The sequence below is a fragment of the Mesorhizobium sp. B264B1B genome, from assembly GCF_020165765.1.
In the GTDB taxonomy this organism is placed as follows: Bacteria; Pseudomonadota; Alphaproteobacteria; order Rhizobiales; family Rhizobiaceae; genus Mesorhizobium.
Window position 1 is genome coordinate 113,920 of record NZ_JAIUIS010000003.1, and the last position, 56,920, is coordinate 170,839.

At 63.9% G+C, this 56,920-nt stretch carries 52 protein-coding genes and 1 pseudogene (2 of these 53 running past the window's edge); 23 read left to right on the forward strand and 30 right to left on the reverse strand.

The features are described 5' to 3' along the window. On the forward strand, nt 1-731 hold the final stretch of the coding sequence (locus LB547_RS07155) for a Tex family protein (RefSeq protein WP_224702880.1). Its footprint begins 1,579 nt before the window's first position; 731 of the gene's 2,310 nt are visible here — the last part of the coding sequence; its start codon lies off the left edge, out of view; the stop codon is at nt 729-731. Here LB547_RS07155 and LB547_RS07160 read toward each other — a convergent pair whose 3' ends face one another. Further along, nucleotides 732-1,643, reverse strand: coding sequence for a LysR family transcriptional regulator (locus tag LB547_RS07160; RefSeq protein ID WP_140496190.1), 912 nt, complete (start codon nt 1,641-1,643; stop codon nt 732-734). It lies immediately after the preceding gene. Nucleotides 1,644-1,747: 104 nt separating this feature from the next. Here LB547_RS07160 and LB547_RS07165 point away from each other — a divergent pair, with 104 nt between their 5' ends. The 8 genes from LB547_RS07165 to LB547_RS07200 all read left to right on the forward strand — a co-directional run bounded on the left by LB547_RS07165 (nt 1,748) and on the right by LB547_RS07200 (nt 14,362). Further along, on the forward strand, nt 1,748-2,944 hold the full coding sequence (locus LB547_RS07165) for an acyl-CoA dehydrogenase (RefSeq protein ID WP_140729050.1): 1,197 nt from the start codon (nt 1,748-1,750) through the stop codon (nt 2,942-2,944). A gap of 104 nt (nt 2,945-3,048) precedes the next feature. Further along, nucleotides 3,049-6,408, forward strand: a complete 3,360-nt coding sequence (locus tag LB547_RS07170) for a DUF2126 domain-containing protein (protein WP_140761442.1) — start codon at nt 3,049-3,051, stop codon at nt 6,406-6,408. Nucleotides 6,409-6,414: 6 nt separating this feature from the next. Continuing rightward, complete coding sequence (locus LB547_RS07175) at nt 6,415-8,826, forward strand: circularly permuted type 2 ATP-grasp protein (RefSeq protein WP_140761447.1); 2,412 nt, start codon at nt 6,415-6,417, stop codon at nt 8,824-8,826. A gap of 14 nt (nt 8,827-8,840) precedes the next feature. Next, nucleotides 8,841-9,725, forward strand: coding sequence for a transglutaminase family protein (locus LB547_RS07180; RefSeq protein WP_140761450.1), 885 nt, complete (start codon nt 8,841-8,843; stop codon nt 9,723-9,725). A 129-nt stretch (nt 9,726-9,854) separates the two neighbouring features. Then, nucleotides 9,855-10,958 carry a DNA topoisomerase IB gene (locus LB547_RS07185; protein WP_140761453.1) on the forward strand — a complete coding sequence of 368 codons (1,104 nt, stop codon included), beginning with the start codon at nt 9,855-9,857 and terminating at the stop codon, nt 10,956-10,958. A gap of 84 nt (nt 10,959-11,042) precedes the next feature. Next, nucleotides 11,043-11,417: a YciI family protein gene (locus LB547_RS07190; RefSeq protein ID WP_140513613.1), complete on the forward strand. Its 375-nt coding sequence runs from the start codon at nt 11,043-11,045 to the stop codon at nt 11,415-11,417. Further along, nucleotides 11,414-12,676, forward strand: coding sequence for an RNA polymerase sigma factor (locus tag LB547_RS07195; RefSeq protein WP_140556641.1), 1,263 nt, complete (start codon nt 11,414-11,416; stop codon nt 12,674-12,676). The genes LB547_RS07190 and LB547_RS07195 overlap by 4 nt, the downstream gene beginning before the upstream one ends. Nucleotides 12,677-12,847: 171 nt before the next feature. Further along, entirely contained in the window at nt 12,848-14,362 is a 1,515-nt protein-coding gene (locus tag LB547_RS07200) for an aldehyde dehydrogenase family protein (RefSeq protein ID WP_140761455.1), read from the forward strand. 187 nt (nt 14,363-14,549) lie between these two features. Here the strand turns inward: LB547_RS07200 and LB547_RS07205 are convergent, their stop codons facing one another. The 17 genes and pseudogenes from LB547_RS07205 to LB547_RS07285 form a co-directional block, all read right to left on the reverse strand. Beyond that, nucleotides 14,550-15,404: a hypothetical protein gene (locus LB547_RS07205; RefSeq protein WP_140761458.1), complete on the reverse strand. Its 855-nt coding sequence runs from the start codon at nt 15,402-15,404 to the stop codon at nt 14,550-14,552. 382 nt (nt 15,405-15,786) lie between these two features. Beyond that, nucleotides 15,787-18,678: a nitrate reductase gene (locus LB547_RS07210; protein ID WP_140761461.1), complete on the reverse strand. Its 2,892-nt coding sequence runs from the start codon at nt 18,676-18,678 to the stop codon at nt 15,787-15,789. A gap of 3 nt (nt 18,679-18,681) precedes the next feature. Continuing rightward, complete coding sequence (gene nirD, locus LB547_RS07215) at nt 18,682-19,011, reverse strand: nitrite reductase small subunit NirD (RefSeq protein ID WP_140658519.1); 330 nt, start codon at nt 19,009-19,011, stop codon at nt 18,682-18,684. A 208-nt stretch (nt 19,012-19,219) separates the two neighbouring features. Then, the gene (gene nirB, locus LB547_RS07220) at nt 19,220-21,670 is read right to left on the reverse strand and encodes a nitrite reductase large subunit NirB (RefSeq protein ID WP_140761464.1); all 2,451 of its coding nucleotides are present in this window, start codon (nt 21,668-21,670) and stop codon (nt 19,220-19,222) included. A 20-nt stretch (nt 21,671-21,690) separates the two neighbouring features. Then, nucleotides 21,691-22,987 (reverse strand): annotated as a pseudogene (locus tag LB547_RS07225) (MFS transporter). A gap of 68 nt (nt 22,988-23,055) precedes the next feature. Continuing rightward, entirely contained in the window at nt 23,056-23,376 is a 321-nt protein-coding gene (locus tag LB547_RS07230) for a hypothetical protein (RefSeq protein ID WP_140496176.1), read from the reverse strand. Nucleotides 23,377-23,586: 210 nt separating this feature from the next. Next, nucleotides 23,587-24,813, reverse strand: coding sequence for a CmpA/NrtA family ABC transporter substrate-binding protein (locus LB547_RS07235; RefSeq protein WP_181177988.1), 1,227 nt, complete (start codon nt 24,811-24,813; stop codon nt 23,587-23,589). Between the two features lie 2 nt (nt 24,814-24,815). After that, the gene (locus tag LB547_RS07240) at nt 24,816-25,418 is read right to left on the reverse strand and encodes an ANTAR domain-containing response regulator (RefSeq protein ID WP_140496174.1); all 603 of its coding nucleotides are present in this window, start codon (nt 25,416-25,418) and stop codon (nt 24,816-24,818) included. A gap of 125 nt (nt 25,419-25,543) precedes the next feature. After that, on the reverse strand, nt 25,544-25,876 hold the full coding sequence (locus tag LB547_RS07245; protein ID WP_140496173.1) for a hypothetical protein: 333 nt from the start codon (nt 25,874-25,876) through the stop codon (nt 25,544-25,546). A gap of 112 nt (nt 25,877-25,988) precedes the next feature. Next, complete coding sequence (locus tag LB547_RS07250; protein ID WP_140496172.1) at nt 25,989-26,789, reverse strand: endonuclease/exonuclease/phosphatase family protein; 801 nt, start codon at nt 26,787-26,789, stop codon at nt 25,989-25,991. A gap of 107 nt (nt 26,790-26,896) precedes the next feature. Next, entirely contained in the window at nt 26,897-28,360 is a 1,464-nt protein-coding gene (locus LB547_RS07255; RefSeq protein WP_140632620.1) for a phospholipase D-like domain-containing protein, read from the reverse strand. Nucleotides 28,361-28,484: 124 nt separating this feature from the next. Further along, nucleotides 28,485-29,510, reverse strand: coding sequence for an ABC transporter ATP-binding protein (locus LB547_RS07260; protein ID WP_140632623.1), 1,026 nt, complete (start codon nt 29,508-29,510; stop codon nt 28,485-28,487). Between the two features lie 8 nt (nt 29,511-29,518). Beyond that, complete coding sequence (locus LB547_RS07265; RefSeq protein WP_140496169.1) at nt 29,519-30,361, reverse strand: carbohydrate ABC transporter permease; 843 nt, start codon at nt 30,359-30,361, stop codon at nt 29,519-29,521. Further along, nucleotides 30,358-31,278, reverse strand: coding sequence for a carbohydrate ABC transporter permease (locus tag LB547_RS07270; RefSeq protein ID WP_140496454.1), 921 nt, complete (start codon nt 31,276-31,278; stop codon nt 30,358-30,360). Before LB547_RS07270 ends, LB547_RS07265 begins: the two co-directional genes overlap by 4 nt. A 23-nt stretch (nt 31,279-31,301) precedes the next feature. Then, nucleotides 31,302-32,546, reverse strand: a complete 1,245-nt coding sequence (locus tag LB547_RS07275; RefSeq protein WP_140496168.1) for an ABC transporter substrate-binding protein — start codon at nt 32,544-32,546, stop codon at nt 31,302-31,304. Nucleotides 32,547-32,625: 79 nt separating this feature from the next. Next, the gene (locus LB547_RS07280) at nt 32,626-33,414 is read right to left on the reverse strand and encodes an SDR family NAD(P)-dependent oxidoreductase (RefSeq protein ID WP_140496167.1); all 789 of its coding nucleotides are present in this window, start codon (nt 33,412-33,414) and stop codon (nt 32,626-32,628) included. Beyond that, nucleotides 33,411-34,169: a FadR/GntR family transcriptional regulator gene (locus LB547_RS07285; protein WP_140496166.1), complete on the reverse strand. Its 759-nt coding sequence runs from the start codon at nt 34,167-34,169 to the stop codon at nt 33,411-33,413. Before LB547_RS07285 ends, LB547_RS07280 begins: the two co-directional genes overlap by 4 nt. A 133-nt stretch (nt 34,170-34,302) precedes the next feature. Between LB547_RS07285 and LB547_RS07290 the strand changes: the two genes are divergently transcribed. The 4 genes from LB547_RS07290 (at nt 34,303) to LB547_RS07305 (ending at nt 37,539) form a co-directional block, all read left to right on the forward strand. Then, on the forward strand, nt 34,303-35,442 hold the full coding sequence (locus LB547_RS07290) for a mandelate racemase/muconate lactonizing enzyme family protein (RefSeq protein WP_224518899.1): 1,140 nt from the start codon (nt 34,303-34,305) through the stop codon (nt 35,440-35,442). Nucleotides 35,443-35,494: 52 nt separating this feature from the next. Continuing rightward, nucleotides 35,495-36,361, forward strand: a complete 867-nt coding sequence (locus LB547_RS07295; RefSeq protein WP_140632677.1) for a DUF6772 family protein — start codon at nt 35,495-35,497, stop codon at nt 36,359-36,361. Then, on the forward strand, nt 36,361-36,696 hold the full coding sequence (locus LB547_RS07300; RefSeq protein WP_140496164.1) for a hypothetical protein: 336 nt from the start codon (nt 36,361-36,363) through the stop codon (nt 36,694-36,696). Before LB547_RS07295 ends, LB547_RS07300 begins: the two co-directional genes overlap by 1 nt. A 132-nt stretch (nt 36,697-36,828) precedes the next feature. Further along, nucleotides 36,829-37,539 carry an SDR family NAD(P)-dependent oxidoreductase gene (locus LB547_RS07305; RefSeq protein WP_246675691.1) on the forward strand — a complete coding sequence of 237 codons (711 nt, stop codon included), beginning with the start codon at nt 36,829-36,831 and terminating at the stop codon, nt 37,537-37,539. A gap of 141 nt (nt 37,540-37,680) precedes the next feature. Here the strand turns inward: LB547_RS07305 and LB547_RS07310 are convergent, their stop codons facing one another. The 6 genes from LB547_RS07310 to LB547_RS07335 form a co-directional block, all read right to left on the reverse strand. Further along, nucleotides 37,681-37,983: a DUF982 domain-containing protein gene (locus LB547_RS07310; protein WP_140496450.1), complete on the reverse strand. Its 303-nt coding sequence runs from the start codon at nt 37,981-37,983 to the stop codon at nt 37,681-37,683. 153 nt (nt 37,984-38,136) lie between these two features. Next, nucleotides 38,137-38,604, reverse strand: coding sequence for a hypothetical protein (locus LB547_RS07315; protein WP_140556667.1), 468 nt, complete (start codon nt 38,602-38,604; stop codon nt 38,137-38,139). 66 nt (nt 38,605-38,670) lie between these two features. Next, nucleotides 38,671-39,135: an Hsp20 family protein gene (locus LB547_RS07320; RefSeq protein WP_140632635.1), complete on the reverse strand. Its 465-nt coding sequence runs from the start codon at nt 39,133-39,135 to the stop codon at nt 38,671-38,673. Between the two features lie 354 nt (nt 39,136-39,489). Beyond that, nucleotides 39,490-41,259, reverse strand: a complete 1,770-nt coding sequence (locus tag LB547_RS07325; RefSeq protein WP_140761469.1) for a thiamine pyrophosphate-dependent enzyme — start codon at nt 41,257-41,259, stop codon at nt 39,490-39,492. A 49-nt stretch (nt 41,260-41,308) separates the two neighbouring features. After that, nucleotides 41,309-41,749: a DUF2267 domain-containing protein gene (locus tag LB547_RS07330; RefSeq protein ID WP_140522271.1), complete on the reverse strand. Its 441-nt coding sequence runs from the start codon at nt 41,747-41,749 to the stop codon at nt 41,309-41,311. Nucleotides 41,750-41,896: 147 nt separating this feature from the next. Continuing rightward, nucleotides 41,897-42,499 (reverse strand): alpha-ketoglutarate-dependent dioxygenase AlkB, encoded by a 603-nt coding sequence (locus LB547_RS07335; RefSeq protein ID WP_140761472.1) that lies wholly within the window; start codon nt 42,497-42,499, stop codon nt 41,897-41,899. 164 nt (nt 42,500-42,663) lie between these two features. Between LB547_RS07335 and LB547_RS07340 the strand changes: the two genes are divergently transcribed. The 5 genes from LB547_RS07340 to LB547_RS07360 all read left to right on the forward strand — a co-directional run bounded on the left by LB547_RS07340 (nt 42,664) and on the right by LB547_RS07360 (nt 48,529). Next, nucleotides 42,664-45,051 carry a phosphoketolase gene (locus tag LB547_RS07340; protein WP_140761506.1) on the forward strand — a complete coding sequence of 796 codons (2,388 nt, stop codon included), beginning with the start codon at nt 42,664-42,666 and terminating at the stop codon, nt 45,049-45,051. Between the two features lie 27 nt (nt 45,052-45,078). Further along, on the forward strand, nt 45,079-46,260 hold the full coding sequence (locus LB547_RS07345) for an acetate/propionate family kinase (RefSeq protein WP_140761475.1): 1,182 nt from the start codon (nt 45,079-45,081) through the stop codon (nt 46,258-46,260). A 106-nt stretch (nt 46,261-46,366) separates the two neighbouring features. Then, nucleotides 46,367-46,825: a DUF2231 domain-containing protein gene (locus LB547_RS07350; protein WP_140632641.1), complete on the forward strand. Its 459-nt coding sequence runs from the start codon at nt 46,367-46,369 to the stop codon at nt 46,823-46,825. Beyond that, the gene (locus LB547_RS07355; protein WP_140761478.1) at nt 46,812-48,158 is read left to right on the forward strand and encodes a PQQ-dependent sugar dehydrogenase; all 1,347 of its coding nucleotides are present in this window, start codon (nt 46,812-46,814) and stop codon (nt 48,156-48,158) included. Before LB547_RS07350 ends, LB547_RS07355 begins: the two co-directional genes overlap by 14 nt. A 173-nt stretch (nt 48,159-48,331) precedes the next feature. Beyond that, a complete protein-coding gene (locus tag LB547_RS07360; protein ID WP_140496155.1) occupies nt 48,332-48,529 on the forward strand; it encodes a hypothetical protein in 198 nt (65 codons plus the stop codon). 99 nt (nt 48,530-48,628) lie between these two features. On the opposite strand, the gene LB547_RS07365 is transcribed toward LB547_RS07360, so the two are convergent. Next, nucleotides 48,629-50,332 (reverse strand): HAD family hydrolase, encoded by a 1,704-nt coding sequence (locus LB547_RS07365; RefSeq protein ID WP_140761481.1) that lies wholly within the window; start codon nt 50,330-50,332, stop codon nt 48,629-48,631. A gap of 269 nt (nt 50,333-50,601) precedes the next feature. Between LB547_RS07365 and LB547_RS07370 the strand changes: the two genes are divergently transcribed. Both LB547_RS07370 and LB547_RS07375 read left to right on the forward strand, forming a co-directional pair. After that, nucleotides 50,602-51,411, forward strand: a complete 810-nt coding sequence (locus LB547_RS07370) for a nucleotidyltransferase family protein (RefSeq protein WP_140496153.1) — start codon at nt 50,602-50,604, stop codon at nt 51,409-51,411. Next, nucleotides 51,404-52,153, forward strand: coding sequence for a metallophosphoesterase family protein (locus LB547_RS07375; protein ID WP_140496152.1), 750 nt, complete (start codon nt 51,404-51,406; stop codon nt 52,151-52,153). The genes LB547_RS07370 and LB547_RS07375 overlap by 8 nt, the downstream gene beginning before the upstream one ends. Nucleotides 52,154-52,178: 25 nt before the next feature. Here the strand turns inward: LB547_RS07375 and LB547_RS07380 are convergent, their stop codons facing one another. Then, nucleotides 52,179-52,364: a hypothetical protein gene (locus LB547_RS07380; protein WP_140496151.1), complete on the reverse strand. Its 186-nt coding sequence runs from the start codon at nt 52,362-52,364 to the stop codon at nt 52,179-52,181. A 202-nt stretch (nt 52,365-52,566) separates the two neighbouring features. Here LB547_RS07380 and LB547_RS07385 point away from each other — a divergent pair, with 202 nt between their 5' ends. Together LB547_RS07385 and LB547_RS07390 are read left to right on the forward strand one after the other, a co-directional pair. Continuing rightward, nucleotides 52,567-52,740: a hypothetical protein gene (locus LB547_RS07385; protein WP_140522262.1), complete on the forward strand. Its 174-nt coding sequence runs from the start codon at nt 52,567-52,569 to the stop codon at nt 52,738-52,740. A 120-nt stretch (nt 52,741-52,860) separates the two neighbouring features. Next, the gene (locus LB547_RS07390; protein ID WP_140496149.1) at nt 52,861-53,298 is read left to right on the forward strand and encodes a CBS domain-containing protein; all 438 of its coding nucleotides are present in this window, start codon (nt 52,861-52,863) and stop codon (nt 53,296-53,298) included. Between the two features lie 54 nt (nt 53,299-53,352). Here the strand turns inward: LB547_RS07390 and LB547_RS07395 are convergent, their stop codons facing one another. From LB547_RS07395 to LB547_RS07405, 3 genes are all read right to left on the reverse strand, one after another. Next, nucleotides 53,353-54,543: an NADH-quinone oxidoreductase subunit D gene (locus LB547_RS07395; protein WP_140761484.1), complete on the reverse strand. Its 1,191-nt coding sequence runs from the start codon at nt 54,541-54,543 to the stop codon at nt 53,353-53,355. A gap of 77 nt (nt 54,544-54,620) precedes the next feature. Next, entirely contained in the window at nt 54,621-55,007 is a 387-nt protein-coding gene (locus LB547_RS07400) for a hypothetical protein (RefSeq protein WP_140513581.1), read from the reverse strand. A 162-nt stretch (nt 55,008-55,169) separates the two neighbouring features. Beyond that, nucleotides 55,170-55,883, reverse strand: a complete 714-nt coding sequence (locus LB547_RS07405) for an MgtC/SapB family protein (protein WP_224655833.1) — start codon at nt 55,881-55,883, stop codon at nt 55,170-55,172. Between the two features lie 149 nt (nt 55,884-56,032). Here LB547_RS07405 and LB547_RS07410 point away from each other — a divergent pair, with 149 nt between their 5' ends. Beyond that, nucleotides 56,033-56,650 (forward strand): flavodoxin family protein, encoded by a 618-nt coding sequence (locus LB547_RS07410; RefSeq protein WP_140560364.1) that lies wholly within the window; start codon nt 56,033-56,035, stop codon nt 56,648-56,650. 95 nt (nt 56,651-56,745) lie between these two features. On the opposite strand, the gene LB547_RS07415 is transcribed toward LB547_RS07410, so the two are convergent. Further along, nucleotides 56,746-56,920, reverse strand: partial view of a hypothetical protein gene (locus LB547_RS07415; protein WP_140513579.1) — the 3' portion only. The gene runs 107 nt beyond the window's last position; 175 of the gene's 282 nt are visible here — the last part of the coding sequence; its start codon lies off the right edge, out of view — the gene reads right to left on this strand; its stop codon occupies nt 56,746-56,748.

Consider the following 56,920-nt stretch of genomic DNA (forward strand, 5'->3'; position numbering starts at 1 on the left):
CTTTCGCCAGCCGCAAGGATTTGCTCAAGGTCTCCCGCCTCGGGCCGCGTGCGTTCGAGCAATGCGCCGGCTTCCTGCGCATCCCGAACGGCTCCGAGCCGCTCGACGCCTCGGCCGTGCATCCGGAAGCCTACGGCGTGGCCAAAAAGATCGTCGCCGCCTGCGGGCGCGATGTGCGTTCGCTGATGGGCGACAGTGCGGCGCTGAAGGCGCTCGATCCGCGCGTTTTCGTGGACGAGCGGTTCGGCCTGCCGACAGTGCGCGACATTTTGGCCGAACTGGAAAAGCCCGGCCGCGATCCGCGCCCCGGCTTCAAGACGGCAACCTTCGCCGATGGCATCGACGACATCAAGGATCTGAAGCCCGGCATGCTGCTGGAAGGCACCGTCACCAATGTCGCCGCCTTCGGCGCCTTCGTCGACATCGGCGTCCACCAGGACGGGCTGGTGCACGTTTCGCAACTGGCCGACCGTTTCATCAAGGACGCGCATGAGGTGGTCAAGGCCGGCGACGTGGTCAAGGTGCGGGTCGTCGACGTCGACATCAAGCGCAAGCGAATCGCGCTTTCCATGCGCAGGGATGGTGGCGAGGGCAGCGCATCGCGCGGCCCGCGCGACAATGGCGGCGGCAGGCCGGCGCCACGCTCGCCCGCGCCGCAGCGCCAGCCGGAGCGACCGGCGCAGCAAGGTGCGTTCGGCGCGGCGTTGGCGGATGCGTTGAAGCGGAAGTAGCTACCACGCCAGAACAGCCGGGTCCTTTTCAACCTGGCTCGTCAGCCAATCTCGAAAACTCGCGACCGGCGGATGGCCGCGCTTGTCGTGCGGGACGACTAGATAATAGGCGCTGCGGCTGTGCATAGGCTGGCCGGGCGCGGGCACCAGCTGGCCGCGCTGCAACTCGCCTGAGATGAGGATTTGCGGCAGCAGAGCCACGCCCAGACCCGCCATGCAGGCCTGGGCGGCGGTGCCGAACTGTTCGAACTGCATACCCGGTCCGGTCGGCGCGCTCAGGCCCTGATGCTCAAACCATTCTGTCCAGGCGCCAGGCCGCGTCGCCATGTGCAGCAGCGGCAGACGGCCGATGTCGGCCGGCGTGGCGATGGAGCGCTCGGCGAGAAATTCGGGCGACACCACCGGGGCCACCACCTCCCGCACCAGCAGCGTCGAGTCTGCCTCGGGCCAGTCCGGCAGGCCATAATGGATGGCGGCGTCCAGCCGCTCTCTGGCGAAGTCGAAGCGGCCGACGCGGGTGACGAAGTTGATGGTGATGTCGGGATTGTTGTCGACGAAGTCTGGGATCATCGGCATCAGCCAGCGCGTGCCGAAGGTCGGCAGGATTGCGAGGTTCAGGATGCCGCTATGCCGATTACTCATCAATCCAAGCGCTGCGTCGCGCAATTGGCCAAGTGCCGAACGGACCACTTCGGCGTAGGTTTCGCCCGCCGCCGACAGCCGGACATTGCGGCTGTCGCGCTCGAACAGCCGGCGGCCAAACTGGTCCTCGATCAGCCTGATCTGCCGACTGACGGCGCCCTGGGTTAAATCCAGCTCCTGGGCTGCAGCGGTGAAACTGCCAAGCCGGGCCACCGCTTCGAAGGCGGCAAGCGCGTTGATGTTAGGCAAAAGACGACGTTGGACGCTCATGATCTATTCCTAACGCTCATTGATCGGTGAAGCAATTTCGTTTGATTTTTTCAGGCCGTGGGCCGATAAGCCGGGCTTCACCCGTTTTTAAGGATCGAGACGCCATGGCCGCCGACAAGAATGCATTCGTCTGGGAAGACCCGTTCCTGATCGAGGACCAGCTTTCGGAAGACGAGCGCATGGTGCGGGACGGGGCGGCGGCCTTCGCCGCCGACAAGCTCGCGCCGCGCATCGAGGAGGCCTATCTCAACGAAACCTTCGACACGGCGATTTTTCGCGAGATGGGCGAGGCCGGCCTGCTCGGCATCAACATTCCGGAAGAATTCGGCGGCCTCGGCGCCAACTATGTCACCTACGGCCTGGTCGCCCGCGAAGTGGAGCGCGTCGATTCCGGCTATCGTTCGATGATGTCGGTGCAGTCGTCGCTGGTGATGTATCCCATTTATGCCTATGGCTCGGACGAACAGCGCAGGAAGTATCTACCCGAGCTCGCCAGCGGCGAGTGGATAGGCTGTTTCGGCCTGACCGAACCGGATGCCGGCTCCGACCCCGGCGGCATGAAGACGCGCGCCGAGAAGACCGCCAATGGTTACAAGCTTACCGGCTCCAAGATGTGGATCTCCAATGCGCCCGTCGCCGACGTGTTCGTCGTCTGGGCGAAGCTGAAGGGCGAGAACGGCAAGGATGAGATCCGTGGCTTCGTCCTGGAAAAGGGCATGAAGGGGCTTTCGGCGCCGAAGATCGGCGGCAAGCTGTCGCTGCGGGCGTCGATCACCGGCGAGGTGGTTATGGAAGGCGTCGAGGTCGGCGAGGATGCTCTGCTGCCCAACGTGTCGGGGCTGAAGGGGCCGTTCGGCTGCCTCAACCGGGCTCGCTACGGCATTTCCTGGGGCTCGATGGGCTCGGCCGAAGATTGCTGGCATCGCGCGCGCCAGTATGGCCTCGACCGCAAGCAGTTCGGCAAGCCGCTGGCCAGCACGCAGCTCTACCAGAAGAAGCTCGCCGACATGCAGACCGAGATCGCGCTCGGGCTGCAGGCCTCGTTGCGCGTCGGGCGGCTGCTCGACGAAGGCAAGATGGCGCCGGAGATGATCTCGATCGTCAAGCGCAACAATTGCGGCAAGGCGCTCGACATCGCCCGCCAGGCGCGCGACATGCATGGCGGCAACGGCATCCAGATCGGCTATCACGTGATGCGCCATGCGCAGAATCTGGAGACGGTCAACACCTATGAGGGCACGCATGACGTGCACGCGCTGATCCTGGGACGGGCGCAGACGGGGATCCAAGCGTTTTTCTGAGGTTCGGTAGCCGTTTAAGTTAGGTGCAGCGCAACATCCGCTTGGAGAATGACGGCCAGATGTGTCAGGGTTCGGCCAGCTAAACGCCGATCTTCCGGGGCTCCATGGCAATTCTGGCCGCCGTCTATCACCTGACCCATTACAAATACGACCGGCCGGTGGTTCTTGGTCCCCAGGTGATCAGGCTCCAGCCGGCGCCACATTCGCGCACCAAAGTGCTCAGCCATTCGTTGAAGGTCGAGCCGGCGAACCACTTCGTCAATCTCCAGCAGGACCCCTACGGCAATTTCCTCGCCCGTTTCGTCTTTCCCGACCCGGTGAGCGAACTCAAGATCGAGGTCGACCTCGTCGCCGACATGACGGTCTACAACCCGTTCGATTTCTTCGTGGAGGAGACGGCGGAAAATTTCCCGTTCGAGTATCCGGAAGAGACACGCAACGACCTCGCCATCTATCGCACGCCGGAACCGGCAGGCCCGCTGCTGTCGGCGTTCCTGAAAACCATCGATACCAGCCCGAAAAACACGGTCAATTTTCTCGTCGACCTCAATGCCCGGCTGCAGCGCGAAATCGCCTATATCGTGCGCATGGAGACCGGCGTGTTCTCGCCGGAGGAAACGCTGGCGGCCGCCAAAGGGTCGTGCCGCGATTCGAGCTGGCTGCTGGTGCAGATCCTGCGCAATCTAGGCATCGCCGCGCGCTTTGTCTCGGGCTATCTGATCCAGCTCAAGCCCGACCTCGTCGCGCTCGATGGGCCGGCCGGTACATCCGTGGATTTCACTGACCTGCACGCCTGGTGCGAGGTCTATCTTCCCGGCGCTGGCTGGATCGGTTTCGACCCGACTTCGGGTCTGCTTACCGGCGAGAGCCATGTACCGCTTGCCGCCACCCCGCATTTTCGCAATGCAGCGCCCATTTCCGGCATGGCGAGCTTTGCCAATGTCGAGTTCGGCTTCGACATGCGGGTCGACCGCATCGCGGAGCATCCGCGCATCACCAAGCCGTTCTCGGATGAAAGCTGGCATGCGCTTGATGCGCTCGGCAACAAGGTCGATGCGGCGCTGGCGGACGGGGATGTACGGCTGACCATGGGCGGCGAGCCGACCTTCGTGTCGATCGACGATTTCGAGTCCGCCGAGTGGAACACCGCCGCCGTCGGCCCGACAAAACGCGAAAAGGCCGATGCGCTGATCCGGAGGCTGCGCGAGCGCTTCGCGCCTGGCGGCTTCCTCCATTATGGCCAAGGCAAATGGTACCCCGGCGAAAGCTTACCGCGCTGGACCTTTTCGCTCTACTGGCGCACCGACGGCCAGCCGGTGTGGAGCGACCCGTCGCTGATCGCGCGGGAGAAAAGCGAAGCCGATATCGGTCCGAAGCAGGCCGAGAGCCTGCTGACCGCGATCGCCGGCGAGCTCGGCATCGAAACGTCCATGGTCAGCGAAGCCTATGAGGATCCGGCCGAGTGGCTGCTCAAGGAAGGCAAGCTGCCGGAGAATGTCGATCCGTCCAATTCGAAGCTGGAGGATCCCGAAGAGCGCAGCCGCATGGCGACGGTGTTCGAACGCGGGCTGACCAAGCCGTCGGGCTATGTGCTGCCGGTGCAGCGCTGGAACAGCCAGGCGTCGGGCCAGCGCTGGCGCTCGGAAAAATGGACGACGCGGCGCGGGCGGCTGTTCCTGGTGCCGGGCGATTCACCGGTCGGCTACCGCCTGCCGCTCGGCACGCTGCCTCACGTGCCGCCGGAGCAGTTTCCCTATATCGTTCCGGTCGATCCTTCGCAGCCGCGCGGTGCGCTGCCCGTGCGGGAGGCGATCTTGCCCATGGCGGCTCCGGCCGAACCTCAGGGCGCCGATGAAATGGCACGCCGCCAGCAGGCGGCATCGTTCACGGCCGCGACCGCCCAGCAGGACCGGGTCGAGCAGGAGATCACCGAGATCGGCGGCGCGGTGCGTACCGCGCTTTCGGTCGAGCCGCGCGAGGGACGGCTCTGCGTGTTCATGCCGCCGGTCGAGGCGCTGGAGGATTATCTTGAGTTGGTGGCGGCAGCCGAGAACGCGGCCAAGGCGATCAGGTTGCCAGTGCATATCGAGGGCTACGGCCCGCCGCATGATCCGCGCCTCAACGTCATCCGCGTCGCGCCGGACCCTGGCGTCATCGAGGTCAACATCCACCCGGCTGCCAACTGGCAGGACTGCGTGGCGACGACCACGGCGATCTACGAGGAGGCGCGGCAAACGCGGCTTGGCGCGGATAAATTCATGATCGACGGCCGCCACACCGGCACCGGCGGCGGCAACCATGTTGTGGTCGGCGGCGCGACGCCCAATGACAGCCCGTTTCTGCGCCGCCCCGATCTTTTGAAGAGCCTGGTGCTGCAATGGCAGCGGCATCCCTCGCTGTCTTATCTCTTCTCCGGCCTGTTCATCGGCCCGACCAGCCAGGCGCCGCGCTTCGACGAGGCGCGCCACGATTCGCTCTACGAGCTTGAAATCGCCATGGCGCAGGTGCCGCGTCCGGACCAGGGCAACGTGCCTTTGCCATGGCTGGTCGACCGGCTGTTCCGCAACCTTTTGACCGACGTCACCGGGAATACGCATCGCTCGGAAATCTGCATCGACAAGCTGTTTTCGCCTGATGGACCGACCGGACGGCTGGGCCTGGTGGAATTCCGCGGCTTCGAGATGCCGCCCAATGCGCGCATGAGCCTGGCGCAGCAACTGCTGATCAGGGCGATCATCGCCCGTGCCTGGAAGAACCCGCTCGACGGCCGTTTCGTGCGCTGGGGCACGTCGCTGCACGACCGCTTCATGCTGCCGCATCATGTCTGGGCGGATTTTCTCGACGTTCTCGACGACCTCAAGCTCAACGGTTTCACGTTCCGCCCCGAATGGTTCGACGCGCAGCTCGAGTTCCGCTTTCCCTTCTGCGGCGAGGTCCAATATGCGGGCGTCAAGCTTGAACTGCGGCAGGCCTTGGAGCCGTGGCATGTCATGGGCGAGCAGGGGGCCATCGGCGGCACCGTGCGCTTCGTTGATTCCTCGGTCGAAAGGTTGCAGGTCAAGACCGAAGGGCTCAATCCGGAGCGCCATGCCGTCGTCTGCAACGGCCGCATCGTGCCGATGAAGGTTACCGACAACAGGGAAGTCGCGGTGGCGGGCGTGCGCTTCAAGGCGTGGCAGCCCGCTTCGGGCCTGCATCCGGCACTGCCGGTCAATACGCCGCTGGTGTTCGATATCTACGACCGTTGGTCGGGTCGGGCGGTTGGCGGCTGCGTCTATCATGTCGCGCATCCGGGCGGGCGCAGCTACGACACTTTTCCGGTCAACGGCAACGAGGCGGAAGCGCGCCGGCTCGCCCGCTTCGAAGCGCGCGGCCACACGCCGTCGGCCTATGTGTTGCGCGAGGAACAACCCACGGAAGATTTCCCCATGACGCTTGACCTTCGGCGTCCACCAAGACTCTGATCTGACATGGCAAAGGGGAATCACAAGCGGGTACGCGGCAAGGCGCAGATCCATCGCCTGCTGGAGCACTACCAGCCGATCGACGGCGTCGTCGACGAGATGGTCGACGCTTCGGGCAATCCCCGTCCGGCCTGGAAGCGTTTCATCGAGGCGCTCGACGATCTCGGCGCCGAAGAACTCGCCCAGCGTTTTGCCCGTGCCGACCAGTATCTGCGCGACGCCGGCGTCTACTATCGCGTCTACGACAAGGCCGGCGCCAACGAGCGCGAATGGCCGCTGGCGCATGTTCCGGTGCTCATCGAGGATGCCGAGTGGGCAGCGATCAGCGCCGGCCTGGTGCAGCGCGCCGAGCTGTTCGAGGAGATCATCGCCGATATATACGGGCCGAACCGGCTGGTCGAGAAGGGCATCCTGCCGGCCGGACTGATCGCGGCAAGCGCCGAATATTTGCGGCCCGTGGCCGGAACCAGGCCGGCAGAGGGGCATTTCCTTCACTTCTGCGCTTTCGAACTTGGCCGCGGGCCGGACGGCCGCTGGTGGGTGTTGGGCGATCGCACTCAGGCACCATCCGGCGCCGGCTTCGCGCTGGAGAACCGCGTCGCCACGACGCGCGCGCTGTCCGATATCTATGGCGAGATGCATGTGCATCGCCTCGCCGGTTTCTTCCGGCGTTTCCGCGACGCGCTGATCGGTATGGCCAGGGAAGCCGACGGCCGCGTCGCCATATTGACGCCTGGACCGCTCAACGAAACCTATTACGAACACGCCTATATCGCCCGCTATCTCGGCATCATGCTGCTCGAAGGCGAGGACCTGACCGTTTCCGGGGGCCGGCTGATGGTGCGCACCGTTTCCGGGCTGATGCCGATCAGCGTGCTGTGGCGGCGGCTGGACGCGGCGTTCGCCGATCCGTTGGAACTGCGCTCGGAGTCGCAGATCGGCACGCCGGGACTGGTCGAGGCGATCCGGCAAGGCAGCGTCTCGACCGTCAATGCGCTCGGCTCGGGCCTGATGGAAACGCGCGCGCTGCTTGCCTTCCTGCCCAAGATCGCGCGTGAATTGCGGGGCGAGGAACTCAAGCTGCCCACCGTCGCGACATGGTGGTGCGGTCAGGCATCCGACCGAGCGCATGTGCTCGCCAATATCGACCGCATGGTGATCGGGCCGGCGCTGTCGACGAGGCTGGCCTTCGAGGACGACGACCAGACTAGGCTTGGCTCCGCGCTGTCGGCCGGGGAGCGGGCGGACCTGGTGGCGCGTATCGAACGCGACGGCGACGCTTTCATCGGCCAGGAAGCGGTGACGCTTTCGACGACGCCCGTCTATGTCGGCGGATGGCTGGAGCCGCGGCCGGCGAGCCTGCGTGTCTACCTGGCGCGCACGCCCGAGGGCTGGACGGTGATGCCGGGCGGGTTCGCCCGCGTCGGCCTGTCGCTCGATCCGACGGCAATCGCCATGCAGCGCGGCGGCCAGGCGGCCGACGTATGGGTGGTCAGCGATCGGCCGGTGGAGCGCGAGACGCTGCTGCCGCAAGAGGGTGACAGCTTCAGCCGCACCAGGCCGGGCAGCCTGCCCAGCCGCGCAGCGGAAAACCTGACCTGGCTCGGCCGCTACATCGAACGCTCCGAGGACACGGTGCGCATCCTGCGCGCCTATCATGTGCGGCTCGCCGAAACCTCCGATCCGGATATGCCGCTGCTGGCCGACATCAGGGATCATCTCGAACCGTTCGGCATCGATGTCGAAACGGCGATCCCATCGGGGCTGATCGGCACGCTGGACAGCGCGGTCTACAGCGCCGGCCAGATCCGCGACCGTTTCTCGCCGGACGGCTGGCTGGCGCTCAAGGACCTGTCGAAGACCATCCATCAGTTCGCGACGACGGTGGCGCCGGGGGATGACGCGACGCGGGCGATGACCGTCATCCTGCGCAAGCTCGCCGGTTTTTCCGGCCTGCTGCACGAGAACATGTACCGCTTCGCGGGCTGGCGGTTCCTGGAGATCGGCCGGCGGCTGGAACGCGGCATACAGATCGCCAGCACGCTCGCCCGGCTGACCAGCGACAAGGCCCCGGACGGCGCGCTCGACATGATGCTGGAGATCGGCGACAGCGTCATGACGCACCGGCGGCAGTACCCTGTGCAAGCCGGCCGCCGCACGGTGATCGACCTTCTGGCGCTCGATCCGCTCAATCCGCGTTCCATCCTGTTCCAGCTCGAACGGCTGAAAGCCGAGATCGGGCTGCTGCCGGCGATCGGCGGCGAGGGGCACATGTCGCCTGCGGCCAAGGAGATCCTGCAGCTCAACACAGCCATCGCCATCAAGGAGCCAGCGGACATGAGTGTGAAGGCGCTGAACGATCTCGCCGGCGAGATAGGCGGGCTCTACAGCAGCCTCGCCAAGGCCTATTTCGGGTAAGGCGGCGCTCCGGCATGCTCTACGACATCAGGCTTCACCTTCACTACGATTACGCCGCCGTCGCCGGCGGCGGCCGGCACCAGGTGCGCGTACTGCCGCCGACCATCGAGGGCGTGCAGCGCGTCGTCGCTGCGTCGCTATCCTTCGCGCCGGCGCCCAACGAACGCTCGGATTTTTCCGATTTCTTCGGCAACAACGTCACCTCGATCGCCTTCCGCGACGCGCATGACGCACTCGACATCAGGATGAGCGCGCGCGTGGCGGTGTCGCGGCCCGAGCCCGGGCTCGACGTGTCGCCCGACCTTAGCCGGCTGCGTCAGGAGCTCGCCGCCGTGCGCTCGCTGGCGCCGGATACCCCCCACCATTTCCTGGCCGCCAGCGGTCACGCCGGCATCGATGCGGCGATTACCGCCTATGCGCGCGACAGCGTCGGCGGCTCCGCCGCCGGTACGGCGATGAACCTCTGCAATCGCATCCACCGCGATTTCACCTATGACAACGAGGCAACCACCGTCCGCACCAGGGCAGGCGATGCCTTCCGGCTGAAGCGCGGCGTGTGCCAGGATTTCTCGCATATCATGATCGCCGGCCTGCGCGGGCTCGGCATACCGGCCGGCTATGTCAGCGGCTTCCTGCGCACCATTCCGCCCAAGGGCAAGCCCAGGCTGGAGGGCGCCGACGCCATGCATGCATGGGTCAAGGTGTGGTGCGGGCGCGATGCCGGCTGGCAGGAGTTCGACCCGACCAACGGCATGCGGGCCTCCAACGATCACATCACCGTCGGCTATGGCCGTGACTATTCGGATGTCGCGCCGATCGTCGGCGTTCTCAAGACCACCGGCGGACAGGTCGGAGAGCAAGCCGTCGACGTTATTCCGGTGGTGCTGGAGAAGACCTGACGTCAGGCCTGCTTGCGCAAAGCGCCTTGCAGGGTTCCGCCCCGGCGTGGCTGGCCGCCGACTTTTCGGACAGGAATGGAACCAGTGCTCGGCCCAGAGGCTTATCTACGGTGTTTCCGTGGGGCCAGCATGCTGCAGAAATCCGGATTGACTATCGACGGCGACGCCGCACCAAAGAACGGTGCTCAAATCTCTGCCGAGCACGCCGCACTGATTTATGTCAGCGATACCGAACCCGGTATCCGCCGGCTGAAATCGGGCAAGGGATTTTCCTACAGGGGACCTGATGGCGGGCCGGTCTCGGATGCCACCCGAGCGCGCATCGAGGCGATCGTGATCCCGCCGGCCTGGACGGATGTTTGGATCTCGCCCGAGGCGGACGGACATATCCAGGCGACCGGCAGGGACCAGCGGGGGCGCAAGCAATATCGCTACCATCCGCATTGGGCCGAGGAGCGCGACAGCGCCAAATATTCGAGCCTTGTCGCCTTCGCCGAAAGCCTGCCGGAGCTTCGGCACAGGATCGACAGCGACCTGCGCCGCCACGGCCTGCCGCTCGAACGCGTCGTCGCCGCGATCGTCTGGCTGCTCGACAACACCATGATCCGCGTCGGCAACGCCGCTTACGCTCGCGACAACAAGAGCTTCGGCCTGACGACATTGCGCGACCGCCATGTCGACATCAAGGGATCGAGCCTGCGGTTCGCCTTCAAGGGCAAATCGGGCAAGGAATGGAAATTGAAGCTGGTCGATCGCCGCATCGCGCGAATCGTGCGGGGCGCGCAGGATCTGCCGGGCCAAAAGCTGTTCCAGTATCTCGACGAGGACGGCAACAGACACCCGGTGCGGTCCGAGGACGTCAACCGCTACATCCGCGAGGCCATCGGCGATGCATTCAGCTCGAAACATTTCCGTACATGGGGCGGCACCATCCACGCCGCGTCGCTATTTGCGCAAACGGTGCTGCCCGACAGCCAGGCACAGCAGAAACGGGCGATGAACAGCGTCATCGACAGGGTCGCCGAGCGGCTGGGCAACACGCGCGCCGTCTGCCGCCAATGCTATATCCATCCGCAAGTCTTCGAAGCATGGCTGCAGGGACGGCTGCTTGCCGAAATGGCGGAAGCCAATAAGCGCAAACGATCGATAGACGGTCTCGATGACGAGGAAGCGCTCGTGCTGCGATGGCTGAAGACGCACGAAAGCGGACCCGCGGCAACCAGCGGCCGCTGAATCCGCGGCGCCTCGATTTTTTTATCGACGCCGTGTCGGGATCGGTCCTAGTGTTTCGTCCTTTGACACAGAAGAGGACAAACCATGCTCTACGCGATCTTGTGCTATGCTTCCGAAGACGTCGTCTGCTCCTGGAGCAAGGAACAGGACGACAAGGTCATGGCCAACATTCTCGATGTCCAGCAGAAATACGCGGACGCCGGCCGGCTTGGCCCGGTGGCGCGGCTTTTGCCGACGACGGCGGCGACGACGCTGAGGAAGGTCAAGGGCGAATCGATCGTCATCGACGGGCCGTTCGCCGAGACCAAGGAACAGTTCCTCGGCTTCTACACGCTCGAATGCGCCGATCTCGACGAGGCGGTGGAGTTCGCGCGCGAACTTTCCGAGGTCAATCCGAGCGGCGGCTCCTACGAAATCCGGCCGGTATCCATCTTCAATCCCACTAGGGCCGCCGTATGACCGAACTTGCCTGGATCAGCTCAGCGATCAGCGCCGCCCGCCCGCAGGCGATGGGTGCGCTGCTGCGCTATTTCCGCGACCTCGATACGGCGGAGGAAGCTTTCCAGGACGCTTGCCTCAGGGCGCTGAAGAACTGGCCGCAGAACGGTCCGCCGCGCGATCCGGCGGCCTGGCTGATCTTCGTCGGACGCAACAGCGGCATCGACGCGGTGCGCAAGCGCGCCAAGCAGGCGCCGATGCCGGAAGAGGACCAGATATCTGATCTCGAGGACGCAGAGAGCGACATCGCCGAGCGGCTCGATGGCGCGCACTACCGCGACGACATATTGCGGCTGCTATTCATCTGCTGCCATCCCGACCTGCCGGCAACGCAGCAGATCGCGGTGGCGCTGCGCATCGTCTCCGGCCTTACGGTCAAGCAGATCGCGCGCGCCTTCCTGGTCGGCGAAAGCGCCATGGAGCAGCGCATCACCCGCGCCAAGGCACGTATCGCCGACGCAGGCGTGCCGTTCGAGACGCCGGGCGCGGTGGAGCGCTCGGAGCGGCTCGCCGCGGTCGCGGCCATGGTCTACCTGATCTTCAACGAGGGCTATTCGACCAACAGCGGCGAGGCGCCGGCCCGCGCGCCGCTGTGCGAAGAGGCGATCCGGCTGGCCCGGCTGCTGCTCAGGCTGTTCCAGACCGAGCCGGAGATCATGGGGCTGACGGCGCTGCTGCTGCTCCAGCATGCGCGCGCACCGGCTCGTTTCGATGCGGACGGCGAGATCGTGCTGCTCGAGGATCAGGACCGCAGCCTGTGGAGCCGCAAGATGATCGACGAGGGGCTGGCGCTGGTCGACAAGGCACTGCGCCACCGCAAGCCCGGCCCTTACCAGGTGCAGGCGGCGATTGCCGCGCTGCATGCGCGGGCCGCGAAGGCCGAGGACACGGACTGGGTGGAGATCGACCTGCTCTACGGCCTGCTCGAACAGATGCAGCCGTCGCCCGTCGTCACCCTCAACCGTGCGGTCGCGGCCTCCAAGGTGCGTGGCCCGGAGGCCGCGCTCGCCATGATCGAGCCGCTGGAGCAGAGGCTTTCCGGCTATTTTCATTTCTTCGGCCTCAAGGGCGGGCTTTTGATGCAGCTCGACCGGGGCGAGGAGGCGCGGGTGGCCTTCGACCGCGCCATCGCGCTTGCCAACACGGCGGCGGAAGCGGCCCATATACGCATGCATATCGACCGGCTGATGAAGGACAGCGCAGCGCGCACCGCAAGCTGACGCTGGTTCAATGGTCTGGCCCGGGCTTGGACCATGCCGGGGTGGCGATTTTTTCCTGAAACCGCTATTGGCACGCCAAGACAGCGCCACCCTGCGCCTCATCGCATAGGGAACGCACGGCGCAATGCTTTGACCACGCCACATGAATGGCGGGATCTGAAAGGGACAGACATGACGATAGCGAAGGAAACCGCCGAGCTGCTGGCGAAACTGGGTGTTGCCAAGGAGGCGCTTGTCGGCGGCGACCTGATCGTGCGCAGCCCGGTGACGGGCGAGCAGATCGCGGCATTGAGCACGATCTCACAGGCCGATGCGGCCAGGACCATCGATGCCGCGCACAAGGCGTTCCAGGCCTGGCGGCTGGTACCGGGCCCGAAGCGCGGCGAGCTGGTGCGGCTGCTCGGCGAAGAATTGCGCGCGCACAAGGCCGAACTTGGCCGGCTGGTGTCGATCGAGGTCGGCAAGATCCCCTCGGAAGGGCTCGGCGAAGTGCAGGAGATGATCGACATCTGCGACTTCGCCGTCGGTCTTTCCAGGCAATTGTACGGGCTGACCATCGCCACCGAGCGTCCGGGACATCGCATGATGGAAACCTGGCATCCGCTCGGCGTGGTCGGCGTCATCTCCGCCTTCAACTTCCCGGTCGCGGTGTGGTCGTGGAATGCGGCGCTGGCGCTGGTCTGCGGCGACGCGGTGGTATGGAAGCCTTCCGAAAAAACGCCGCTGACGGCGCTTGCCTGCGAGGCGATCTTCAAGCGCGCCGTCAAGCGCTTCGGCACTGATGCGCCGGAAGGGCTAGCGTCGGTGCTGATCGGCGACCGCGCCGTCGGTGAGATCCTGGTCGATCATCCCAAGGTGCCGCTGGTCTCCGCCACCGGCTCGACCCGCATGGGCCGCGACGTCGGCCCGCGCCTGGCCAAGCGTTTTGCACGCGCGGTGCTGGAGCTCGGCGGCAACAATGCCGGCATCGTCTGCCCGACCGCCGATCTCGACATGGCGTTGCGCGCGATTGCCTTTGGCGCGATGGGCACGGCGGGCCAGCGCTGCACGACGCTGAGGCGCCTGTTCGTGCATGACAGCGTCTACGACGCCTTGGTACCGCGGCTGAAGAAGGCCTATCAGAGCGTCTCTGTCGGCAATCCGCTGGAGACGTCGGCGCTCGTTGGGCCGCTGATCGACAAGGCAGCCTACGAAGCCATGCAGAAGGCGCTGCAGGAAGCGTCCGCCCACGGCGGCAAGGTGACCGGCGGCACGCGGGTCGAGAATGGCCATCCGGACGCCTATTACGTGCATCCGGCGCTAGTCGAAATGCCCAGCCAAGTCTCGCCGGTGACCGAAGAGACGTTCGCGCCGATCCTCTATGTGATGAAGTATTCCGATTTCGACGCCGTGCTTGACGAGCACAATGCGGTGGGAGCGGGGCTGTCGTCGTCGATCTTCACCCGCGACCTGCAGGAGTCCGAGCGCTTTCTCGGCGTCGACGGCTCGGACTGCGGCATCGCCAATGTCAATATCGGCACGTCGGGCGCCGAGATCGGCGGCGCCTTCGGTGGTGAAAAGGAAACCGGCGGCGGCCGCGAGAGCGGCTCCGATGCGTGGAAAGCCTATATGCGCCGCGCCACCAACACGGTGAACTATTCCAAGGCGCTGCCGCTCGCCCAGGGTGTCTCCTTCGACATCGAGTGACATTGCGGGTTCCGGCTCGGGTGACCTTGCGCACCCGGGCCGTTCTGCGGCCTGAGGTTCACTGCTGAGGGCAGTTATGCTGTCATTCTTCGTATGGTGCTGACGTCCCGCCGCCGAGGCGGCTTTTTTGTTTCGAGGATACGCAGCGGCACGGACCGCCTTCATAGCCTGGGCAGCGGCGAGTCTCTCAGTGGTCGGTGGAAAAGCATGCTGCGAAGGCGGCATCCACGATGGCCAGCTTGGCGGCCTGGACGCTCATGTATTCCTGAAAGAAGCGGTGCGAGACCCACATCACGGAATTGCCGCGCTGGCCCAGCCAGCCGATGCTGCCGAGCGCCTCGGCATCGCGTAGTTTTCGGGCGAGGTGGGTGCGCGACAGTTTGAGCCAACTGGCGAATTCCGCCACCGAGACCACGCTGGTCGGAATCCGATCTAGGCCGGCATGGTCGGGGTCGATGCCGGACATGAGCCGGTCCATGACGATGCCGCCATTGTTGAGCCAGATGAACAGGGAAAAGGTCTGGTTGGGTTCGCGCACCGGTTTGGACGAAAGCAGGCCGTCGGCCACGAGGGGCTGCAGGGCGGCGAGCATATCGGGCCGCTCCAGGTATTTCGCCAGCCGGTCCGCGCCGTCGAGTCGGTCAAGGGTGCTTAGATGTGCGTGCACCCATCCGGTGAATGTCCGCACCGTGTCCGCTGTCGGCTGCAACGGGTGGGTGCGCCCGTCTCCGCCCGCGACGTATTCGGCGATGCGGTAATTCAGCATCTCCTTGATGAAAGCGTCGGCGGTGTTGCGGCTGGCGACCTTGTGCTGATGCACGAACTCGATGAAGCGCGACACCGTCAACGCGGTGCGACGGTCGCCCGGGTCGCGCCTGAAATGCATGGCAAGGCCGACATGGCCCATCAGCCAGCGCTGCTGCGTGGCGAATATGGAAGCAAGCCGCGGGCTGGCTTCGTAGATGTGGATCAGCGCCAACGACTGCTCCTGGACGTGGCGGTGCAGATCCGGATGAGCGGCTATGTCCTCGATGTCCAGCATCCGCCTCCTTCTGGTTGGCCAAGCTTACTGCGCTCCAAGAGCGGGTCGCGTCGAAGCGGATTCATGCGACGCACTTTTGGCTTTTTTCGTGCATGTCGTCCTCCCAAAACCGAGGTTACTTTTGGGCGACATGCATTAAGACATTTTCAGCCTTGCGCTTTTGTGTCCAGATGAGACAGCTCGGACTAAAGTCCAGTTCTGTAGCCAATGATGGCGGCGAGACGTCGGCGGCAACCCACACGGCGGCAAGTACGGCGCGCTTAGCGATCTGGACAACCGCAGCTACGCCCCGGGTGTCGTCCTGCCGCCCGGCCATGATGGGCTGACGCGGGGTCCGCCGGCGCATACGCATCGGGAGGCCGCCGATGGCGGGTTCTGCCGCCTACTCGGCCGCCTGAACGCGATGTGCCTGGATGATGGCGCGGATCTCAGAGCGGCAGGAGCCGCAATTGGTGCCTGCCTTCAGCGCGGCGCCGATGGCTTCCACGTTCGTGCAGCCGGAAGCCACCGCCGCCGTGATCTGCTTGATCCCGACGTTGAAACAGGAGCAGACGGTCGCGCCGGCATCGGGCCGTTCGGCGCCGGCGCGGCCGGCGACGATGCGGAAGCGCTCGCGTTGGCTGGCATGGGCCTCTTCGAGCTGCTGCGTTGCCCATCCGCGCGACACGGCGACCGGGCCGGGAGCGACGAACAGGGCGCCCGCGAGCTGTACGCCATCGAAGGCGGCGATGCGATGCTGGCCGGCATCGCGGTCGTGATAGGCGAGTATTTCGGCATCGGTCGAGGCGCCGAACAGGGATTGGGCAAAAGTCGTCCAGTCGATTTTGTCGTCTGCAAAGGCGAGCTCGACCCGCCAGCCATCCCTGCAGCGGGCCACGGCCCAATAGTCGCCGGCGATCGCTTCGGGCCTTTGTCGGGTCACGGCGAAGCCGAACGCCATCGCGGCGAATTTCTCGATGTGCACCGCGACGTGCTTCAGTGCCGGCTGGCCGGAAACTGGGTCGGTGAGTGGCGCGGTGAGCGTGTCGAGCCGGCCCTTGGCGGTGAACTGGTCCGTCCAGTGCATCGGCGCGAAGATGCTGCCCCGGCGCTGGCGGGACGTGATCAGCGCGCGCACGAGCACGGCGCCGCGCGGGCTGGAAACGCGCGCGATGTCGGCGTCGCCGATGCCGTATCGCGCGGCGTCGTCGGGATGAATCTCGACGAAGGGTTCGGCGATGTGCTGCGACAGACGCGGGCTTTTGCCGGTGCGTGTCATGGTGTGCCAATGGTCGCGGACACGGCCGGTGTTGAGGATGAGGGGGAATTTCTCGTCCGTGCGGGTTTCCGTGACAGGGCGGACGGCGATGAAGCGCGCCTTGCGGTCGGGCGTGTAGAAATTGCCGTCGGCGAAGAAGCGGGTGTTCGGTGGCCCTGCTTTATCGTTCTCCGGTTGGGGCTCAGCTTGAACGTTCCCCTCCGAGAGATGTCGAGCCCAGGCGCCCCCCTCTGTCCTGCCGGACATCTCCCCCTCTAGGGGGGAGATCGGCAGTTTTGTCGACGGCGCTCGTCCTGCGGTATCGGCGATTGGCGAAGGCCGTCGTGGCATCCAATCTCCCCCCTTGAGGGGGAGATGGCCGGCAGGCCAGAGGGGGGCGCCTGGGCTCGGCGCCGGCCATTGGAATGGCGCAAGCGCGTCGTATTCCTCCCCATCGAGGCCGGCATAAACCCCAATGTCGAAATCGCGCCCACCGTCGTTTTCAAATCCCGACAGCGCGGCATGCTCGCCAAAAACCTCCGCCGGGGACGCATGCGCGAACGCTTCGCCAAAACCCATCCGCCGCGCCACTTCCGTAATGATCCACCAATCCGGCCGGGCCTCGCCAGGTGCCGCCACGAACGGGCGCTGGCGCGAGATGCGGCGCTCGGAATTGGTAACGGTGCCGTCCTTCTCGCCCCAGGCGGTGGCCGGCAGCCGGACATGGGCATGGCGCACCGTGTCTGTGTCGGCCTGCACGTCCGACACCACCACAAACGGGCAGGCCTTGATCGCTGCTTCGACGGCGTCGGCATCGGGCATCGAATCGACAGGATTGGTGGCGAGGATCCACAGCGCCTTGATCCGCCCGTCGGCGACCGCCCGGAACATGTCGACCACTTTCAGGCCGGGCTTTTGCACGATGTCAGGTGCATTCCAGAAGCGCTTCACGCGTTCTCGATGCCCGGGATTTTCAATCTCCATGTGGGCGGCCAGCATGTTGGCCATGCCGCCGACCTCGCGTCCGCCCATGGCGTTGGGCTGGCCGGTGACCGAGAACGGCCCGGCGCCGGGCCTGCCGATGCGACCGGTGGCGAGGTGGCAATTGATGATGGCGTTGACCTTGTCGGTGCCGGACGACGACTGGTTCACGCCCTGGCTGTAGACCGTGACAGTCTTGCCGGTCGCGGCGAACAGGCCGTAGAAGCGGGCGAGCTCGTCCTCGCTCAGGCCCGTGGCGGCAGCGATGCCGGCAAGGTCGAGTGCCGAGGCGGCGAAAAGGGCTTGTCCGAAGCCGGTCGTGTGCGCGGTGATGTAGGCGCGGTCGAGCGCATTGTGCTGGCCGAGCCAAGCGAGCAGGCCGGTGAACAGGGCGACGTCGCCATCGGGCGCGATCGCCAGGTGCATGTCGGCGATATCGGATGTCATGGTGCGGCGCGGGTCCACCAGCACGATTTTCATCTCCGAGCGCTTCTCACGCGCGGCAGCTATGCGCTGGTAGAGCACGGGATGGCACCAGGCGAGATTCGAGCCGACCAGCACGATGAGATCGGCAAGCTCCAGATCCTCGTAGGTTCCGGGCACCGTGTCGGAGCCGAAGGCGCGGCGATGGCCGGCGACCGAGGAGGCCATGCAGAGGCGCGAATTGGTGTCGATATTGGCCGAGCCGATGAACCCCTTCATCAATTTGTTGGCGAGATAATAGTCCTCGGTCAGCAACTGGCCGGAGACATATAAGGCGACCGCATTCGGCCCATGTTCGGCAATGGTTTGCGAGAAGGTCGACGCGACAAGATCGAGTGCCTCGTCCCAGGAGGCGCGGCGGCCGTGGATCTCAGGATGGAGCAGCCTGCCGTCAAGACCTATGGTCTCGGCAAGAGCAGAGCCCTTGGAGCAGAGCCGGCCGAAATTCGCGGGATGATCGGGGTCGCCGCGGACCGACACCTGCCCGTCCGCGGCGACCTTCGCCAGCACGCCGCAGCCCACCCCGCAATAGGGGCAAGTGGTCCTCACCTCGCGTGCTTCGCCAATCTGCATGGGTCAGGCCGCGCGGCTGGCCAGCGCTTCGAGCGCGATGAACAGACGCTCGCCCTCGATCTTCACCGGAATGGTGCGCACCGCGCCCTCGTCGGCGCCGAGCGCCTTGCCGGTCTCCAGCGAGATGACCCAATTGTGCAGGGGGCAGGTGACCGCCGCGCCATGGACGATGCCCTGGCTCAGCGGGCCGCCCTTGTGCGGGCAATGGTCGTCGATGGCGAAGACCTGGTCCTCGGCGGTGCGGAAGATGGCGATCTTGCCTTGCGGCGTGGCAACGCAACGCGCGCCCCGGCGGGGGATGTCGGACAGGGTGCCGATCGGTGTCCAGGTCATTGGGTCGCCTTTACTTGATACGAATGCGCCCAGGCGCCCCCCTCTGTCCTGCCGGACATCTCCCCCTCGAGGGGGGAGATCGGCAGTTTTGCTGATGGCGTCCGTTCTGCGAAGTTGGCGATTGGCAAAGGCCGTTGTGGCATCCAATCTCCCCCCTTGAGGGGGAGATGGCCGGCGGGACAGAGGGTGGCTCGCGCGAACATCTCCATCACTCCGCCGCCTCCGCGAACCCGACCGAGGCCATCGGCCGGAACTCGTGCTTGTCCTTGCCTGACACGCGTTCCGACCACGGATCGACCTGGGCGAATTTCTGGGAAAAGACGAAGCGGTCGTAGAAGGCCTTGCGCTTGTCGCCATCGTCCATGATCTGGCGCTTGATCTCGGCGATGCCGACGCGCTTGGCCCATTTGTAGATGCGTTCGAGATAGCGGGCCTGCTCGCGGTACATCTGCGTCAGCGCCACGATATGCTCCAGCGCTTCGTCCTCGGTCTTGACCAGGCCAAGCACTTCGGTGCCCTTGATGTCGAGGCCTGCCGCACCCGCGAAGTGGATCTCGTAGCCACTGTCGACGCAGATGACGCCGACGTCTTTGCAGGTCGCCTCGGCGCAGTTCCTCGGACAACCCGAAACCGCCATCTTGACCTTGGCCGGCGTCCACGAGCCCCACATGAATTTCTCGATGCGGATGCCGAGACCGGTGGAATCCTGCGTGCCGAAGCGGCACCAGTCGGAACCGACGCAGGTCTTCACCGTGCGCAGACCCTTGGCATAGGCGTGGCCGGAGACGAAGCCGGCCTGGCCGAGGTCGGCCCACACCGCTGGCAGGTCTTCCTTGCGGATGCCCAGCATGTCGATGCGCTGGCCGCCGGTGACCTTGACCATCGGGATATCGAACTTATCGACGACATCGGCGATGGCGCGCAGTTCGGCGGCATTGGTGACGCCGCCCCACATGCGCGGCACCACCGAATAGGTGCCGTCCTTCTGGATGTTGGCGTGGACGCGCTCGTTGATGAAGCGTGACTGGTAGTCGTCCGCGTATTCGTCCGGCCGGTCGCAGACGAGATAATAGTTGAGTGCCGGCCGGCATTTGGCGCAGCCGCAGGAGGTTTTCCATTCCAGTTCCTGCATGATCGCGGGAATGGTCTTCAGCGCCTTGGCCTTGATCAGCCGGCGCACCTCGTCATGGCCGAGCGTCGTGCAGGAGCACATGGGCTGTACGGCGGCCGGGTTGTACTTGTCGCCGATGGTCAGCACCATCAGTTTTTCGACCAGCCCGGTGCAGGAGCCGCAGGAGGCCGACGCCTTGGTGTGCGCGCGCACGTCGTCGAGCGAAGTCAGCCCCTTGGCCGCGATCGCGCCCGTGATCTTGCCCTTGCAGACGCCGTTGCAGCCGCAGATTTCCGCATCATCCGGCAAGGCTGCAACGGCCGCCATAGGGTCCAGTGGGGCACCCCCCTGGTAGGACTGGCCGAAGATCAACGTATCGCGCATTTGCGATATGTCTGTTTGCTTCTTCTTGAGGTCGTTGAACCAGGCGCCGTCCGCGGTCTCGCCGTAGAGCACGGTGCCGATGATGCGGTCGTCCTTGAGCACGAGGCGCTTGTAGACGCCGGCCGCCGCGTCGCGCAGCACGATCTCCTGGCGGTCCTCGCCCTCTGCGAAGTCGCCGAGCGAGAACAGGTCGATGCCGGTGACCTTGAGCTTGGTCGGCGTGTCCATGTGGACAAAACCGGCCGCCTCGTCGCCGGCGAGCTGGCGGGCGGCGACGCGGGCCATCTCGTATAGGGGGGCGACCAGCCCATAGATCTGGCCGTTGACCTCGGCGCATTCGCCGAGCGCGTAGATGTCCGGGTCGTTGCTGCGCATGCCGGCATCGACGACGATGCCTCTGTTGACGGCGATGCCCGCCTCCTTCGCCAGCGCTGCGTTCGGCCGGATACCGACGGCCATCACCACCAGCGTCGCGGGGATGACGGTGCCGTCGACGAGTTCGACCTGCTCGACCTTGCCGTTGCCCGTGATCGCGTTTGTATTGGCCTTGGTGACAACCTTGATCCCGCGCTGCTCGACGGCGCGCTGTAACAGATAGCCTGCCGCCGGATCGAGCTGGCGCTCCATCAGTGTCGGCATGACATGCAGCACGGTGACGTCCATGCCTTGCGCGTTGAGGCCCGCTGCTGCTTCCAGTCCGAGCAGTCCGCCGCCGATGACCACAGCCTTGGCGCGCGACTGGGCCGCGAGCATCATCGCCTGGACGTCGTCGAGGTCGCGATAGGTGAGAACGCCGGGCAGGTTGTGGCCGGGCACCGGGATGATGAACGGCACCGAGCCGGTGGCGATGACAAGCTTATCGTAGGGTTCGGTGACGCCGTGGTCCGACGTGACGGTCTTCGCTGCGCGGTCGATGGCGACGATCTTGTGGCCCTTGTAGAGGGTGATGTTATTGGCGATGTACCAGCCGTCGCCATGGATGATGATTTCTTCGTAGGCCTTCTCGCCCGAGAGGACCGGCGACAGCATGATGCGGTCGTAATTGACGCGCGGTTCGGCGTTGAAGATGGTGACGCTGTAGCGGTCCGGCGCCTGTTCCAGCAGGTGCTCCAGCATGCGCCCGGGGGCCATGCCGTTGCCGATGATGACGAGTTTTTGGGTCATGTTCCTAATCCGCTCCGGTGTCACTCTGCAGCATAGGAAAGGGTCGACGCCTTGGTTGATGCGGCCCGCCCCATCCGCCTGACGCTGACATGCATCCAGGCAAAGCAGGCGACGACGAGGACGAAGAGCAGCATGAAGCAACTCGACCAGACGCCGGTGAGATCGTTCAGCGCGCCAAAGGCGATCGGCAGGATGAAGCCGCCAAGGCCGCCGATCATGCCCACGACGCCGCCAACGGCCCCGACGCTCTGCGGATAGTAAGCCGGGATATGTTTGTAGACGGCGGCCTTGCCGAGGCTCATGAAGAAGCCGAGCACGCAGGCGACGGCGATGAAGGCGAGCGGGCCGATCTCGAAATGGAAGGCGATCGGCCCGCTGATGCCGCGCACCACATAGTCTGCCGAGGGGAGAGACAGCACCAAGGTCGCGACGGCACAAACGGAGAAGGTCCAGTAGAGTACGGTACGAGCGCCGACGCGGTCGGAAAGCACTCCGCCATAGGCGCGGAAGATGCTCGCGGGAATCGAATAAGCCGCGCCGATCATGCCGGCGGTCGCCAGCCCGAAGCCGTAAACGCCGATCAGGTAGCGCGGCAGCCACAGCGACAGCGCCACGAACGAAGGAGAAGAAGTAATAGAAGGCGAAGCGCCAGACCTGCGGGTTCTTCAGCGGCGCGAATTCCTGCCAGAAGCTCCTCGCAGGCGTGGTCTTGCCGGCGCGGCGCTCGCGAATCACGGGATCGTCGCCGGTCGTGAACCAGAAGATGGCGGCCATGATGACGAGTGCTGCCGCCCAGATCAGCGCGACCGATTGCCAGCCCCAGGCGAGAAGCACGAAAGGCGCCAGGAATTTGGTGACAGCGGCGCCGACATTGCCGACACCGAAGATGCCGAGCGCCGTGCCCTGCCTGCCCGCCGGGAAGAAGCGCGAGACATAGGCGACGCCAACGGCGAAGGAGCCGCCGGCAAGCCCGACGCCGAGTGCAGCGATCAGCATCTGTCCGTAAGTGTGCGCAAAAGCGAGCAGGAAGGTCGCTACCGCCGCAGCGAGCATGGTGGCGGTGTAAACCAGCCGTCCGCCATAGCGGTCGGTCCAGACGCCGAGCACCATGCGCACGAGGGAGCCGGTTAGGATCGGCGTGCCGACGAGCAGGCCGAACTCCGTCTCGTTCAGCCCAAGTTCCTGCTTTATGCGCACGCCGATGATGGAAAAGATCGTCCACACCGCAAAGCAGACTGTGAACGCGATGGTGGACATCACGAGCGCCTGCCGGGGGGCATTGTCCTGGCTGGTCGCGGCTGGGAGGATTGCGGTCATGTCAGGCTCCGGTTTGCGATGGAGAAGCACCGCGCGTGTTTTCTTGATCGATGGTCAGCGGCGCGGCATCAGCGCGGCGAGCTTGGCGCGTTCACTTGGGCACCTTTGCCCTCGGCCACGGCGCCAACCGGGAACAGCATCTTCGCTGCGACGAACAGCGCCGCCGCCAGCGCGCTGCTGGCGACAAAATCGCGGCGCGTGAAATCCTTGAGGGTTGTTCCAGTTCCGATCCGTTTCGTCATCGTCGTCTCCGGTTGGGCGCTGCCTGGGACCAGCACCGTCGATTGCGTGTTCGGCCAAACAAAAAAGCCGCCGGCCAGGTCTTCGCGTCCGGGAATCCGGATCGCGTCTTGACCTGAGCGGCAGCTTTGCCTGTGGGCGCCCGCCATTGGACGCCTGTTCCGTGACCCACTAAGGGTCCGGTTATTTCAATGCAGGAACCGTGCCAGTCTCGCCTTAGAAAGGAATTTCGAATGAATTCAGCTGAATAGCCGATTCACGGGCAGATCCGGCCACCAGGTGACAAGGCCAAACATTGGTCAGCTATGCGATCAGTCCGCATAAATTTTGTGCAATGCACAAGAATGGCGCGGAAATGATCACCCTTGCCGCTGCGCCCCGATATAAGCGTCGATCTGGTCCGGATCGAAGATGCGGCCGTCGAAGAAACCGTCGGGGCCGAGCACCAGGCTTGCCCCGGCCGAGCCGACGGGCGTTGCGATCTTCAACGCCCCCTCGACCTTGGCATTGGCGCCCGGCAGCGCTACGCCGAGTGGCTTCAGCGCCGCCCGATAGAGGTCGGGCCGGTAGCAGTCGCGGGCGACGGCGAGGTTTTCAGGCGTGTGCGCGATATCGCCCCAGCGCACCATCTGGGTGTAGAACCACAGCGCATGGCTCTTCCAGGGAAAGTTCGCCGCCTTGTCGAACGGAACGAAGAAGTCCTCGACGTTCCGCTCGGCGCCGCTGCCGAGGCGGAGATGTCCGGTCAGGACCGGCATCTGGATTTCGGCGGACTGGCCAAGGAGGCCGGGCTGCGCCATCAGCGCCGCCAGTTCGCCTCGATTGGCCGGGTCCTGGCACCAGCGGGCGGAGTGGTGCAGTGCCCTGAGCAGCGCCGCCAGCGCCTCCGGCTGCGCTTCGGCCCAGGCCTTGCGCGCACCGATCACCTTTTCGGGACTGTTGCGCCACAAAAGCGCCTTGACGGTGACGATGTGGCCGGTGCCGGCCGCGACGGACGCACTGTTCCAGGGTTCGCCGACGCAATAGCCGTCGATGCGGCCGGCGGCCAGCGCGTCGGCCATGAAGGGCGGCGGCACGATGACGATCTCGATCTCACCGTCGGGGTCGATGCCGCAGGCGGCGAGCCAATAGCGCAGTTCGTAATTGTGCCCGGAATGCGGATGCACGACGGCGAAGCGTAGCGGGTCGCGGCCGGCCGCCGCGCGTTTGCGGATAAACGCGCCGAGCGCCGCGCCGGCGCGGGCCGGATCGAGATCCGATACGGCGCCGTGCGCCGCCATGCCTTCCCAGACGGCGTTGGAGATGGTGACGCAATTGCCGCCGAGGCCGAGCGAAAAGGGCACGATCGTCTCGGATGCCAGCGGCGTGAGCCCGAGGTTGCAGGCGAGCGGCATCGGCCCAAGCATGTGGGCAAGGTCGAAATGGCCAATGGCGATGCGGTCGCGGATGTTGGCCCAGGAGGTTTCGCGGTGGAGGACGAGATCGACGCCTTCGCGCGCGGCAAAGCCCATTTCGCCGGCCGCGACCAGCACGGCGCTGTCGAACAGGGGCATGAAGCCGGCGGTGATCTGATGCGCAGCTGTCATGCTCATTCATCCTCCAGCGGCCCGAGCAGCCCGGCTGTCGTCACCAGGCTATGGGCGATGTCGCTGATCTTGCGGTTCTGGTTCATCGCCGTCTTGCGCAGCAGCGTGTAGGCCGCGTCTTCGCTCAGACCCCGCGATTTCATCAATATTCCCTTGGCGCGGTCGATGACCTTGCGGTTCTCGAGTTCGCTGCGCGCTTCCTCCAGTTCGCGTGCCATGCGAGAAAAGGCGTTGAAGCGGCTGACGGCCATGTCGAGGATCGGCTTCACGCGTTCCTGCCTGAGGCCATCGACGACATAGGCGGACACGCCGGCATCGACCGCGGCCTCGATAGAGGCCTGGTCGGAACGGTCGACGAACATGGCGATCGGGCGCTTCACCGCGCGCGATAGCTGGAACATGTTCTCCAGCATGTCGCGGTTGGGATTTTCGAGGTCGATGACAATCACGTCGGGTTCGATCTCGGCGATGCGGCGCGCAATGCCCGCCACGTCATGGACGACGGTCACCCGCTGATGGCCGGCCTCGCGCAGTCCCGCCTCGATGATCGAGGCGCGGATACGGTTTTCGTCGATCACCAGGACGGCTAGGGAGGATAGGACCATGCCCCGCATTGTGGGCAAGGTCGCGGAATTGTGCAATGCGGCATAGCCAGTGCAGCAGAAGGGGCGTGGCCGCAGCTTACCGCATTGCAATCAGGCCACGCAGATGCACTTCAGCGATCCTCGGGTCAGGTGCAGACACGAACCTCTTCGATCACCCTGTGATGGTGGCGCCAGTGTTTCACCAACTCGATGTGGCAGCGGTGGTGACGATGGTAGCGGCGGTATTCGCGGTCGCTGTAACGAACATCGCTGTCCTCGTCGTCGTTATAGCGATTGTCGATATAACGCTGGCGATCGTGATGGCGGCGCACGACGACCTCGCCATTGTCATAGTCGTCGTCGGGCGAATACTGGGGCTCGTCGCCGGACTGGATGGTGACGCTCGCGGCCTGCGTCGGCGCAATGACGGAAGCCGAAGCGGCCAACGCCATCATCGAGGCCAGGAAAAAGCTTCTCATGTCTCGTCCTCCTGTTGTCCAAGCCATATCAACTCGCAAAAGGAGCCGCCGTTCCGATACCGCCCTACACGCTTTCCAACGCGGTCGACATCAAGGCGTTATCGGCGCGTGGCTACAGGCGGACAAAGGCGGTCAGCGGCAGATGGTCGGAGGCGACCCGCGACAGCGGCGTGTCATGCGCTTCGACGGCCGCGATCATTCCGTGCCGGTTGGCCACGATGCGGTCGAGCGCCAGCAGGGGCAGGTTCGAGGGGAAGGTGGGAACAGCCGGAGGCAACGGTCCAAACGTCAGATGCAGCGTGTTCAGCGCGGAGCGGTTTCCGAGGCGCCATTCGTTGAGGTCGCCGAGCAGCAGCGTCGGCTTCTCGTCGGGGCTGTTCATGATATCCAGTACGACCTGTGCCTGCTGCGACCGCGAACGGCGCAGCAGGCCCAAATGCGCCGCGATGACGCGCAGGGACTGGCTTCCGTCGAGGTCGATTTCTGCCACCAGAGCGCCACGCGGTTCCAGCCCGGGAAGCCTGATCTGATGCACGTCGCGCACGACGCCCTTTTTGAAAAGCAAGACGTTGCCGTGCCAGCCATGGCCCTTGCCGGTTGCCGAAATCGGCACCGGCACCAGGCCGGTTTCCAGTTCGAGCCGGGACAGGTCGAGAAGTCCGGTCCGGTCGCCGAAACGATTGTCCGCTTCCTGCAGGGCGATGACATCCGGGTCGATCTCGCGGATGACGCGACTGGTGCGCTCGGGATCGAACTTGCGGTCGACGCCGATGCATTTGTGGACATTGTAGGAGGCGACCAGCGTTCCGGTGGCGTCCGCCTTGTTGGTCGACGTGGCATTGGCCTTCCGCATCCGTTTGTCGCGAATGGACAAAAGCATGCTTGCCGGCAGGCTGCGCCCGTTCACCCGCATCGTTTGCCCGCCATTCCTGCTGCTTGCACCATGCACCTCAAAAAATAGAACCTTTCGGCATCTGTTCCATCATCGATTTCAAGCTATCTGGCAAACACGTCCTTTTGTTAAAGATAGGGCGAGCCCAGCCACAGGATGCGATCGAACAGACGGATGACGAATGGCCGCGCCCGCAATGCTTCCAGCGTGACAGGGACGGCCGTCTCGATCGCCGCCGCGATCCGCTTTTCGACCTCGCTGGCGAAGCCGGCGTCGAGTACCTCCAGGTCGATCTCGAAATTGAGCCGTAGCGACCTGGCGTCAAGGTTGGAAGACCCGATATAGGCCCATGCGCCATCGATCGAAAGCAGCTTCGAATGGTCGAAAGGTCCTTCCGTGCGCCAGACGCGGCAATAGTGCTTCAGAACCTGGTCGAATTGCGCCGTCATCGCACGGTCGACAAGGAAAAGATTGTTCACCGCCGGCACCACGATATCGATTTCGACACCGCGTCTTGCCGCGGTCGTCAGGGCGCTGATCAGTTCGCGGTCCGGCAGGAAATAGGGCGACATGAGGCGGATCGATTTGCGCGCGACGGAGAAGGCGCCGATCAGCAGCTTGTGATTGGTCTCGACGCTGGCGTCCGGGCCGGACGCGACCGCCCGCACCAGCATGGGCGTGGCGGGCGCCGGCGACAGCGGGGCAATTCGCCAGGCATCGCCCTTCAGCGCCTCGTTGCTGGCGAAACGCCAATCTTCGGCGGCAACCGAAAAGAGGTCGGCTACCACTGGACCGGTCACGCGAAAATGCGTGTCCCTGGAACTGTTGGAGCCGGCAAACTCGGCGGAAAAGCCCTTGCGAATGTTCATGCCGCCGGTAAAGGCAACCGTGCCGTCGACCACCAGGATCTTCCGGTGGGTCCTCAGATTGGCATAGGGCAGGTGCAGGCCCATGACGATGTTGCCGTTGAAGAGCCCGGCGGTGATGTCGGCGCCGCGCAGGTGGCCCAATATGCTGGGCACGGAATAGCGGGCGCCTACGGCGTCGATCAACACGCGCACGCTGACGCCGCGCCGGACGGCCCGGGCAAGGGATTCCACGAAGAGCAGGCCGACGGGGTCATTGTCGAAAATATAGGTTTCGAGCAGGACGCTGCGTTCGGCGCCGTCGATGGCCGCGCACATCGCGGTATAGGCTTCGTCGCCTGTTTCCAGGACCGTGATGGCGTTTCCCGGATGAAGCGCGCGCCGCGCGACCCTGTCGCCCAGCGTCCTGAGGCCGATGAAGCGCGGCCCGTATCGTTCGATGATCAGGGCCTCCTCGGCGGCAATGTCGCGGTCGTGCCTGGCGGACGCCAGATCGCCGGCAAGCGAGCGCTGTGCGCTGATCGAGGCGCGACGGATGCGGTTGATGCCGGCCACGGCATAGATCAGCACCCCCAGGATCGGCGACAGCACCATCACGCCGACCCAGCCGGTGGCGGCCCGGACGTCCTCCTTGGTCATGACGGCATGGGCAATGCCAACGCTCGCGATCACCACCGAGATGGTCGCCAGGATTTGAGGCCAGTGAGTCGCCAGGCTCTGCAGCATGGCTGGAACTATCCAGCGAGCGGATACAGAAGGCAATGCGGCCGGTCATTCGCCGCGTTCCCATGCTTCCGCGGGTTATCGCGTCCGCACGCCGGCTACGCGCTGGCGGCCATTCATGATCGCGTCAGACCGCGCGCCCTTCGCCGTCGAAGAAATGCAGGTGCGCGGGGGCTGCGTTCAGGCCGATCTCGGCGCCAATCTCGGGCGCCGTCCCCTGATTGTGGATGACAAGGCATGTCTGGCCCGCGTTCAATTCCACGTGGATGAGCGTGACGGCGCCAGTGTATTCGGCAAGCTTTACCTTGCCGCGCAGCGTGGCGGACGAAGGCTGGGCCAGCGACAGGTGCTCGGGCCGAACGCCGACCGAGACGGCCGCCGCGGGCACGGTCACCCCGTGGGTGATTGGCCGTCCATCGGCGAGCGGCAGGATGTTCATCTTCGGGCTGCCGATGAACTGGGCGACGAAAATGGTTCGGGGGCTGTCGTAGAGCTCGCGCGGTGAGCCGACCTGTTCGATCTTTCCGTCGCGCAAAACCACGATCTTGTCGGCAAGCGTCATGGCCTCGATCTGATCGTGGGTCACGTAGATCATCGTCGTCGACAGGCGCTGGTGGAGCGCGGCGATCTCGGAGCGCATGTGCACACGCAGTTCGGCGTCGAGGTTCGAAAGCGGTTCGTCGAAAAGGAAGACGTCGGGATTGGCGACGATGGCGCGGCCGATGGCCACGCGCTGGCGCTGCCCGCCCGACAGCTGACGCGGGAAACGGTCGAGCAACGGCTCGAGCTTCAGCGTCGCGGCGGCCTCCGAGACGCGCCGGGCGCGCTCGCCGGCCGGCACTTTGCGGACCTTGAGGCCGAAGCCCATATTGTCGCGGACGGTCAGGTGAGGGTAGAGCGCGTAGGACTGGAACACCATGGCCACGCCGCGCCTGGCCGCCGGAACCTCATTGACCAGACGGCCGCCAATGTGGAGTTCGCCCTCGCTGAGATGCTCGAGGCCGGAGATCAGCCGCAACAGCGTCGACTTCCCGCATCCCGACGGGCCGACGAAGACCACGAACTCGCCATCCTCGATCTCGAGATCGACGCCACGGATGACCTCGACCGTTCCGAACCGCTTGCGGATGTCCTTGAGCAGAAGCTTTGTCATGACTCCCCTTATCCCTTGACGCCGGAGAGGGCGAAGCTCTCGATGATCTGGCGCTGGGCGATCAGATAGATGATGAGGATGGGAACCACGGCCAGGCTCGTCGCCGCCAATTGCAGGTTCCACAAGGGCAGGCCGTAACTGTCGTTGAAGTTGGACAGCGCCAGCGGCAGCGTGAATTTTTCAAGCGAACTGAGGAAGATCAGCGGTTCGAGGAACAGGTTCCACGAATGCAGGAAGGTGATGATCGCAACCGCCGCAAGCGCCGGCCGCGCCATGGGCAGGGCGATCTTCAACCAGACGCCGAAGCGCGAGAGGCCGTCCATCTTGCCGGCCTCTTCGAGTTCCCTGGGTAGCGCCAGGAAGAACTGACGCATCAGGAAGGTCGCCACGACGCCCTGCGGGCCGAAGACCGGCAGAAGGATGAGCGGCCAGTGCGTGTCGATCAGGCCCATGGCGCGGATCAGGAAGAAATTAGGGATGATGGTGACCTCTTCCGGCACCATCAGTGCCATCATCAGGAACAGCATCAACAGCCCGGCGCCGGCAAAGCGGATGCGCGCCAGCGCGTAGCCCGCGAGCGAGGCGATGAACAAGGTCAGCACCGTCACCGTCGCGGCGATGTAGAGCGAGTTGAAATACTGCCGCGCGAAGGGCTGATAGGTGAACACTTCCGCGAAGTTCTCGAAGCGCCAGACGCGGGGAATCAAGGTCGGCGCGCCGAAGATTTCGGTGGTGCTCTTGAAGCCGCCGGAAATCATCCACAGGAACGGGAACACGAAGGGCACGGCCAAAAGCAGCAGCGCCATGGTCCAGCAGATGCGATAGAGAATCTCGGTCCGGCGCTGGGTCACTCCATCTCCTTCCGCCGCAACATCACCTGCACGAGGGTGAGCGCCATCACGATGACGAACATGATCAGGGCCAGCGCGGCCGCGTAGCCGACGTTGAAGAATTTGAAGCCTTGCTGATAGATGTAGAAGGCCAGCACCAGGGTGCCGTTTTCCGGGCCGCCGCCGGTCATCTGGTAGATGTGGTCGAACACCTTGAACGAGCCGATCGTCGTCAGAACCATGATGACCAGCGTCGTCGGCGCGAGCAGCGGCCAGGTGATCATGCGAAAGACCTGCCAGCGCGAGGCGCCTTCCAGCGCCGCTGCCTCCTCGTAGTCGCGCGGTATCGATTGGAGCGCGGCGATGTAGAGGATCATGTTGAGGCCGACCATCTTGATGACTCGGGTGACGATGACGGCCGCCATCGCCCAGTTGGGCTCGCGCAACCAATTCGGGCCATCGATGCCGATCCAGGCGAGCATCTGGTTCACGGCGCCGCCTTCGCCCTGCAGCATGAATTTCCAGACGATGGCCCAGGCGATTGCCGATGTGACCACCGGCGCGAAGAAGACCGTGCGAAAGAAGACGACACCGAAGAACGGCCGCGAAAGCGCCAGCGCGAGGGAGAGCGCCAGCGCCATGTTCAGGGGAACGAGCCCCAGCGCGAAGATCACGGAATTGCGCACGACATGCCAGAAGTCGGGGTTCTCCAGCAGCGCATTCTGGAAATTGCGAAGCCCGACGAAGGTCGCCTGCTGGCTGAGCAGGTTCCACTCGGTCGTCGAATAATAGAAGATGGCGACCAGCGGCCCAAGGAAGAAGACCAGGAAGCCGATCAAGGTCGGGCTGACGAACAGCCATGCCTCGAGCATCTCCCTGGCCTTCAAGCTCAGCCACGGCGCGCTGGCAGGGCGCGCCGCATTGTCCCGGGATGCCATGCCGGCCATGAACCGAAATCCTGTCAGAGCAATGGCTGAATGGCGGCGCAGACGCCCTTCAGCGCCTCTTCGACATTGGCGTCGGCCCGCCACAGCGCGTCGACGCGCGGCGCCATCGCGGCGAATATCTGCGGCACATGCTCATGCGAAGGGTGAACGCGGCCGTTGACGATCGCTGCGGCGACGCTTTTCATCTGCTCGGGCGGGATCAGCTTGTTGGAGTTGACGAAGGCGTCGCTCTCCAGGACGCTCTTGCGGGCCGGCGGAAAGAACTGGGCCATGACAGCCACATTGTCCTTGCTGGTCATGTCGGCCACCAGTTGCGCGGCAAGCTCCTTGTTCTTGCCGGACGCAAAGACTGTCAGCGCGGCCTGGCCGATGACCGGAGCTTCGCCGGCGGGTCCCGAAGGCAAGGGGGCGATGCCCCATTTGAAGCCTGCCTCGGGCATCTTCGAGGCTCGCGAGATCTGGTTCACGGTCATCGCCGAATTGCCGGAGAAGTAGTCGCCCTGCTCTCCCGGCGGCACGATCGACCTGTCCTTGAACACCATATCATGGAGCTGCTTGATGGCAGCCACCGCTTCAGGCTTGTCGAGGCCGCACTGGCCGTCGGCCCACAGATCGCCGCCGTAAGCGCGCACGGGCGGCAGCAAGGCGTGCGTCATACGCGATGCGTAACCTTCGCCATCCTTGAATTCGAAGCCCCATTTGCCGGGATTGGCCTCGGTGATCTTCTTGGCGACCTCCTGGAATTTCTGCATGTTCCACTCGCCCTTCGCGGCGAGCTGGTTGGGATCTTCGACACCTGCTTTGTCGAACATGTCCTTGTTGTAGTAGATCAGGAAAGGCGAGGTGGAGAAGGGCACGCCGTAGACCTTGCCGTCCTTCTGCCAGAGCGCCATGGCGGGCTGGGAGAAATCGTCGAAATTGTATCCCTCGGTCGCCTTGAGCGTCGGGCCGATGTCCATCAGCAGCCCGGCGTTCTCGAAGGCGGGTGCGGCATCCTCCATCATCCAGGCGATGTCGGGGGCGTTGCCCCCGGCGACCTGGAAAGTGAGCTTCTGCGTGTAGTCGGCGACCGGAACGGTCTCGAATTTCACCGTGACGCCCGGATGCTTGGCGATGAAGCCCTGGGCGATGCCGTTCAGCATCTTGAGGTGGGCCTCGCTGCCCGTCCACACGGTCACTCGGAGTTCCTGGGCCAGCGAGTGCGCCGACAGGGCGCACAGCGCCAAGGTCGATAGTGCAAGTTTGATTGCGGTCTTCATGGTTTCCTCCCGAAACGCCGATGGTCCAATCAACAACTGCGGGCGCGCAACGAACGGGCCGGCAGGCGGCGGCGACTTGTCATGCTGTTGTCCCCGGCAGCGCGCTGGGCGCGTCGCCGATCGTCCAGCCGCCGTCGACGGGCAGGTCAGCCCCGGTGACGTAGCGGGCGGCGTCGCTGCACAGAAAAACGAAGGCGCCGACGAGGTCGTCGGCCTGGCCGTGGCGGCCGGCGGGAATCTTCGCCGCGACCGCTTGGCGGAAGGCTGCGTCCCGGTAGCGCTCGGCGGTTGCCTCCGTCTCGATCGCGCCGGGCGATACCACATTCATGGTGACGCCATGCGGCGCAACCTCGCGTGCCATGGCGCGCACCGCCGTAAGTTGCGCCGCCTTCAGCGAAGCATAGACGATCGTTTCCGCGCGCGGACGCCTCGCCATCACGCTGCCGGTCGCGACCACGCGTCCCCATCCGCGCTTGGCCATGGCGGGAACGAGCCGCGTGGCCAGGGTAAGCAGGGCCGTGAAGTTTGCCGCCACATGGGCCTGGATATGCGCTTCGTCGATCTCGCTCCATGCACGGCGCCGCTCGATCGCGCCGTTCGAGACGAGGATGTCGATGGGCCCGGCGCCGGCGGCTTCATCGGTAAAGGCCGACATTGACTTGCTATCGGTGAAATCGGCCTCGAGAACCGCGGTGCCCGGGCCGATAGCGGCAGCCGTTTCGCGCGCGCCGGCGGCGTCACCGAAGTGATGCAGCGCGACGCTGGCGCCATGCTGCGCCAGGGCGATCGCAACCGCGCGCCCGATGCCGGAGCTGGCGCCGGTCACCAGCGCCCGCCGTCCGGCAAGGGAAAAACGGTCCTTGCTCACGGCGACGGCTCCCCGAGCTTGCCGGCCACCTCGAACGAGGCGATGTCGGCGGCGTCGAAATGCTCGTGAATGCGCCGGTCCGCGAGATCGGTGTCGCCCGCCATGATCGCGTCGTAGATCGCCTGGTGCCGTTCGACGGTGGCCCTCCAATCCGTTTCCGTGCGGTTGGAGCGCTGGGAGAACAGTTCCGAAACCTCGCGTTGGACAGACCGCATCCCTTCCATCTGAATACGGATCATGGAGTTGCCCGTGGCCGTCGCGAGGCCGAGGTGGAACAGAATGTCGGCTTGCGTGAAATCGCCAGGCCTCCCGATGCCGGCGTGCATGTCGAGCACGGCCTGGCGCATCATTTCCAGGCCGCGCGGATCGCGGCGCTCGGCGGCCAGCCTGGCTATGCCAACCTCGATGACGCGGCGCATCTCGTTGGCTTCCTGAAGCCGCGTCAGGCTCGAACGGACCGCATAGGCGTAGATGCGCTCCATCGGCTCGCCGCTGAGTGCCTTGGCGCGGGCAACTTTTCCTTGCTGCGTCGAAACGAGGCCGGCGCTGGTCAACTGGCGCAGCGCCTCGCGTGCGATGGGCTTGGAGACGCCGAATTCCCGGGCGATCTCGCCTTCCGGCGGCAGCGCTTCGCCAGGCGCGATGCGTCCGTCGAACAACGCCGCGGCGATCGCATCCGAGACGCCGTCCGCGAGGCGGGAAGGGCTCGCGAGTTTCGCGGAGAAAATCGGCTTGCGTGCTTCGTCCAGGGGCATTCGGAATCCTTTCCGAGCTCACTAGCACGGTTTTCCCAAACATAGCAACTAAGTTTTTTGGTTGCTAAGTTTACAAGTGAAAGCTATGAAGGCGGTGCGAGAGGACCAAGGGAGAAATCTGGAGCCGATGCACGTGAGCGATCCAATCGCGGCGGGGCCGCTGAAGATTGCCGAGGTGATTGCCCATCCCCTCAGCCAGACATTGCCCCGGCCCACGGTCACGTCCTGGGGCGTCTATGAAAAGGTCTCGCTGGTCCTGGTCGAAGTGCGCACGAGCGAGGGCATTGTCGGCGTAGGCGAAACCCTGGCGCGGTTCTCGCCCAAGGCTTATGTCGAGCTGATCGAAAGCTCGCTCAAGCCGCGCCTGCTCGGCCAGGACGCGCGCAACATCGGCGCCCTATGGCAGTCCATGCGCCGCGCGCTTTCGGGCAGGGCGGGCGGCGTGCTGATTGAGGCCATCGCCGGCGTGGACATCGCGCTATGGGATATATTGGGCAAGGCGACCGGACAGCCGATCGCGAAGCTTCTCGGCGGTGTCGGACGCGACCGCATCGACGTCTATGCCGCCGCGGTCAACTGGGTCGACGACGATGCCGCCGACGCTGAACTCGATCGTTATCTCGGCGAGGGCTTTACGCGCATCAAGGTTAAGATGGCGCGGCCCGTGCGCGAAGCCTGCAAACGGATCGAGCGCATCCGCAAGCGCGCCGGCGATGCGATCGGGCTCTGCGTCGATGCGAACTGGGCCTACAATCTGGACGAGGCGGTCGAGGTAGGTCGTGCGCTTTCGGCAAACGGCTATTTCTGGTTCGAGGAGCCGCTGCAACCGGAAAACGAGCAGGGCTACGAGGAACTGCGCCGGCGCTGCGACGTGCCGCTGGCCGCGGGCGAGAGCAATTTCACGTTGGACCAGGCGCAGCGCCTGATCGCCAACCGGACGCTGTCCGTGCTGCAGCCCGACGTGGCGCGCGCGGGCGGCATCTCCGAGACGCGTCGCATGGCCGACTACGCCGCGGCGCATGATGTCCGCTACGCGCCGCATATCGGCATGTCGGGCATCGTCTGCGAGACCGCAAGCGTCCATCTGTCAGCCGCGATGCCGAACTTTGGCGTCATGGAGTGCGAGTGCGACGCCAGCCCGTTCAAGGCCAGCCTGGCCGATCTCGCGCCCGGTTGCGTCAGGCAGAAGAACGGCACGCTCGACGTCCCGCAGAAACCCGGGCTCGGCATCGAGATCGACTGGGACGCCGTCAAGAAACTGAAAGCCGGATGAGGCCGAGATGAAGAACCAGGTTCCAAACCAGGGCGCTGACCTCGCCGAGGCGATGCGGCTGGCGTTGTTGCGCGCGGACCCCGCGCTCAGCCGCTTCGACCCGCTGCCGCGGATATTGTCGTTCGACGATTTCGCGCGCGGCCATTGCGGCTGGTCGCAGCTTGTCGGCAACTATGAGGACGATCTGGACACCATGCTGCCGGGCTACGCGCAGCATACCAGCGCCATGCTGTCGACGCTCGCGCACTGGGACGCCGGCTCACACGGGGGGATGGATTCATCCTATGCGTTGAAGGTTGCGACACGTCCCCTGCCGGGAGCCCGCAACGTCGCCATCAAACGCCACACATTCAGGAAGCGCGGACCGATCCGCTTCGAAATGTATTTCACCTTCAAGCCCGAAGCCAATGCGCTGAAGCTTTCCGAAACCGATGTGCGCTCCGTCGGCTTCCTGTTCGACCTGCAGGGCGGAGATCAGGATGGCAACAGCGATCGGGTCATGCCGCATCTGCGCTTTTTGAACGCGCTCGACGGCCAGCACTTGCAAAAATGGCAATACAAGCGCGAGACCGAGAAGATCATCCCGATCGGCAGCGACGACAAGACGATCAGCCACTATCACCTGTCGCCGGAGGGATGGCTCGACCTTCCCGGCGGATCGCAGCGCCTGTGCTACAACGAGATCCCCACCAAGGTGAACTGGACTTATCTGTGCTTCGATTTCGATCTGGAATCGATGACGGCGCTCGGGCTGCGCTGCAACGATCGCAGCTTCGATCTCTCGGGATTCGATTCGATCCGCATTCCGGCGATGAAGAACCTGTGGTGCATGCTCAATTTCGGCCTCTTCGCTGAAACCGACGTTGCCAAACGGGCCTTCCTCTATGTCGATTCCATCTGCATTTCCGGAGACTTCTGATGCTGCCCGAGAACATCACCGCGGTCGTCTCGCGCAACGAGCGCTGGCGCGGCGAGGCCGCCAGCGAGCCTTACGAGGCAGGATGGGCGCGCGAGGCGATCTTCTTCGTGCGCGCGTTGAAGCAACCTGTCGGCCCTGCGGCAACGGCGTGGATCGAGATCTCGCCGGATGGAATGCACTGGCTGCGCGAAGGCACCGAGTTTGTCATGCCGGCCGAGCGCGACGGCATGGCAATGGCGCGGCTTAGCCATTTTGGCAACTGGCTGCGCGTCGCGGCGCGTTTCGACAGCGGCGCGGAGTGCAGCGTGCTCGTGACGCTGCACCTGAAGGCCTGAACACGCCTCGCCAAACGTTGCCGCCGGCCAACCCTTACTGTTCACGGAGACATCATGATCGACCCTTATGCGACGTTTGCCCAGGACAGTTTTGCCGGCAAGACCGTGCTGGTGACCGGTGCCGCGAGCGGCATGGGTTTCGAGACCGCCCGTGCCTTTCTTTCCAAGGGCGCCGAGGTCGTGATGTGCGACCGCGATACCGAGGGGTTGGCGAAGCGCCATGACGAATTGAGCGGAAGGGCCGGGACCCCACCGCACAAGGTGGTGGCCGACATGGGCGACCCCGACAGCATCGCGCGCATGTTCGACTATTGCGACGCCAAGCTGGCGCGGCTCGACAACGTCGTGACCTGCGCGGCGATCATCACTGCCAAGAGAATCGCGGAGCAGGATTGGGCGCACTGGCAGCGCGTCCTCGGCGTCAATCTGCTGGGCACCTTCTTCACCGTTCAGGGGGCGGTGCAGCGCATGCAAGGCAATGCCGGCGGGGGGAATATCGTGTGCGTGGCCTCCGACGCCGGTGTGCATGGCGGCGGCGGGCTCATCGCCGACACCGCCTATGCGGCGTCCAAGGCCGGCACGCTGTCGCTGGTGAAGTCGGTTGCGCGCGAATTGGCGGGAAAGAAGGTGCGCATCAACGCCCTCAATCCGGGGCCGACCGATTCGCCGATGCATTCCCATATCGACCAGGCTCTCAAGGACCGCATCGCGGCCAATTTGCCGATGCGCCGCATGGGCCGGCCCGACGACATGGCCGCCGCGATCCTATTCCTTTGCTCGGACGCCGCGAGCTTCGTCTATGGCGCGGCGCTCGACGTTGATGGCGGCTCGATGTTCCGCTGACCGGCACCGCCAAGCATGGTGACCGGCGTTAGCACCGGTCACCGCGCCCTGCCGGCGGCACGACCTACGGAATTAGGCGCTCTCCATGACTTTGCTCGGAACCTGACATACTTGAAACCGAAGGTTCGGCGAACGTTCTCCTCAGGCGGAAATGCCGCCTCTGCCCGTCTTGATCCCCGCCATCCAGGGTATGGAGGTCGAGACGTCTTCAAGGATCCTGGCCGAGCGCGCAAAGCCGGCAAAAGCATCGCGTGCCAGCGAGGCTGGGACATGGCCGTCATAGGCGCGTTGACACGCGCGCAGGGCGGTTTCGAAAATCGGGCCTCTGCGGTTCCGGGGCCAATTCTGCAGAAACTCGAATGCATCTTCGAGGCACGCTACTTCCTCGATCATGAAATCCCCGTTCTTCACCAGAACAGGCTGCTCGAACATTTTGTCATTCATGAACTTCCTCCATTGGCTGGATGCTTTTGAGGGGTTGGCCCCAACCCCTTCATTGGGGCAGTTCATCGTTTCACGAGACGCCGAACTGCTCTAACTGTTTGTTTCTACGTAATTTCCACGGAAAAAGCGGTATGCGCTTTTCCCGGGATTGCTCTAGGCTGCTTCAGGTTCCGGCAGGGAAAATGCCCCGCCACCGCCTGCCCTCGGCGGGATCGCCGCGCAGACCGGGCTCGGAGGTGGATCGTCATCATCGTCTTCACCTCGGATGCCCGCGATCCAGCGGGACCAACTCCCTCGACGGAAGCGGCCGAAAGAACGCCGCTGGGACCGAGACGCCGCCCTGTGCGGCGGATGCCCTTGCTCGCGCTCATCCAGTGCCTTCAGCGCGCGAAGGATCTCATCCACATTCATGACCGAGCCGTCATCCAGCCTGCGCAGCGACGGAGCGTCGTCAACCGCATGCGCGTCCGAGGCCCATGAGGCAAGCAAGGCACGCTTCGCCTCAAGGCTCATAGTTGAGCAGTTGAGAACGTCGCCGGGGTTTTTCGGCACCGGCGAGACGTCGATGCGGGTCGGTTTTCTTGTGCCGGCTTGAAGAAAGATATCAGCTTCGCTTCTCATCTCCGTTCTCCGCAATCTTGGCTTCCCGGCGTTGCCGGGAGGCGGACCGCAGGTTGTTGCGACATTCTATGCCGCCTTGCGCGACACATCCTGGCTTATCGACTTCGTTGTATTTTCAGGGCCGCGGACGCCAATCTCGATGCGACGCGGCTTGAGTTCTTCGGGCACCTCACGCACGAGCTCGATGGCGAGCAAACCGCAGTTCAGCGTCGCAGCCTTCACCCTTACGTGGTCGGCCAGCCTGAAGGCCTGTCTGAAATTACCTATCGCAAGGCCTTGGTGGAGAACTTGCCGCTGTTCTGGATCTGGCTTCTTGCGTCCGGTAACGCACAGTTCGGCGCCGTTCTGCACGAGTTCGAGCTCGTCCAGGTCGTAGCCTGCTACCGCCATGGTGATGCGGTAATTGTTCTCATTATTCTTTTCAATGTTGTAGGGAGGCCAGTCCGAGCGAATGCTGCTGTCGAGCATGTCGAAAAGACGGTCGAAGCCGACCGTCGTGCGGTAAAGGGGTGCAAAATCCACGCTTCTCATATCCATATCCTCCGAAAAGCAACATGGGACGCCGCGGGTGTCGCGACGCCTTTTTCATCGAGCCGAAGCCTCGACGCGAAACGATCTGGGAACGGCCAGAAATCTCTTCAAGAGGGGTCCCAAAAATTTTTTGATGCTAAGTTGCCATGCAAGAACAGTGGCTTGCGGTAGTTTTGCCGCACGACCCTTTCACTCTTGCAACAGCAGGATCTGCCCCGAAGCGGTACATGGCCCGAGACTTCCGCGATGGTCGGGGCGCCGATACCGATCCCACGGACTCGGTAGAAGTATCCCTATGCAGTGTCGCCGCGCACGTCGCCATCCGTCGCGGACGTGGGGCGAGATCGGCTGTGCCTACGCTTCCTCGGAAACTTCGTTCATCATGGACTTCAGCGGCTCCTCGCCGACATTGTCCTCGATCTGGTCGTGTCCAGGCGTGTCCGGCAGCGCCTTGCGGAAATTCCTCGCATAATCCGGCGGCATCCTGGGCGGCATCATTGGCTCATAGGCGTCCACGACGGCCTCGATGATCACCGGTCCCTGCGTGGCGAAGGCCGCCTCAAGCACGCCCTCGACCTCTTCCGGCCGCGAGACGCTGTAGCCGATGCCGCCCATGGCCTCGGCGGCCATGGCGAAATCGATGGGCTGCAGCTCGCAGCCGAATTGCGGATTGCCAAGGAACATCATCTGCTCCCAGGCGATCTGGTTCAGCATGCCGTTCTTGAGCACGAGGACCTTGAGGGGAATGCCGTGCCGTACCGCAGTCGAGAATTCGCCGAGTTGCATGGCAAGCCCACCATCCCCAACCACTGCGAAGATAGGGCGCCCCGGAAAGGCAATGCCGGCGGCAATCGCATAGGGAAGGCCGCAGGCCATAGAGGCGAGCGCTCCAGAAACCCCGAATGCCTGTCCGGCCTTCATGTCGATGTGCCTGGCAGCCATCTCGGTATTCTGTCCTGAATCGGCTGCCAGGATCGCGTTCTCAGGCATACGCCTGCCGAATGCCTTGACCACGAGTTGCGGCTTCAGCGGCACATCCGGCTTGGCTTCGGATAATGCCATTGCATCGCGCCAGCGGGTCATTTCCTGCCGCGCCTTTTCCAGGAAGGAGCGGTCGCTCTTGCGCTCGAGGCGTTCGTTGAGAAGACACAAGGTGTCGGCGGCATCGCCTACGAGCCCTGCCTCGACGGGGTAGCGCAGGCCGATCCTCTGCGCGTCACGGTCGATCTGGACGCCGCGCGCCTTGCCGGGTTCGGGATAGTATTCGATGTAGGGGAACGTCGATCCGACAATCAGCAGGGCGTCGCATTTGCTCAGCGCATCCTGCGAGGCGCGGGTGCCGAGAATGCCGATGCCGCCGGTCGTATTCGGATGGTCGTCGGGCAGCACGGCTTTGCCGAGCAGCGCCTTGGCGACGGGCGCCGCCAGCAGGTCCGACGCGCGTTCAAGTTCTTCGCGCGCGCCGAGTGCGCCGCGCCCGGCCAGGATAGCGACTTTTTTCGCTGCATTGAGAATCTCAACCGCCTGGTCGAGCTGGTCGGCAGCCGGAAGCCGGCTGCCTTCGAACCATCGATCGGGGGTGTGCGAGGGCCGGTTTCGCTTCGAGCGGTCCGCCTCGGGCAACTCGTTTTCCTGTACATCGCTGGCAATCGACAGATGGGCGACGCCGCGCCGGGCAAGGGCCGAGCGGCAGGCGAGACCGGCCAGGTTTTCCATATGGGCGGCATCGGAGACCTGTGCGTTGAAGATCGCTACGTCGTTGAAGGCGCGGGTCAGGTCGACGTCCTGCTGCGTAAAAGTCTCGATAAGGTCGTGGAACTGCATGCCGGTGATGGCAAGCACGGGAGCCTGGTCGAGCTTGGCGTCATAGAGCCCGGTAAGGAGGTGTGTGCCCCCCGGTCCCGAGGTGGCCAGGCAGACGCCCAGCCTGCCGGTCCATTTGGCATAGGCGCACGCCATGAAGGCGGCAGATTCCTCGTGCCTGACCTGGACGAACCGGATGCGGTCCTGACGGGTGCGCAACGCCTCCATGATGCCGTTTATGCCGTCGCCCGGCAGGCCGAAGACGACCTCCACTTTCCAGTTGATCAGCGTGTCGACGAGGATTTCGGCGGCATTGGGCATGGCGGATTTCCTTTATTGAGCACGCCGGCCTCTCGAACCGGGAGGAGGTTCAGTGTTTCGTATCGGGATCGGGACAGAGCTGCCGTACGTCCTCAGGCAGCGAGGCGCGGACCTTTCTGATCTGGCCGGGGTCGATATGGTGAAAGAGGACCTTGAAGACCGATTGAACCGCGGCTTTCGGGTCGACGGGACGCGTATCGTCCATGCCCTGCTCAACGGGGCCGAGAAACTCTTCCAGGGAACGGCTCTTTTGCGGCATGCGTGACGGCTCGAACTGCTCATAGTAGGTGCCGCGCACGAGCAGCGGCAACTGCGCTCCAAGATGCGAAGCCATGTCGACCGGAAGCCGGTCCCTGACGGTGCGCAAGACGACGCCGAGCAGGTGCCAAGCGAACTGGCGATCCTGTCCGTGGTCGGCCATGATCTCGTCCAGCCAGACATTGGTGGTTTGGGTGGTCTTGTCGAAAATCTCGAGTCCGGTAGCGCTCATCGCCGCCTCCTCAATCGAATCGCTCACCCGCAAAACCCGTCGGCAAAACCATCGGTGGCAGGGAAAGTTTCATGCCCGGCCGAAATTTCTTCGCTTCGGCAGTTCACGCGAGATGCTGCACCGGCTGTCGCAGTCGCTGTCCGACGATCACAACGGCCGGAGCGTCCGCAACGTGATCGAATAGCGATGCTCTTTCACCGGCGGTATGCTGTGCTCCCACTCGGTCCGCGAGGCGCCCGCCATAAGATATGCGGATCTCGGCTCGACCGTGACGGTTTCGCGGTCCCATTTCGCACCGTTCCTGCGGCGCAGGCGGAAACTGCAAGCAGCCAACAGCGACACTCCGGCGACAATGCCGAAGTGCGGCTTGTCGCTATGCCATCCGATGCCGGCGCCCGGTCGATATTCGTTGATCAGGACCTGCACGAAATCGGTGGCAGGCAGGCCGGCAAAGCCGGCTACCTTGTCCCTCAAGGGCAGCAAGAAACCTGGTATGGGCGGCGCCTCCATCACCTGGCGCCGCTCATAGTCGTAGCGCAGGCCGAAGCCTGCCACGCGTCTGTTCGCGAGATAGCCGTGGAAATCGAATGGCTGGAAGGACAGGCTCTCGAGCTCCCGCACCAGTTCAGCTTCCTGCGCCAGCGTGATCAGTTCGGGCCGGTAACGAAATCCTTCCGGCAAGCTGTCGGGCGCACCAAAGAGGTCGTCCTGGCGAGGGTCCGTGGGATTGCTGGATCCGGGCGATGGCATCGCCTTTAGATGGTGAAATCCGCGGCTGAGGCAAGATTTCCCCGGCCGGCTGCGTGGGGCGGCTCGCATTTGATGGGAACCTCGACTTCGCTGTCGGATTATTCAATGCGGGCGGCACGCATCGTATTTCAACCAGCTTTGCCAAGGAGAAACTCGTGCGGGCAATGCGTAGCCGGCCTGAACAAGGAGAGCTCGATCTCATCGACCGTTATTGGCGGGCGGCGAATTTTCTGTCGGTCGGACAGATCTATCTGATCGACAATCCGCTGCTGAAGGAGCCGTTGCGGCCGGAGCACATCAAACCTCGCCTGCTTGGCCACTGGGGGACCACGCCCGGGCTGAATTTCATCTACGTCCATCTCAATCGCATCATCAGGCAGCGTGATGCCGACGTGATCTACATTTGCGGCCCAGGCCATGGTGGACCGGGGATGGTCGCCAATACCTATCTCGAAGGGACCTACAGCGAAATCTATCCCGAGGTCAGTCGCGACGAGGATGGGTTGCGCAAGCTCTTTCGCCAATTCTCCTTTCCGGGCGGCATCCCGAGCCATGCCGCCGCGGAAACGCCGGGGTCGATCCATGAGGGCGGCGAACTCGGCTATGCGCTGGCTCACGCCTATGGCGCCGCGTTTGACAACCCGGACCTCGTCGTGGCCTGCGTGATCGGCGACGGCGAGGCGGAAACGGGCGCGCTGGCAGCCTCCTGGCATTCGAACAAATTCCTCAATCCGGTCCAGGACGGGGCTGTCCTGCCGATTCTTCATCTCAACGGCTACAAGATCGCGAACCCGACGGTGCTCGCCCGGATCGAGGCGCAAGAGTTGCGGAGCCTGCTGGCTGGATATGGCTATGAACCTTTTTTCGTCGAAGGCGACGAACCCCGGGCGATGCACCGGCTGATGGCCGAAACGCTCGATACGGTCTTCGATCGGATCGATGAAATCCAGAAGGAAGCGCGCGAGACCGGCAGAGTGGATCATCGGCCCCGCTGGCCGATGATCGTGCTGAGAAGCCCGAAGGGCTGGACCGGCCCGAAGGAGCTGGATGGCAAGAAGGTCGAGGGTTTCTGGCGCGCGCACCAGGTGCCGATCACCGACCCGCGAAACGATGCAGGCCATCTCGCAGCTCTGGAAAATTGGATGCGCGGCTACCGGCCCGAGACGCTTTTCGATGAAGCGGGCAGGTTTCGAAACGAGCTACAGGCCCTGGCACCGGATGGCGAGCGGCGCATGGGCAGCAATCCACATGCCAATGGAGGGATGCTCAAGCAGGAGTTGCGATTGCCGGATTTCCGCCACTTCGGGGTCGCGGTCCCGAAACCCGGCGGCGCAAGGGCCGAGGCGACGAAGCTCATGGGAGCGTTCATCGAGGAGGTCATACGGCTGAATGCCGATGCCCGCAATTTCAGGCTCATGGGACCGGACGAGACATCGTCCAACAGGCTGGATGCGGTCTTCGACGCGACCGAGCGCGTCTGGATGGAAAAGATCGAGCCTTATGACGAGCATCTGGCGCGCGACGGCCGCGTCATGGAGGTGCTGAGCGAACATCTTTGCCAAGGCTGGCTGGAAGGATACCTGCTGACCGGCCGGCACGGCCTCTTCTCATGCTACGAGGCGTTCATCCACATAGTCGATTCCATGTTCAACCAGCACGCCAAATGGCTGAAGGTCTCGCGTGAACTTGTCTGGCGGCGGCCGATCGCGTCGCTCAACTATCTGTTGACCTCCCATGTGTGGAGGCAGGACCACAATGGTTTCAGCCACCAGGATCCCGGCTTCGTCGATCTCGTCGCCAACAAGAAGGCGGACATCGTGCGCATCTACTTCCCGCCGGATGCCAATACGCTGCTCTGGGTCACGGATCACTGCCTGCGAACCTACAATCGGGTCAACGTGATCGTTGCCGGCAAGCAGCCGGCTTCCCAGTGGCTGCCGATGGACGACGCCATACGTCATTGCGAGGCCGGCATCGGGATCTGGGATTGGGCGGGAACCGAGCGTGGAGGGGAGGATCCCGACGTGGTGATGGCCTGCGCGGGAGACGTGCCGACGCTGGAGACGCTCGCCGCTGTCGACCTTCTTCGCCAGGCGATACCGGATCTCGCGATACGCGTCGTCAATGTAATGGACCTGATGGCGCTGCAACCCAAGGAGCAGCACCCCCACGGCCTGGCGGACGCGGAATTCGACAGGCTGTTCACGACCGGCAGACCGGTGGTCTTCGCCTACCACGGCTATCCCTATCTCATTCACCGGCTGACCTACAAACGGGCCAATCACGACAACTTCCACGTTCGCGGCTACAAAGAAGAGGGCACGACGACCACGCCCTTCGACATGGCGGTGCTCAACGAACTGGACCGTTTTCACCTAGCCATCGAGGCGATCGACCGGGTGCCGGGGCTGAGCGCCAGGGCAGCCGATGCGAGGGCCCGATTTGCCGACGGCCTGAACGAGCACACGCGCTATGTTCGCGAACATGGCGAGGACATGCCCGAGATCCGGAACTGGGCCTGGCGCGACAAAGCGGGCGCGGCGGATGGTTAAGGCTGTGCCCGCCGGGGAGTGCCGCTCGTGACCAGCGCAATACTCGCCCTCAATGCAGGCTCGTCCAGCCTGAAGTTCGGCCTGTTCGAAGCCGGATCACAGGAGGGGCCGGTGCTCACGGTGAGCGGTGCGTGCGAAGACTTGGATGACGAGCCAAGCCTCGTCGCCAAGGACGCGTCGGGCAAATCCATCTTCAAACGCGCCGTCAAGCCCGCAAGCCCGCCCGTAGAGGTTCTCCTGCGGGACTTGTTCGATGTCCTCGATCCGTATCTTGCGCAGGCTCCGCTGAGCGCGGTCGGCCATCGCATCGTCCATGGTGGCAAGCGGTTTTCGACTCCGGTCCTGCTGACCGGCGAGATCGTCGAGGCGCTCGACGCGCTGACGCCGATGGCACCGCTCCACCAGCCGGCCGGCCTGGCGCCGGTTCGTGCGATCTCCAAACTGCTGCCCGGCCTACCCCAGATCGGTTGCTTCGACACCGCCTTTCACCGCACGCTGGAGCCGCCCGTCAACCGCTATGCGCTGCCGCGCGAGTTCGAGGAAAGCGGGATCCGCCGTTACGGCTTCCACGGCCTTTCCTACGAATTCGTCGCAGGCCAGCTGCAGGCGCTTTCGCCCGGACTCCGGGGCAAGCGTTGGGTGGTCGCGCATCTCGGCAGCGGATGCAGCCTGTGCGCCATGCGCGAAGGCAGAAGTCTCGACACCACCATGGGGTTCACCGCGCTTGACGGGTTGATGATGGCCACGCGGCCGGGCGCCATCGACCCCGGCCTGCTTCTCTACCTTCAGCAGGCGCGCGGCATGTCCGTGAAAGAGTTGGAGACCTTGCTCTATCACAAGTCCGGCCTGCTCGGCGTTTCGGGAGTGTCGGCAGATGTGCGGACCTTGCTTGGCAGCAAGGATCCTCGTGCGGCGGAGGCGATCGATCTCTTCACGTTTCGGATCGCCCGCGAGATCGCGGCGATGGGAGCCACGCTCCAGGGTATCGAGGCGCTGGTGTTCACGGGAGGGATCGGAGAGCATTCCTGGCAGATCCGTGAAGCGGTTTGCGAGCGCCTGCGATGGCTGGACGTGTTGCTCGACGCGAATGCAAACCGGTCGGGAAAAGGGCGGATCACCGGCGAGGGCAGCGCGGTCGATGTTTACGCAATCGCCACTAACGAAGAATTGATCATCGCCCGCCAGGTGCTGGCGATCGTGCCGATCTGACCGCTGAACTCGGTCCGCGGCGACCCGCCGGGACCATCAGGCAGGAACCTCCGGCCTTGGGGATTGTTTATGGGTCAACCAAGAGTTGATATGGAAGGACTTCCTCATGGCAAGGGAGAATCCGGCTTCCACGGCCAGCATCGCCGGCCATCCCATCCATCCGATGCTCGTGCCCATTCCCATCGCCTGCTTCGTCGGCGCATTGCTGACGGACCTGAACTACTGGCGGACGGCGGAGATGATGTGGGCGAATTTCTCCGCCTGGCTGCTGACGGTCGGGGTGATCGTCGGCGTCCTAGCCGCCATTGCCGGCTTCACCGACTTCCTGGGCGATCGCCGGGTGCGCGCACATAAAACCGCGTGGCTGCACATGCTGGGCAATGCGGTGGCGGTCATACTGTCCTTCTTCAACATGCTCATACATACCCGTGATGCCTGGACCTCGGTGATGCCGACAGGCCTTATCCTGTCGGCGCTGGTGGTACTCATCCTGATATTCACCGGCTGGCTGGGCTGGGCCCTTGTCTACCGCCACCACGTGGGAGTGGCCGATGAAACCGTTTGATCGATCCGGCAAGCGACGCGCTTATGGTACAGGGCTTGCGTTCCTTTGCTTTGCGACGCTCGGCGCCGCGGGCTGCAGCAACGATGCCGCCGACCCAAGCACTCAGATAGGCCCCAACCCGAATTTGCCGGAGATAAAGCAATATCTGTTCCCGCCGATGCATCTTGCATCCGTGGTCGGCTGGAAGAAGGATGAAACGCCGACGGTAGCGCAGGGCCTGCAGATCCATGCGCTGGCGACCGGGCTTCAGCATCCGCGCTCGCTCTACATCCTGCCGAACGGCGATGTGCTGGTCGTCGAATCGAAGGCCCCGCCGGAACCGCCAGCCAAACGGCCGAAGGATATCGTGATGGGCCTAATCGAATCGCTTGTCACCTCGGGCGGCGATACGGGACGGAGCAACCGCATCACCTTGCTGCGTGACCGCAATGGCGACGGCGTGCCTGACGTCCGGGATGTGTTCCTCGATCACCTGAATTCGCCCTTCGGCGTCGCCCTGGTGGGAAACGACCTCTACGTTGCCAACACCGACGCGATCATGCGCTATCCCTACAGGCCAGGCGACACCAAGATCACCGCGCCGGGCGTCAGGTTAACGGAATTGCCGGGCGGTCCGATCGATCATCATTGGACCAAAAGCCTCGCCGCCAGTCCGGACGGGTCGTTGCTCTATGTCGGCGTCGGTTCGAACAGCAACATCACCGAAAACGGCATCGGCGCGGAAAAGGACCGCGCCGCAATCTGGCAGGTGGACAGGGCCACCGGACGATCGCGCATTTTTGCCAGCGGATTGCGCAATCCGAACGGCTTGAGCTTCGAGCCGCAGACGGGAGCACTCTGGACCGTCGTCAACGAGCGCGATGAACTCGGACCAAATCTAGTGCCGGACTACATGACATCGGTGAAGGACGGCGGCTTCTACGGCTGGCCGTACAGCTATTACGGCCAGCATGTCGATCCCCGGGTAATGCCGCAGCGCCCGGATCTGGTCGCCAAGGCGATCGTTCCCGATTATGCGCTGAGTTCGCATGTGGCACCGTTGGGCATGGCTTTCTACACCGGAACCAGCCTGCCGCAGATATATCGGGGCGGCGCCTTTGTCGGCGAGCACGGCAGCTGGGACCGTCCCGGGCTGAATGGCTACAAAGTCGTCTTCGTGCCGTTCAGCGGTGGCCGCCCCAGCGGCATGGCTCAAGACGTCGTCACAGGTTTCCTCAACGACCAGGAGGAGGCGCGTGGTCGGCCGGTCGGCGTTGCCATCGACAAAACCGGAGCGCTGCTGATCGCGGACGATGTCGGAAACACAGTGTGGCGCGTCACACCCTCGGGGTGATGATCGCTGCTTCAGGCATGTCGCTCTCCCGCCGGTCGGCATCAAGCTCGGTCCGCCTTCGTCCCTTTGGCAGGATGTCACGAAATATTACGTGAGGGAACGTCGGCGCCGAAATCTGCATTCTCCGGGGGAGACGACCGTCGTCTCGAAGTTGGATTGAAAGGAGAATTACCATGCCCAATCAAGGTGGTAGCCACGAGCAACATGTGAAGGCGGGCCAGCAGAGCCACAAGAACACGGAAAACAAGAACCGCCAGCAGCAACAGGCCGCAGGTAACAATGAGCGGCAACAGGGCGACGGCTCCAACATGCGGGGCGGCTCGCACGAACAACATGTAAGAGCGGGCCAACAGAGCCACAAAAACCGCTAGGCATTTTAGCCAGGCGCGCTGACGCTCGCTCCGTATCATGACATGAGAGAGGTCCATCCCGAGGAATCGGGATGGGCTTGTGTCTACCCCGGCTCAAGGTCAGTCCGCGGGAGCAGTGTAACGGCGGCCAATGGCCTCGGCGATGGCCGCGCGGCTCTCCTGCATGTCCGTGCCGGTATCCGTTTCTATGTCCGCCACCTCGTCGGCGAGGTTCTTGTCCTTGATCTTGCTGCGGAACCATTTCGAATAGTCGCCGGCGCGCAGGTGATGTTCCCAGGTGCGATCGTCGATGCCTTCTGCGATGTGAAGGAACATCATCAGGTTCTGCGCTTTCAGGTTAAGCGCTCCGTCCGGCCCCCGGAAATAGAAGCTGTTGTCGCCAAGGTCGCCCTCGGCATATTTGCGCATGTGCCGCTTGCGAACCTGGCGGGGCCGTTCGACCTTGACCGTCCTGATCGGCTCGCCCGATGATCGTTTCCAAAACAGGACTTCGTCCTTTGGCGGCGGCACGGCGCCGTCGGGGACGTCGATGCCGGTGGCGGCACAGAAGCTTGCGACGATCTTGTCGGCTTCCGGTCCAAGCGCCAGGACGGTTTCGACGCCAGCCAGGACGTCGCGCGAAACCAGATCGGGGTGCACGGTGATCAGGATGGTCGCGGGGAGGCTCTTGGGCAGCGCGAAAGACGCGCCGTCACGGGCCTGGGGCAAGAGATGATGCGCCTCATCGATGATCAGCCAATGCGGTCGGCCGGTGCGCGCGCGAATGCTGGCCATGTCCGGCAGCAGCTTGGCAAAATTGCCGGGCCGTTCGGCGGTCTTCAGCCCCAGCATGTTGACAGCGACATTGTTGGTTGGCTTGGACAGAAGATCGAAGACCTCACGCGAGATCGGCGGGGTCTTGGCGTCGCCAACCACCACCACATTCTCGAGTTCCTGATAGTCGCCTTCGGGGTCGAGAACGCAAAACTGAAAACCCTTCTCGACAAAGCGCTCGGTCAACGCGGTGGCAAGCGTGGATTTGCCGATACCGGATGTGCCGGCCAGCAGCACGCCGCCGCCATGCGGTGAAAGGTGCACCTGCGCGCCCGATATGTCGGTTCCCACTTCCACATGTTGGCGAGCCGTCTCCACGAAGCCGGCATCGCGCGATATGAGCTGTTCGATCAGTTCCACCACGCCGGCACCTCGAGGGCTGGCTGTGACGAAATCCGCCGTCTCCTTAACGGTCGGCAATGCGTTGGCTACGGCGACGCCGAAGCCGACGGCGCGCAGGAATGCATGGTCGTTCTCGGCATCGCCGACACCGACGACGTTGTGGGCGGAAAACCCCAATTCCTCGAGTGCGCAGGCAAGGCCGGTGGCCTTGTTGACCCCGCTTGGCAGCACCATCACCGCGCCCTTGTTGAAGATGATCTCGAGCTCAAGTCCAAGCTCCTTGATCTCCGACAGCACGGCGGCTTCCTGTGGTTCCCAGGTGGCCACGACGCAGCGTCCGACCGACAGGGGCGCGACCCCGCGACGCTTCAGCCGGTCGACGAATTCAGCCGGAGGCGCCGGCGCCAAAAGCCGTTCCTTCTTCGAAGCGGGCGTATAGATCAACGCGCCGTTTTCGGCGACCACCCTGTCGAAGATGTCGAGTGCCGGAAAGACCCGCTCAAGATCGGCAAGCTCGCGGCCGGTCACCATGATCAGCTTGCGGCCCGTCTGCTTCAGCCGTTCGAGCGCAGCATAGGTCGCATCGGAGACGACCCCGTCTTCGGCGAGCGTGCCGTCATAGTCTGTCGCTAGGGCAAGAACATACATCCTGGATATCGTCTGCGCTTGAAACCAGACACCCCGATCGCCCGAAGGCAGCTTCGGCTGTCCGGGCTAACGATGCCGAATGGCGATGGTTCCATGCAGGGAAACGGCCCATGCAACCATATTGAAACCCAGGACTCCGCGGGTAATTTTGCCCGTCGCGCCCGATTTCCTTCAGGCCGCAACGCGACCGTGGCGGAACCAGGCAGGGTTCCCGCTGTTAACAACGCGGGCGATCAATCGGTTGCCGATGTGTGGGAGCCATGCGTGCCATGATCAACGATCCGTTGCCGGGAACTGTTCCGGCATCCCTTCCCGCGATCGACGCAAAGGCCGCCCCGACGCTCAAGAACGCCGAGGCGGAGGTGTTCTATACCGAAGCCATTCGCGAACTCGCCGCCACCGACATTCCTTTCCTTGTCGCCGGAACCTATGCGGTAAGCGCCTACACCGGCGTCATCCGTCAGACCAAGGATCTCGATATCTTCTGCAAGGCAGGCGACTTCTCGCGCATCCTGGCCCATTTCAAGCAGCTCGGCTATGCGGTCGAAATCGAGGATGACCGGTGGCTTGGGAAGGTCTTCAAGGGCACGCATTTCTTCGACATCATATTCGCCTCGGCGAATGGAACGATGCCGGTAAGTGACCAGTGGATGGAGCATGCCCGCCAAACCGAACTGCTGGGAAGCCGGGTGAGGATCGTCGGCCCGACCGAGCTCATATGGTCCAAATGCTTCATCCAGGACCGAGGGCGTCATGACGGGGCGGACATCGCCCATACGATCCTCAAGGCGCAGGACCAGATCGACTGGCACAGGCTGCTGTCCTACCTGGAAGTCCACTGGGAAGTGCTGCTGATGCAGATTCTCAGTTTCAGATGGATCTATCCGAGCGAGCGCGACCGCATCCCCACATGGCTGCTTGACGAACTGCTCGACCGCCTTGCCAAGCAGCGCCAATTGCCTTCCCCCAGAATGAAGATCTGCCGCGGGCGCCTGCTTTCGCAGACCGATTACGAAATCGACGTCAAGGAATGGGGCTTCGCCGGCGTCGGCGGTACAGGAGAATTTCGTGATGGCTGAACGGACCGAAGACGCTCCGGCGATGGAGGGCACCGCCACGATCAAGGTGGCGGCCGTTGGCGACCTGCATGTGAAGGAGGACGCCCAGACATCGTATCGCGATCTCTTCGGCGAAATGTCGCGCGAGGCCGATATCCTCGTTCTTCCAGGCGATCTGACCAATCTGGGCAAGCCCCGCGAAGCCGAGATCCTCGCCGAAGACCTGCGCGCCTGCTCTATCCCGGTGGTCGGCGTGCTCGGCAACCATGATTATGAATCCGGTGCGGTCGAGGACGTCGCGGAAATCCTGCGTCAAGCGGGCGTCCATCTCCTCGACGGGCAGACGACCGAAATAGAGGAGGTCGGTTTTGTCGGCGTGAAAGGGTTCGTCGGGGGGTTCGGTTCACGCATGCTCGGCTCCTTCGGCGAGCCGGCCATCAAGTCGATGGTCGCCGAGAGCGTCAGCGAGGCCATGCGGCTTGAGAACGCGATGCGCCAGGTTCGCGCAAAACGCACGCTTGTCATTTTGCACTACGCTCCGATCGTCGAGACCATCGCCGGCGAACCCCTGGAGATATTTCCGTTTCTGGGCTCGTCGCGGCTGGCGGAAACGATCGACCGGTTCCAGGTCAGTGCTGTCGTGCACGGCCATGCGCATCGGGGAAGCTATGAGGGCCGCACGCCCGGCGGGGCGAGGGTCTACAACGTCGCCATGCACGTTTCCAAACCGACCGGCCGACCCTATGCCTTGCTTGAAATCTGACGGAGTCGGGGCGCCGTCCCGACGGTCAGCTTACCGCTTTGATCGATTTTGCCAGTTCTTCGAGCTTGTGCGGATCGTTGCCGTGACGGCGCACGAGCTCGCGTGCCTGATTGGACGGCAGATCGGCTGTCGCCACCAGTTGCCGGACCTGTTCACTGTCGACCGCGACTTGGGGCAAGTTGCTGCCGGAAATTCTCTCGTCACCAGCCATCGTCTTTCTCCTCGATCGATGTCGAGACAACGGATTGGAAAACCGTCCGGTTCCGAAAGACGGGGCTGAAGTCGACCGGCGGATCCGATCGGCAGCGCGCCGTCTCGATCCGTGGCGGCAAGGCCGAAGGCGACCGCGAATTGGCCATGGAACAAATGACGCCGGCCAGGAGTTGCGTCCCGAATGAAGGGAGGTGATCCCGATGCCAAACCCAGGAAAACCAGATCCCAATCGCGACGTGCCGATGCCGGCGCCGACCTGGAAGCCCGAACCGATCGAGGAGCCTGATCCGGAACAACTCCCGGACGAGGCGCCTCTGCCCAATCCCGACGAGAACGAAGAGTCGCCGATGCATGCCGGCAGCCGCGTCGTCTGAACGTGCGACGCATGAATCCCGATCCCGTGGCAATGGAACCTCTTGGGCCGGCGCCATTGTCCCTCCATCGTGTTTCCATCACAGCAACGGCAAGGGGCGCTTCAACCAAAGGAGAACATCATGAAAGTTGGCAACTGCATGACGCAAGGCGTTCAGGTCGCCAGTCCGGACCAGACCCTGCGGGAGGCCGCCGCCGCCATGGCCAGCCTCGATGCCGGCGCTCTGCCCGTAGGCGAGGACGACCGGCTGGTCGGAATGATCACTGATCGCGACATCGCCGTCCGTGGCGTCGCCCAGGGTAGGGGCCCGGATACGCGGATACGCGAAGTGATGAGCGCCGAGATCAGGTACTGTTACGACGACGAGGAGATCGAAGACGTGCTCCAGCAGATGGGGGACCTTCAGGTTAGACGGCTGCCGGTGATCAGCCGTGAAAAACGGCTGGTTGGCATCATCTCGCTTGGCGATCTCACGAAAAACGGCGAGGCAGCACGAGCCGGCGAAGCGCTGAACGGCATCTCACAGGCAGGCGGCGCGCATTCGCAGACGGCACACTGACCATCGATGACATTGCGAGAGCGCTGCCCGCGTCCCGCGGGCGGCGACGGCGGTTCAGCGATCGATCTCTCCAAAGACGATGTCGAGGGAGCCGATGATCGCCGAGACGTCGGCGATCATGTGCCCCCGGGACAGATAGTCCATCGCCTGCAGATGTGCGAAGGACGGCGCGCGAATCTTGCACCGGTAAGGAACATTGCCCCCATCCGAAACCAGATAGACGCCGAACTCGCCTTTCGGCGCCTCGACGGCGGCATAGACCTCGCCCTCGGGCACGTGATAGCCTTCCGTGTAAAGCTTGAAATGGTGAATGGTCGCTTCCATGGAGCGTTTCATCTCCGCGCGGCGTGGCGGCGTGATCTTCCGGTTGGGAATTGCGACCGGTCCTTGGCCTTGCGGCGACCGTAGCTTGTCAAGACATTGCCTCATGATCCGGACCGACTGGCGCATCTCCTCCATTCGTACGAGGTAGCGGTCATAGCAGTCGCCGTTCTTGCCGATGGGAATATCGAAATCCATCTGCGGGTAGCATTCGTAAGGCTGCGCCTTGCGCAAATCCCATGCCGCGCCCGACCCACGCACCATTACGCCCGAAAATCCCCAAGCCCAGGCATCGTCGAGACCGATGACGCCGACGTCGACATTGCGCTGCTTGAATATGCGGTTTTCGGTGAGCAGTTCTTCGAGATTGTCGCAGACCTTGAGGAACGGATCGCAGAAATCCCACATATCGTCCAACAGGTCCGGAGGAAGATCCTGATGTACGCCGCCGATCCTGAAATAGTTGGCATGCATGCGGGCGCCCGATGCCCGTTCATAAAACACCATCAGTTTCTCGCGTTCGGCGAAACCCCAGAGCGGCGGCGTGAGGGCGCCGATATCCATCGCCTGCGTGGTGACATTGAGCAGATGGGACAGCAGCCGGCCGATCTCGCAATACAGCACGCGAATGAGCTGGCCGCGCTGTGGAGCCGAGATCCCGAGCAGCTTCTCCGCCGCCAGGCAGAAGGCGTGCTCCTGATTCATCGGCGCCACATAGTCAAGCCTGTCGAAATAGGGCAGGGCCTGTAGGTAGTTCTTGTACTCGATCAACTTCTCCGTGCCTCGATGCAGCAGCCCGATATGCGGATCGACGCGTTCGACGACTTCGCCGTCGAGTTCGAGCACCAGCCGCAGGACGCCATGCGCCGCAGGGTGCTGCGGCCCGAAGTTTATCGTGAAATTGCGGACCGTCGCGTCAGCCATGACGCCCTCCTTCGACCGTTGCCGCCTGGCACCGGGAATGGGACATCCGCCGAAGCACCGGGTTCTGCCCCACGCCGTCAGGTCGTGGTCTGGATGATCAGCGTCAGCGTGCCGTCGCCGTCAATGTTGGCCGCCACCACTTCGGAGGCATCAAGTCCATTCGCGGCCAGGACCGAGGAAGCTTCCGGCGAAGCGCTGACCGAACGCTGCAGGACGTGAAGGTCTTCCTGGCTGGTCTGGGCAACCACGGTCTCGACCTTAGCCTTGAGGTCGGGTGGCAAGTCCGCCAATGCGACGATGGCTATGTTGGTGAATGTCTGTCCGGTGATGCCCTGGTCGGGGCCGGTCTGACCTGGCACGGCTTCCGGTGCCGGTGCGTCCGGGGGAAGGGGTGCGTTTTGGGACTGAGCATGGGCAGGCAAAGCCAGAGTGAGTGCCGCCAGGATGATGATTGCCTTGTTCATGATATCTTCCTTCCTTGTTCGAGGAGGGTCGATCGGGATGACGCGCGACAGGGACAGCAAGCCATCGCCTCGAACAGTGTTGCGTGTTCAAAGCGCGAAGTCCGGATTTGTTCCGGCTCCGGTCGAATCCGAGGCAGGGACGAGGACGCATCGCTGCCCTGCCTATGGTCGGGGACCTTTATCGCTGATCGCGTCAAACCGTTCGATGTCGTAGCGCGGACTGATCCGAGCCAGTATCTCGACGGAGGGTTTGGCCGCGTCGGGCTGTTTCCAGCTCAGCTCGAAGGAGAATACGAACCGGCCGCGCTCGATGTCGTGCTGCATTCCGAGAAAGCGCCAGCGATAGCCCAGCGGTTGAACCAGCGCGTCGAGGTCAGGCGGAACGCCGTTCGCCAACGAGATCGCCAGGATCGCATGATGGGTTCGTGGGATCCACAGATCGACCTGCTTCAGCACCTGAAGCGTTATCAACGTCAAAACCGTCCCCGCTGTGCCAAGTGCCAGTTGTCCGCCGCCGAAGGCGAGGCCGATTGCGGTCATGACCCACAAGGTGGCGGCCGTGGTGACACCTGTCACGAAGTCGCCGCGGCGGAGAATGGCTCCGCCGCCAATGAAGCCGACGCCCGTCAGCACGCCCAGCGGAAAACGCAGCACGTCCATCACACTGAACGAATCGGGGCCCTTGCCGCCCACCTCGAGCAGGATATTGGCCTGCATCATCGCGATCGCGGCCGCCAGGCCGACCAGGATGGTTGTTCTGAGCCCGGCGGTGTGGCCGCGGGCTTCCCTGTTCATTCCGATGATCACGCCGGCAACAAAAGCAAGAGCCAGGCGCAGGGCTAGGTCGGTCAAGGTTGGATGAAGCGGCATGGTCATAGCGGGGACGACTCACGCAACGGGCTCGTTCTCCAACACCGCGGAGCGTTCGATGGTTCCCTAGGTGGAAGGTGAAGCTTCTTGTCGGGTTCAGGCAACCCACGACGTCCCGGTGCGTTTGGCACAGAACGCACTCGGGAGATCTTTCCATGCCGCTCACCGCCTTTGCGCTCAATTGCACCTTGAAGGCCTCCGACGACGCCGAGAAATCGTCCACGGACCGCCTGCTGGCGGATCTGCTGGCGGCAATGGTGCCGCATGGGGTGCGCGGCGAGATTGTTCGCGCCCTCGACCATGACGTCAAACCCGGCGTGCTGTCGGACATGGGCGAGGGAGACGGTTGGCCGCAGCTCCGCAGGAAGATCCTCGACGCCGACATCTTCGTGCTGGGCCTGCCCATCTGGCTCGGCCAGCCGTCGAGTGTCGCCAAGCGCGTCCTGGAACGCATGGATGCGTTTCTATCGGAAACCGACAAACAAGGCCGGATGCCGGCCGCCGACAAGGTCGCGATCGTGGCGATCGTCGGCAATGAAGACGGCGCTCACGCCTGTCACGCGGCGTGCTTTCAGGCGCTAAACGACGTCGGCTTCACGATTCCTGCCAACAGCGGCGTGTATTGGGTTGGGCAGGCTATGGGCGACGTCAACTATGTCGACCTGCCCGGAACGCCGGAAGCCGTGGTCGAGATGATCGAAATGGCGGCTTCGAATGCGGCCCATCTGGCCAGCGTGCTGAAGGAAAGGCAATATCCCGGCGTCGGAAAGTGAAGAGATTTTCGTGGCGGCACGGAGTGCCCGTTGCCCTGACACCCTCGGCCACTCGATGGTTGCCGGGCGCCAGATCAGTGTAGGCGCCCCTGGGGTCACGTCTCGTCAAAAGGCCCGGCTCGCCTGGCCAGATCGCGCGATATGGCACCTTCCTCTTCGTCGTCGGGCAATGCCTCGTCGCTGTTCTGGTAGGCGTTGTCATCGTCCTCCTCCGGCAGGTCGCCTTCCTTCTCGACGTCGACGACGGCGTCGACGTTGTCGGACACCTTG

Bases quoted from the DNA above. Each gene is read 5' to 3' on its own strand.
- LB547_RS07195 (WP_140556641.1), top strand. From the start codon at position 11,414: ATGACCGAACTTGCCTGGATCAGCTCAGCGATCAGCGCCGCCCGCCCG.
- LB547_RS07360 (WP_140496155.1), top strand. From the start codon at position 48,332: ATGCCCAATCAAGGTGGTAGCCACGAGCAACATGTGAAGGCGGGCCAG.
- LB547_RS07270 (WP_140496454.1), bottom strand. From the start codon at position 31,278: ATGGCATCCCGGGACAATGCGGCGCGCCCTGCCAGCGCGCCGTGGCTG.
- LB547_RS07395 (WP_140761484.1), bottom strand. From the start codon at position 54,543: ATGGCTGACGCGACGGTCCGCAATTTCACGATAAACTTCGGGCCGCAG.
- LB547_RS07375 (WP_140496152.1), top strand. From the start codon at position 51,404: ATGGCTGAACGGACCGAAGACGCTCCGGCGATGGAGGGCACCGCCACG.
- LB547_RS07205 (WP_140761458.1), bottom strand. From the start codon at position 15,404: ATGCTGGACATCGAGGACATAGCCGCTCATCCGGATCTGCACCGCCAC.
- LB547_RS07250 (WP_140496172.1), bottom strand. From the start codon at position 26,789: ATGCGGGTGAACGGGCGCAGCCTGCCGGCAAGCATGCTTTTGTCCATT.
- LB547_RS07165 (WP_140729050.1), top strand. From the start codon at position 1,748: ATGGCCGCCGACAAGAATGCATTCGTCTGGGAAGACCCGTTCCTGATC.
- LB547_RS07245 (WP_140496173.1), bottom strand. From the start codon at position 25,876: ATGAGAAGCTTTTTCCTGGCCTCGATGATGGCGTTGGCCGCTTCGGCT.
- LB547_RS07275 (WP_140496168.1), bottom strand. From the start codon at position 32,546: ATGAAGACCGCAATCAAACTTGCACTATCGACCTTGGCGCTGTGCGCC.
- LB547_RS07200 (WP_140761455.1), top strand. From the start codon at position 12,848: ATGACGATAGCGAAGGAAACCGCCGAGCTGCTGGCGAAACTGGGTGTT.
- LB547_RS07330 (WP_140522271.1), bottom strand. From the start codon at position 41,749: ATGAGCGCTACCGGACTCGAGATTTTCGACAAGACCACCCAAACCACC.
- nirD (WP_140658519.1), bottom strand. From the start codon at position 19,011: ATGACCTGGACACCGATCGGCACCCTGTCCGACATCCCCCGCCGGGGC.
- LB547_RS07285 (WP_140496166.1), bottom strand. From the start codon at position 34,169: ATGCCCCTGGACGAAGCACGCAAGCCGATTTTCTCCGCGAAACTCGCG.
- LB547_RS07180 (WP_140761450.1), top strand. From the start codon at position 8,841: ATGCTCTACGACATCAGGCTTCACCTTCACTACGATTACGCCGCCGTC.
- LB547_RS07405 (WP_224655833.1), bottom strand. From the start codon at position 55,883: ATGACCATGCCGCTTCATCCAACCTTGACCGACCTAGCCCTGCGCCTG.
- LB547_RS07305 (WP_246675691.1), top strand. From the start codon at position 36,829: ATGGGTTTCGAGACCGCCCGTGCCTTTCTTTCCAAGGGCGCCGAGGTC.
- LB547_RS07240 (WP_140496174.1), bottom strand. From the start codon at position 25,418: ATGGTCCTATCCTCCCTAGCCGTCCTGGTGATCGACGAAAACCGTATC.
- LB547_RS07335 (WP_140761472.1), bottom strand. From the start codon at position 42,499: ATGCCATCGCCCGGATCCAGCAATCCCACGGACCCTCGCCAGGACGAC.
- LB547_RS07260 (WP_140632623.1), bottom strand. From the start codon at position 29,510: ATGACAAAGCTTCTGCTCAAGGACATCCGCAAGCGGTTCGGAACGGTC.
- LB547_RS07400 (WP_140513581.1), bottom strand. From the start codon at position 55,007: ATGAACAAGGCAATCATCATCCTGGCGGCACTCACTCTGGCTTTGCCT.
- LB547_RS07310 (WP_140496450.1), bottom strand. From the start codon at position 37,983: ATGAATGACAAAATGTTCGAGCAGCCTGTTCTGGTGAAGAACGGGGAT.
- LB547_RS07365 (WP_140761481.1), bottom strand. From the start codon at position 50,332: ATGTATGTTCTTGCCCTAGCGACAGACTATGACGGCACGCTCGCCGAA.
- LB547_RS07255 (WP_140632620.1), bottom strand. From the start codon at position 28,360: ATGCTGCAGAGCCTGGCGACTCACTGGCCTCAAATCCTGGCGACCATC.
- LB547_RS07340 (WP_140761506.1), top strand. From the start codon at position 42,664: ATGCGTAGCCGGCCTGAACAAGGAGAGCTCGATCTCATCGACCGTTAT.
- LB547_RS07170 (WP_140761442.1), top strand. From the start codon at position 3,049: ATGGCAATTCTGGCCGCCGTCTATCACCTGACCCATTACAAATACGAC.
- LB547_RS07325 (WP_140761469.1), bottom strand. From the start codon at position 41,259: ATGCCCAATGCCGCCGAAATCCTCGTCGACACGCTGATCAACTGGAAA.
- LB547_RS07350 (WP_140632641.1), top strand. From the start codon at position 46,367: ATGGCAAGGGAGAATCCGGCTTCCACGGCCAGCATCGCCGGCCATCCC.
- LB547_RS07370 (WP_140496153.1), top strand. From the start codon at position 50,602: ATGATCAACGATCCGTTGCCGGGAACTGTTCCGGCATCCCTTCCCGCG.
- LB547_RS07315 (WP_140556667.1), bottom strand. From the start codon at position 38,604: ATGAGAAGCGAAGCTGATATCTTTCTTCAAGCCGGCACAAGAAAACCG.
- LB547_RS07185 (WP_140761453.1), top strand. From the start codon at position 9,855: ATGCTGCAGAAATCCGGATTGACTATCGACGGCGACGCCGCACCAAAG.
- LB547_RS07190 (WP_140513613.1), top strand. From the start codon at position 11,043: ATGCTCTACGCGATCTTGTGCTATGCTTCCGAAGACGTCGTCTGCTCC.
- LB547_RS07390 (WP_140496149.1), top strand. From the start codon at position 52,861: ATGAAAGTTGGCAACTGCATGACGCAAGGCGTTCAGGTCGCCAGTCCG.
- LB547_RS07235 (WP_181177988.1), bottom strand. From the start codon at position 24,813: ATGACAGCTGCGCATCAGATCACCGCCGGCTTCATGCCCCTGTTCGAC.
- LB547_RS07210 (WP_140761461.1), bottom strand. From the start codon at position 18,678: ATGCAGATTGGCGAAGCACGCGAGGTGAGGACCACTTGCCCCTATTGC.
- nirB (WP_140761464.1), bottom strand. From the start codon at position 21,670: ATGACCCAAAAACTCGTCATCATCGGCAACGGCATGGCCCCCGGGCGC.
- LB547_RS07300 (WP_140496164.1), top strand. From the start codon at position 36,361: ATGCTGCCCGAGAACATCACCGCGGTCGTCTCGCGCAACGAGCGCTGG.
- LB547_RS07295 (WP_140632677.1), top strand. From the start codon at position 35,495: ATGCGGCTGGCGTTGTTGCGCGCGGACCCCGCGCTCAGCCGCTTCGAC.
- LB547_RS07380 (WP_140496151.1), bottom strand. From the start codon at position 52,364: ATGGCTGGTGACGAGAGAATTTCCGGCAGCAACTTGCCCCAAGTCGCG.
- LB547_RS07410 (WP_140560364.1), top strand. From the start codon at position 56,033: ATGCCGCTCACCGCCTTTGCGCTCAATTGCACCTTGAAGGCCTCCGAC.
- LB547_RS07230 (WP_140496176.1), bottom strand. From the start codon at position 23,376: ATGGCGGGCGCCCACAGGCAAAGCTGCCGCTCAGGTCAAGACGCGATC.
- LB547_RS07160 (WP_140496190.1), bottom strand. From the start codon at position 1,643: ATGAGCGTCCAACGTCGTCTTTTGCCTAACATCAACGCGCTTGCCGCC.
- LB547_RS07355 (WP_140761478.1), top strand. From the start codon at position 46,812: ATGAAACCGTTTGATCGATCCGGCAAGCGACGCGCTTATGGTACAGGG.
- LB547_RS07385 (WP_140522262.1), top strand. From the start codon at position 52,567: ATGCCAAACCCAGGAAAACCAGATCCCAATCGCGACGTGCCGATGCCG.
- LB547_RS07320 (WP_140632635.1), bottom strand. From the start codon at position 39,135: ATGAGAAGCGTGGATTTTGCACCCCTTTACCGCACGACGGTCGGCTTC.
- LB547_RS07175 (WP_140761447.1), top strand. From the start codon at position 6,415: ATGGCAAAGGGGAATCACAAGCGGGTACGCGGCAAGGCGCAGATCCAT.